Origin of the sequence: Xanthomonas sp. D-99 (assembly GCF_017746145.1) — a bacterium.
Classification (GTDB): Bacteria; Pseudomonadota; Gammaproteobacteria; order Xanthomonadales; family Xanthomonadaceae; genus Xanthomonas; species Xanthomonas cissicola.
Genome location: NZ_JAGHWU010000043.1, coordinates 1 through 54,037, shown reverse-complemented (window position 1 = coordinate 54,037; position 54,037 = coordinate 1). Strand labels below are relative to the sequence as shown.

General features: G+C 66.0%; 42 protein-coding genes and 2 pseudogenes. 18 read left to right on the top strand and 26 right to left on the bottom strand.

From position 1 onward, the window contains the following. Positions 1-16: 16 nt before the first annotated feature. Positions 17-208 (bottom strand): annotated as a pseudogene (locus tag J7360_RS15285) (hypothetical protein); the annotation flags it as partial. Positions 209-540: 332 nt separating this feature from the next. Continuing rightward, positions 541-1,230 (bottom strand): glutathione binding-like protein, encoded by a 690-nt coding sequence (locus J7360_RS15280; RefSeq protein WP_007965057.1) that lies wholly within the window; start codon positions 1,228-1,230, stop codon positions 541-543. A gap of 384 nt (positions 1,231-1,614) precedes the next feature. Here J7360_RS15280 and J7360_RS15275 point away from each other — a divergent pair, with 384 nt between their 5' ends. The 5 genes from J7360_RS15275 (at position 1,615) to J7360_RS15255 (ending at position 9,248) form a co-directional block, all read left to right on the top strand. Beyond that, positions 1,615-4,629 carry a TonB-dependent receptor gene (locus J7360_RS15275; RefSeq protein ID WP_209034179.1) on the top strand — a complete coding sequence of 1,005 codons (3,015 nt, stop codon included), beginning with the start codon at positions 1,615-1,617 and terminating at the stop codon, positions 4,627-4,629. A 188-nt stretch (positions 4,630-4,817) separates the two neighbouring features. Then, positions 4,818-5,519 (top strand): SapC family protein, encoded by a 702-nt coding sequence (locus J7360_RS15270; RefSeq protein ID WP_033481139.1) that lies wholly within the window; start codon positions 4,818-4,820, stop codon positions 5,517-5,519. Continuing rightward, a complete protein-coding gene (locus J7360_RS15265) occupies positions 5,509-6,522 on the top strand; it encodes a cupin-like domain-containing protein (protein WP_209034177.1) in 1,014 nt (337 codons plus the stop codon). The genes J7360_RS15270 and J7360_RS15265 overlap by 11 nt, the downstream gene beginning before the upstream one ends. A gap of 10 nt (positions 6,523-6,532) precedes the next feature. Continuing rightward, positions 6,533-8,098, top strand: a complete 1,566-nt coding sequence (locus J7360_RS15260; protein WP_057660701.1) for a tryptophan halogenase family protein — start codon at positions 6,533-6,535, stop codon at positions 8,096-8,098. 139 nt (positions 8,099-8,237) lie between these two features. Beyond that, positions 8,238-9,248, top strand: a complete 1,011-nt coding sequence (locus J7360_RS15255) for an energy transducer TonB (RefSeq protein WP_057660704.1) — start codon at positions 8,238-8,240, stop codon at positions 9,246-9,248. Positions 9,249-9,386: 138 nt separating this feature from the next. On the opposite strand, the gene J7360_RS15250 is transcribed toward J7360_RS15255, so the two are convergent. The 5 genes from J7360_RS15250 to J7360_RS15230 form a co-directional block, all read right to left on the bottom strand. Beyond that, a complete protein-coding gene (locus tag J7360_RS15250) occupies positions 9,387-10,580 on the bottom strand; it encodes an ABC transporter permease (RefSeq protein WP_089142393.1) in 1,194 nt (397 codons plus the stop codon). After that, complete coding sequence (locus J7360_RS15245) at positions 10,577-11,323, bottom strand: ATP-binding cassette domain-containing protein (RefSeq protein WP_057660711.1); 747 nt, start codon at positions 11,321-11,323, stop codon at positions 10,577-10,579. The genes J7360_RS15250 and J7360_RS15245 overlap by 4 nt, the downstream gene beginning before the upstream one ends. A gap of 31 nt (positions 11,324-11,354) precedes the next feature. Further along, positions 11,355-12,950, bottom strand: coding sequence for an alpha/beta hydrolase (locus J7360_RS15240; protein ID WP_057660715.1), 1,596 nt, complete (start codon positions 12,948-12,950; stop codon positions 11,355-11,357). 67 nt (positions 12,951-13,017) lie between these two features. Continuing rightward, the gene (locus tag J7360_RS15235; RefSeq protein WP_022560258.1) at positions 13,018-13,218 is read right to left on the bottom strand and encodes a helix-turn-helix transcriptional regulator; all 201 of its coding nucleotides are present in this window, start codon (positions 13,216-13,218) and stop codon (positions 13,018-13,020) included. After that, on the bottom strand, positions 13,215-13,802 hold the full coding sequence (locus J7360_RS15230; RefSeq protein ID WP_007965075.1) for a hypothetical protein: 588 nt from the start codon (positions 13,800-13,802) through the stop codon (positions 13,215-13,217). The genes J7360_RS15235 and J7360_RS15230 overlap by 4 nt, the downstream gene beginning before the upstream one ends. 458 nt (positions 13,803-14,260) lie before the next feature. Between J7360_RS15230 and J7360_RS15225 the strand changes: the two genes are divergently transcribed. Next, entirely contained in the window at positions 14,261-15,823 is a 1,563-nt protein-coding gene (locus tag J7360_RS15225) for a beta-xylosidase (RefSeq protein WP_057660718.1), read from the top strand. 118 nt (positions 15,824-15,941) lie between these two features. Here J7360_RS15225 and J7360_RS15220 read toward each other — a convergent pair whose 3' ends face one another. Continuing rightward, positions 15,942-16,214 carry a metal/formaldehyde-sensitive transcriptional repressor gene (locus J7360_RS15220; RefSeq protein ID WP_022560260.1) on the bottom strand — a complete coding sequence of 91 codons (273 nt, stop codon included), beginning with the start codon at positions 16,212-16,214 and terminating at the stop codon, positions 15,942-15,944. 65 nt (positions 16,215-16,279) lie between these two features. On the opposite strand from J7360_RS15220, the gene dmeF reads away from it, so the two are divergent. Further along, complete coding sequence (dmeF, locus tag J7360_RS15215) at positions 16,280-17,317, top strand: CDF family Co(II)/Ni(II) efflux transporter DmeF (RefSeq protein ID WP_209034175.1); 1,038 nt, start codon at positions 16,280-16,282, stop codon at positions 17,315-17,317. A gap of 85 nt (positions 17,318-17,402) precedes the next feature. Here the strand turns inward: dmeF and J7360_RS15210 are convergent, their stop codons facing one another. Then, entirely contained in the window at positions 17,403-18,230 is an 828-nt protein-coding gene (locus J7360_RS15210; protein WP_161797553.1) for a ferredoxin--NADP reductase, read from the bottom strand. Positions 18,231-18,266: 36 nt separating this feature from the next. Between J7360_RS15210 and J7360_RS15205 the strand changes: the two genes are divergently transcribed. The 4 genes from J7360_RS15205 to J7360_RS15190 all read left to right on the top strand — a co-directional run bounded on the left by J7360_RS15205 (position 18,267) and on the right by J7360_RS15190 (position 21,812). Beyond that, positions 18,267-19,262 (top strand): ABC transporter ATP-binding protein, encoded by a 996-nt coding sequence (locus tag J7360_RS15205; protein WP_057660724.1) that lies wholly within the window; start codon positions 18,267-18,269, stop codon positions 19,260-19,262. Continuing rightward, positions 19,259-20,071, top strand: a complete 813-nt coding sequence (locus J7360_RS15200) for an ABC transporter permease (protein WP_172955879.1) — start codon at positions 19,259-19,261, stop codon at positions 20,069-20,071. Before J7360_RS15205 ends, J7360_RS15200 begins: the two co-directional genes overlap by 4 nt. Beyond that, a complete protein-coding gene (gene panE / locus J7360_RS15195) occupies positions 20,071-21,015 on the top strand; it encodes a 2-dehydropantoate 2-reductase (protein WP_057660730.1) in 945 nt (314 codons plus the stop codon). Before J7360_RS15200 ends, panE begins: the two co-directional genes overlap by 1 nt. A gap of 281 nt (positions 21,016-21,296) precedes the next feature. Then, a complete protein-coding gene (locus J7360_RS15190) occupies positions 21,297-21,812 on the top strand; it encodes a hypothetical protein (protein WP_003487308.1) in 516 nt (171 codons plus the stop codon). 137 nt (positions 21,813-21,949) lie between these two features. On the opposite strand, the gene J7360_RS15185 is transcribed toward J7360_RS15190, so the two are convergent. From J7360_RS15185 to mgtE, 9 genes are all read right to left on the bottom strand, one after another. Continuing rightward, complete coding sequence (locus J7360_RS15185) at positions 21,950-22,351, bottom strand: acyl-CoA thioesterase (RefSeq protein ID WP_003487309.1); 402 nt, start codon at positions 22,349-22,351, stop codon at positions 21,950-21,952. A 37-nt stretch (positions 22,352-22,388) separates the two neighbouring features. Next, complete coding sequence (locus J7360_RS15180; RefSeq protein WP_057660733.1) at positions 22,389-22,841, bottom strand: hypothetical protein; 453 nt, start codon at positions 22,839-22,841, stop codon at positions 22,389-22,391. Positions 22,842-22,878: 37 nt separating this feature from the next. Next, the gene (locus J7360_RS15175) at positions 22,879-23,205 is read right to left on the bottom strand and encodes a thioredoxin family protein (RefSeq protein ID WP_003487311.1); all 327 of its coding nucleotides are present in this window, start codon (positions 23,203-23,205) and stop codon (positions 22,879-22,881) included. Further along, a complete protein-coding gene (locus J7360_RS15170) occupies positions 23,177-23,659 on the bottom strand; it encodes a flavodoxin (protein ID WP_057660737.1) in 483 nt (160 codons plus the stop codon). Before J7360_RS15170 ends, J7360_RS15175 begins: the two co-directional genes overlap by 29 nt. A 169-nt stretch (positions 23,660-23,828) precedes the next feature. After that, entirely contained in the window at positions 23,829-24,872 is a 1,044-nt protein-coding gene (locus tag J7360_RS15165) for a ribonucleotide-diphosphate reductase subunit beta (protein ID WP_003487313.1), read from the bottom strand. A gap of 174 nt (positions 24,873-25,046) precedes the next feature. Beyond that, positions 25,047-27,545: a ribonucleoside-diphosphate reductase subunit alpha gene (locus tag J7360_RS15160; RefSeq protein ID WP_007965098.1), complete on the bottom strand. Its 2,499-nt coding sequence runs from the start codon at positions 27,543-27,545 to the stop codon at positions 25,047-25,049. A gap of 597 nt (positions 27,546-28,142) precedes the next feature. Next, on the bottom strand, positions 28,143-29,186 hold the full coding sequence (locus J7360_RS15155; protein ID WP_003487316.1) for a DUF475 domain-containing protein: 1,044 nt from the start codon (positions 29,184-29,186) through the stop codon (positions 28,143-28,145). A 105-nt stretch (positions 29,187-29,291) separates the two neighbouring features. Beyond that, entirely contained in the window at positions 29,292-32,000 is a 2,709-nt protein-coding gene (locus tag J7360_RS15150) for a bifunctional acetate--CoA ligase family protein/GNAT family N-acetyltransferase (protein WP_057660744.1), read from the bottom strand. Between the two features lie 115 nt (positions 32,001-32,115). Then, positions 32,116-33,483 carry a magnesium transporter gene (gene mgtE / locus J7360_RS15145; protein ID WP_007965104.1) on the bottom strand — a complete coding sequence of 456 codons (1,368 nt, stop codon included), beginning with the start codon at positions 33,481-33,483 and terminating at the stop codon, positions 32,116-32,118. A gap of 743 nt (positions 33,484-34,226) precedes the next feature. Between mgtE and J7360_RS15140 the strand changes: the two are divergent. Both J7360_RS15140 and J7360_RS15135 read left to right on the top strand, forming a co-directional pair. Beyond that, a pseudogene (locus J7360_RS15140) lies at positions 34,227-35,053 on the top strand (carbonic anhydrase family protein). Between the two features lie 218 nt (positions 35,054-35,271). Next, the gene (locus tag J7360_RS15135) at positions 35,272-37,083 is read left to right on the top strand and encodes a monovalent cation:proton antiporter-2 (CPA2) family protein (protein ID WP_057660747.1); all 1,812 of its coding nucleotides are present in this window, start codon (positions 35,272-35,274) and stop codon (positions 37,081-37,083) included. 136 nt (positions 37,084-37,219) lie between these two features. Here J7360_RS15135 and zwf read toward each other — a convergent pair whose 3' ends face one another. From zwf to J7360_RS15110, 5 genes are all read right to left on the bottom strand, one after another. Beyond that, positions 37,220-39,046 (bottom strand): glucose-6-phosphate dehydrogenase, encoded by a 1,827-nt coding sequence (zwf, locus tag J7360_RS15130; RefSeq protein ID WP_022560275.1) that lies wholly within the window; start codon positions 39,044-39,046, stop codon positions 37,220-37,222. After that, a complete protein-coding gene (locus J7360_RS15125) occupies positions 39,043-40,842 on the bottom strand; it encodes a glycoside hydrolase family 15 protein (RefSeq protein WP_057660750.1) in 1,800 nt (599 codons plus the stop codon). The genes zwf and J7360_RS15125 overlap by 4 nt, the downstream gene beginning before the upstream one ends. A 62-nt stretch (positions 40,843-40,904) precedes the next feature. Then, positions 40,905-41,234, bottom strand: a complete 330-nt coding sequence (locus J7360_RS15120; protein ID WP_007969218.1) for a hypothetical protein — start codon at positions 41,232-41,234, stop codon at positions 40,905-40,907. Between the two features lie 26 nt (positions 41,235-41,260). After that, positions 41,261-44,581, bottom strand: a complete 3,321-nt coding sequence (locus J7360_RS15115) for an ankyrin repeat domain-containing protein (RefSeq protein ID WP_209034173.1) — start codon at positions 44,579-44,581, stop codon at positions 41,261-41,263. Next, positions 44,574-44,834, bottom strand: coding sequence for a YcgL domain-containing protein (locus J7360_RS15110; protein ID WP_017156303.1), 261 nt, complete (start codon positions 44,832-44,834; stop codon positions 44,574-44,576). Before J7360_RS15110 ends, J7360_RS15115 begins: the two co-directional genes overlap by 8 nt. Positions 44,835-45,053: 219 nt before the next feature. On the opposite strand from J7360_RS15110, the gene J7360_RS15105 reads away from it, so the two are divergent. From J7360_RS15105 to J7360_RS15090, 4 genes are read left to right on the top strand one after another with little or no spacing between them, the layout of a single operon-like run. Then, entirely contained in the window at positions 45,054-46,253 is a 1,200-nt protein-coding gene (locus J7360_RS15105; protein ID WP_209034171.1) for a beta-ketoacyl-[acyl-carrier-protein] synthase family protein, read from the top strand. Beyond that, positions 46,253-47,026 (top strand): beta-ketoacyl synthase chain length factor, encoded by a 774-nt coding sequence (locus tag J7360_RS15100; RefSeq protein WP_007962540.1) that lies wholly within the window; start codon positions 46,253-46,255, stop codon positions 47,024-47,026. The genes J7360_RS15105 and J7360_RS15100 overlap by 1 nt, the downstream gene beginning before the upstream one ends. Further along, complete coding sequence (locus tag J7360_RS15095) at positions 47,023-47,844, top strand: glycosyltransferase family 2 protein (protein ID WP_007962538.1); 822 nt, start codon at positions 47,023-47,025, stop codon at positions 47,842-47,844. Before J7360_RS15100 ends, J7360_RS15095 begins: the two co-directional genes overlap by 4 nt. Continuing rightward, the gene (locus tag J7360_RS15090) at positions 47,841-49,463 is read left to right on the top strand and encodes an NAD(P)/FAD-dependent oxidoreductase (RefSeq protein WP_209034168.1); all 1,623 of its coding nucleotides are present in this window, start codon (positions 47,841-47,843) and stop codon (positions 49,461-49,463) included. Before J7360_RS15095 ends, J7360_RS15090 begins: the two co-directional genes overlap by 4 nt. Before the next feature lie 297 nt (positions 49,464-49,760). Here the strand turns inward: J7360_RS15090 and fabG are convergent, their stop codons facing one another. Next, the gene (fabG, locus tag J7360_RS15085; RefSeq protein WP_007967045.1) at positions 49,761-50,492 is read right to left on the bottom strand and encodes a 3-oxoacyl-ACP reductase FabG; all 732 of its coding nucleotides are present in this window, start codon (positions 50,490-50,492) and stop codon (positions 49,761-49,763) included. A gap of 206 nt (positions 50,493-50,698) precedes the next feature. Here fabG and J7360_RS15080 point away from each other — a divergent pair, with 206 nt between their 5' ends. Further along, entirely contained in the window at positions 50,699-51,238 is a 540-nt protein-coding gene (locus J7360_RS15080; RefSeq protein WP_022560281.1) for a hypothetical protein, read from the top strand. A gap of 9 nt (positions 51,239-51,247) precedes the next feature. On the opposite strand, the gene J7360_RS15075 is transcribed toward J7360_RS15080, so the two are convergent. Together J7360_RS15075 and J7360_RS15070 are read right to left on the bottom strand one after the other, a co-directional pair. Next, a complete protein-coding gene (locus J7360_RS15075; RefSeq protein ID WP_057660760.1) occupies positions 51,248-51,679 on the bottom strand; it encodes a hotdog family protein in 432 nt (143 codons plus the stop codon). Then, positions 51,666-54,032, bottom strand: a complete 2,367-nt coding sequence (locus J7360_RS15070; protein WP_209034181.1) for an MMPL family transporter — start codon at positions 54,030-54,032, stop codon at positions 51,666-51,668. Before J7360_RS15070 ends, J7360_RS15075 begins: the two co-directional genes overlap by 14 nt. Between the last annotated feature and the right edge of the window lie 5 nt (positions 54,033-54,037).

Genomic DNA, 54,037 nt, shown 5'->3' with positions numbered 1-54,037 from the left:
TTGATCAGACCTTCCCTAGCTGATTGCGATCGCTGTCCTTGCCGCGCAGGAAGGTCACGCGCGAGCCATCCGGTGCCACCTTGGGCTTCATCAACGTGGGACCGGAAAGCGGCAACGGGCCGGTGATGGCCTCCAGGGTGAGTTTTTCGGCGTGGGCCATGGGAATGGTGCTGAGCATGAGGGCAAGGGTGACCAACAGGGCGCGCATCGATGATCCGGTCTGACGACTGCGCACAGGATGCGGGGGTGTTGTGGATTTGAGAAGCGCGGCGATCCTGGCGTTGGCCGCTCAGGCGTGCGCGCGTTGGGATTGATGGTGCCGGGGATGCGCATGCATCGCGAGATGTCTGTGGACGGTGGGGACTAACGCGTCGCTACGTATGGCGAGGGAGCGCAATTGGGGTCGCTGTCAGTCTCCGGCGATGCCGTACCCTCACCCCAACCCCTCTCCCGTGGGAGAGGGGCGCATGCCGCCCCGTTGATGTGCCGCGCGCGTTTGATGCGCGTGTACTGTTACGCATCCGCGCCTAAGACGTTGCTTCAACGCTTGCCGAACAGGTGCTTGCGCTCTTCATCGCTGAGCGGCTGGCCCGCATTGGGATTGACCTGCTCCTTGAGCGCGTAGGCGCGCTGGGTCGCCGGGCGCGCGGCGATGGCGTCGTGCCAGCGCTTCAGATGTGGGAAGGCGGCGTAGTCGGGCTTGAGGTCGCCATACACTTCGATCCACGGATAGCTGGCCATGTCGGCAATGCCGTAGTCGTCGCCCGCCAGGAAGGCGTGGTCGGCCAGGCGCTTGTCGAGCACGCCATGCAAGCGGTGCACCTCGGCGTTGTAGCGCTCGATCGCGTACGCAATCTTTTCCGGTGCATAGACGTTGAAGTGACCCATCTGGCCGCTCATCGGGCCCAACCCGCCCATCTGCCAGAACAGCCACTCCAGTGCAGCGATCCGGCCGCGGGCATCGCGCGGCAGGAAGCGGCCGGTCTTCTCGGCCAGATACAGCAGGATCGCGCCGGACTCGAACACGCTCTGCGCACCGCCGCCATCGGCCGGTGCATGGTCGACGATGGCCGGCATCTTGTTGTTGGGCGAGATCTGCAGGAATGCCGGTTCGAATTGTTCGCCCTTGCCGATGTTGACCGGCTTGAGGGTGTACTGCAGCCCGGCCTCTTCCAGAAACAGCGTGACTTTGTGCCCGTTCGGCGTGGGCCAGTAGTACAGATCGATCATCGTGCGCTCCAGTCAAAAGGTGGGGTCGTTGCGGCAGATATGACAAGGCGGCTGCCCAGCATGCAGGCGTCGAACTCGCAACGCAGTTGCGCCTGACGAATCCGCTTGCCGGTTGCGCAATCAAGGCTCGCGTCCGCTAGGTCGGTGCCATCGCATCTCGAGGGACGCCGCCATCCTGGCGCGATGGTAAGGCCAAGCGTTTGCGCACGGATGCTTTGCACGCCTCGCTCGGTGGAACGATGTGTGACGCAATAGGGTCGCGGCCGATGCTGCAGTGCAAATTGACTTCGTTAAGGCTGCACTAACAAATGCTCGATTGTTCCATTGACCTTTGCCTGCCCCGCCTGGGGTCGGCCTTATCTTCTGTTTGGGGAAGCAACTACCGTGAGAGAGACTCGCACCCTGCCGCGCACGCGGCGCTTGACGTCTGCCCTGCTGTTCGCCTTGTCGACTCCGCTGGCCGCGCAGACCGCGCCGGCGCCGCAATCGGCATCCACTGTCCCAGGTTCCAGTCAGGCCGACCCCGCCACCCTCGATACCGTCCAGGTCAGCGGTATTCGCGGCAGCCTTACCTCGTCCATGAACGTCAAACGCGATGCGCAAGGCATCGTCGACGGCATCGTGGCCGAAGACATCGGCAAGTTCCCCGATACCAATCTGGCCGAATCGTTGCAGCGCATCAGCGGTGTGTCGATCGACCGCTCGCTGGGCGAAGGCTCGCGCGTCACCGTGCGCGGCGTCGGCCCGGACTTCAACCTGGTGCTGTTGAACGGCCGCCAGATGCCGGGCGCCAGCATCGAAGAATCCAATGCCTCCAACTCGCGTGCATTCGACTTCGCCAACCTGGCGTCCGAGTCGATCTCCGGCATCGAGGTGTTCAAGACCAGCCGTGCCAGCACGCCCACCGGCGGGATCGGCGCGACCATCAACATCAAGACCGCCCGGCCGCTGGATAACCCCGGCATGCATGCCAATGTGGGCCTCAAGGGCGTGCACGACTCTTCCAACGAAAACCTGCCCGACCGCCTGCAGGGCGATTCGCTGACGCCGGAAATCTCCGGCATCTTCAGCAACACCTCGGCCGACGGACGCTTCGGCGTGTCGCTGAGCGGCAGCTACCAGGAACGCGACTTCGGCTACAGCCAGGTCGGCGTCCCCAATGGCTGGCGCGCATTCCGTGGCGATTCCACCGCCTACGGCACCATTCCGCAGCCGGGCACACCGGGTTCTGAAAACATCGTCAACCGCCCCGGTCCGAACGATATCTATTCGGTGCCGCAGAACCTCAACTACCGCGTGGTCGGCGTCGAACGCCAGCGCACCAACGGCCAGTTGACGCTGCAGTACAAGCCGCTGGACAACATCACCACCACGCTGGATTACACCTACTCGGAAAACAAGATCCAGCAGCAGCGCAACGAGATGTCGGTGTGGTTCAACTACGGACCGTCCGCCAGCGCCTGGACCAAGGGACCGGTCGCAGGTCCGATTACCTATTCTGAAATCGTCAATCCGCCCACCAGCGATCTGGCTACCGCCGGCTCCCAGGCCGCCACGCGCAACCAGAACAAGTCGCTGGGTTTCAATGTGGATTGGGCGGTGAACGATCAGTTCAAGCTCAACTTCGACATCCACCGCTCCACCGCCGAAGCCGGCGCGGACAGCCCGTATGGGTCGAGCAACTCGCTGGGCGTATCCGGCTTCTACCGCGGCACCTCGGTGGTGGATTTCAGCAAGGATTTCCCGGTGTTGCAGCAGCAGCTTGGCTTCGGGCTGAATGGCCTGGACCCGTCGCGCACGCTGGTCACCGGCTCGGCGTTTCGCAATAGCTACATGAAATCGGAAATCGATCAGGCGCAGGTCAACGGCGACTTCACCTTCGAAAACTATTCGCAGTTGAAGTTCGGCATCGGCAGCACCGAGGTCAAGAATCGCTCGGCATTTTCCAATGTGCAGCGCGACACCTGGGGCGGCAACGGCACCGCGGCCGATTATGCGGACGACCTGTGGATTCCCAGCTCGTTCGCGCAGTACTTCGATGCGATCGACGGCAGCGGCAATCCGGCGCAGTTCAACCAGCTGTTCCTGTTCGACTTCGAGCGCGTGCGCCAGGCCGCTGCGCAAGCCGCTGGCGATGAGTCGCTGTACCGCATCTCGCCGGTGTTCACCACCGACCGCCGCGTGACCGAAAAATCCAAGAACGCCTACCTGCAGTGGGGCAATAGCTGGGACGATCTGCGCGTGCCGATCAGCCTGGCCGCCGGCGTGCGTTACGAAGAAACCAAGGTCCAGGCACAGGCGCTGGTGCCGGTGGCCGTGGGCATCGACTGGGTTGCCAACAACGAGCTGCCGATCCGGCTGGCCGACTCGGCGTTCTCCGGTGGCAGCGGCAAGTACGAATACTGGCTGCCCAGCCTGGACCTGAGCTTCAAGCTGCGCGAAGACCTGGTGCTGCGCGGCAGCTACGGCGAGACCATCGGCCGGCCCGGCTGGGGCGACATCCAGGGCGGGCAGACGCTCAACCAGATCGGCCGCATCGAAGGCGGCTCCGGCCAGGAAGGCAATCCCGGCCTCAAGCCATTGCTGTCGCACAACATCGACCTGTCGCTGGAGTGGTATTACGGCGAGGCGAGCTACGCCTCGGTGGGGTTCTTCCGCAAGAACATCGACAACTACGTCGGCGTCACCACCCGCAACGACACCTCGCTCGGCCTGCACACGCCGGTGGGCGGCGCCTACTGGAACCAGGCGCTGGCCAATGGCTGCGCCACCGCCGACCTGACCTGCATCCGCAACTACATCTTCCGCAACTTCGCCGGCCAGCCCGGCGTGGCCCGCGGAACCGACGACACCAATGGCAATGCCACCGGTACGATCAGTGGGCAGCCGGGCGACCCGATCGCCAACTTCTCCATCACCGCGCCGGCCAACCAGCGGTCGGCCTCGCTGGATGGTTGGGAATTCAACGTGCAGCACATGTTCGGCCAGAGCGGCTTCGGCGTGTCGGCCAACTACACCAAGGTCGACTCCGGGCTCACCTACAACAACTACGTGATCGGCGAGCAGTTCGCGCTGGAAGGGTTGAGCGATTCGGCCAACCTGGTCGGCTTCTACGAGAAGGGACAGTGGCAGGTTCGTGCGGCCTACAACTGGCGCGACGAGTTCCTGGCTGCGCGCTTCGACGGCAGCGGCCTGCCCAACCCGGTCTATACCGAAGCCTATGGTCAGCTGGATCTGAACATCGGCTACAAGTGGACCGACAACCTGTCGCTGAGCCTGGAAGCGATCAACCTCACCAACGAAATACAGCGCCAGCATGGCCGGCAGAAGAACGAGATCATCTATGCCACCCAGACCGGCCCGCGCTACATGCTGGGTCTGCGCTACAAGTTCTGGTGATGCCGCTTGGGCGATGCAGGACTGACTGCATCGCTACAGCAAGCCGCACGTTCCCCGGCAGCCTGGCTGCCGGGGAACGTACACGGCCGTTGCACCTGCCCAAGGACGTGAACGCATCCGGGGCTTGCCGTGCAGTGGCGATTCGTTGAAGCATGGGCCACGCGCCCCGCGTGCTGTGCCTATCCCCCATGAACAATGCTGTGTTGTTGAACAATCTCGATCACCGCGATCTGCGCGTGATCACCGCACACGGCGCCGCCTACGGCGATGACGTGATGTCGGCTGCGACCTTTCCGCAGGAATTTCGCCAGTTGCAGGCGCAATACCCCATCGTGTTCCATCGCAGCGGCGAGCGCAGTTTCCAGCCGCTGGCGTTGCTGGGATTACGCCTGGGCGAAAACCTGTTCCTGGATGGCGCGCGTTGGGATGCGCCCTATGTCCCGCTGGCGATTCAGCGCCAACCGTTCCTGATCGGCGAACAGCCCGATGGGCCGATGGTGCATGTGGACCTGGACAGCCCACGCGTCAGCAGCACCGAGGGCGAGTTGCTGTTTCGCGAACACGGCGGCACCACCGAATTTCTCGACCACATCAGCCAAGTGCTGCGCACGCTGCACGATGGCCTGGTGGCCAGCACGGCATTCGTCGAACGTGCGCTGCGTTACGACCTGCTCGAACCATTCGTGTTCGAAGCCACCTTAAACAACGGCCTGGAATGCCGCCTGGCCGGGCTCTATGTCGTGCACGAAGAACGCCTGCGCGCACTCGATGACGCGGCGCTGCTCGAACTGCACCGGCATGGCGATCTGGAACCGCTGTACATGGCGGTGGCCTCGATTGCGCAATTGCGCCATCTGCTCGAACGCATGAACCGCCGTCATGCCGGCTGAGCCACGCGCCATCCACGAGCGTCACGGCCTGGACCCGCAACGGCTGGACCCGGCCATCCTAAGCTCCACCGCGCCGCTGGTGCTGCGCGGGCTGGTGCGCGACTGGCCACTGGCCCGCGCCGGTGCCAGTTCTGCGCAGGCCGCTGCCGCCTACCTGCGTGGCTTCGACCGCGGCGAGGCGGTGGTGGCGCAGGTTGGACCACCGGAGATCGGTGGGTGCTTCTTCTACAACGCGGACATGAGCGGCTTCAACTTCCGTCCCGAACGCGTGCCGTTGGGCGTGGTGCTGGACACCTTGCTGCGCGACCTGGATAACGCGCAGCCACCGGCCATCTATGTCGGCTCCACCACGCTGGACACCTACCTGCCCGGGTTGCGTGCGCATCACCCCATCGCGCTGCCGCAGGGCGAGCCGCTGGCCAGCATCTGGATCGGCAACCGCACCCGCATCGCCGCGCATCAGGACCTGCCCGACAACCTGGCCTGCGTGGTCGCCGGGCGACGCCGTTTTACCCTGTTCCCGCCCGATCAGCTGGCCAATCTCTACATCGGCCCGCTGGATCTCACCCCGGCCGGGCAGCCGGTCAGCCTGGTGGATATCGCCGCACCGGACCTGCAGCGTTTTCCACGCTATGCGCAGGCGCTGGACCACGCCCTGGTTGCCGAGCTGGCGCCGGGCGATGCGCTGTTCATTCCCAGCATGTGGTGGCATCACGTCGAGGCACTGGAGAGCTTCAACGTATTGATCAATTTCTGGTGGCGGCAGAGCCCGGCCTACATGGATTCGCCGATGAACGCGCTGATGCTGGCGCTGTTGACCATCCGCGACCTGCCGACCGAACAACGCGCCACCTGGCAGGAGGTGTTCCGTCACTACGTGTTCGAGTCCGACGACAGAACCGCCGCGCATCTGCCCGATGCCGCGCGCGGTGTGCTGGCCCCGATGGACGATGCCCGTGCGCGCAGCCTGCGTGCACGGCTGCTGCAACGCTTGAATCGCTGAGGATTTGACCATGCCCGACACCACGCCTTCGGACCCGCACCAGCGCCCGGTACGCCGCGTCGTCATCGCCGGTGGCGGCACGGCCGGCTGGATGGCGGCTGCAGCGCTGTCGAAATTGCTGGGCCGGCACCTGCACATCACCCTGGTGGAGTCCGACGAGATCGGCACGGTGGGGGTGGGCGAAGCTACCATCCCCAGCCTGGTCACCTTCCACCGCTTGCTGGAAATCGACGAAGCCGCCTTCATGGCCGCCACCCAGGCCACCATCAAGCTCGGCATCGCCTTCGAACACTGGCGCGATGTGGACCAGCATTACATCCATTCCTTCGGGCATGCCGGGACCGACCACTGGAGCGCCGGGTTCCAGCATTTCTGGTTGAAGGGGCGCCAGCGCGGGGTGGCGCGCGACTTCGGCGACTACTGCCTGGAACTGCGTGCGGCGCAGGAAGGCCGCTTCGCGCATCTGCCCAATGGCGGCATGAATTACGCCTACCACCTGGACGCCGGGCTGTACGCGCGCTTTTTGCGCCGCTTCAGCGAAGGCTTCGGCGTCACCCGCGTCGAAGGCCGCATCGGCCAGGTGGAGACCGATGCGCAGAGCGGCTTTCTCACCGCACTGACGCTGCAGGACGGCATGCGGGTGGAAGGCGACCTGTTCCTGGATTGCACCGGCTTTGCGGGCCTGCTGATCGGCAAGACGCTGGGCGTGGGCAGCGACGATTGGTCGCGCTGGTTGTTCGCCGACAGCGCGTTGGCGGTGCAGACCGAATCGGTGGGTCCGCCGGTGACCTACACCCGTTCGCGCGCCGACCAGGCCGGCTGGATGTGGCGCATTCCGCTGCAGCACCGGGTGGGGAACGGCATCGTGTATTCCAGCCGCTACATGGACCAGGATGGCGCCCGCGCGGTACTGGAACGCAACCTCACCGGGCGCGCGCTCACCGAACCGCGGCCGCTGCGCTTCACGCCCAACCAGCGCCACCGCGTATGGGAAAAGAACTGCGTGGCGCTGGGCCTGGCAAGCGGGTTCCTGGAGCCGTTGGAATCGACCAACATCCATCTGATCCAGCGCGGCATCATCCGCCTGCTGCAGACCTTTCCGCAGGTGATCAACGCTGTCGACATCGCCGAGTACAACCGTCAGGCGGCCCAGGAGATCACCCACATCCGGGATTTCGTGATCCTGCACTACCACGCCACCGATCGCCGCGACACGCCGTTCTGGCGCGACTGCGCGGCCATGGACATCCCCGATTCGCTGCGCCACCGGGTGGAGTTGTTCCGCCAGAGCGGGCGGGTCTTCCATCAGGCCAACGAGCTGTTCGCCGAGAACTCCTGGGTGCAGGTGATGCTGGGCCAGGGGGTGGTGCCGCAACAGCACCACCCGGTGGCCGACCTGATGGGCGATGCGGAGCTGAGCCGCTTTCTGGAAACCATCCGCACCCGGGTGGAGGCGGCGCTGGTGCGGTTGCCTGCGCACGCGGACTTCCTGCAGCGCTACTGCCCTGCCCCGCCGCTGCCCGAACCGGCCGCACGCGTGCCGGCCCCGCCGGTCATGGCAACCCCGGCGGGATAAATTTCGGCGATCTGCAGCGCAACCCTTGGCTCAGACCGCCCCAGCAATGCTAGATTGCGGCATTGCCGTCCATTGCGGGAACAATGGCCGGCGCTCGCCGCAGCAACGTTATCTTTCGCACTCGGGGTAAGGGGGACGCATGTTGGATCTGACACAGGGCCGTATGGCACGCCGGATCGCGCCGGTCATTTTGCTGGTTGGCCTGGCCGCCTGCTCCAAGCAGGAAGACAAGGCCGCCACCGCCACGCCGGCGACCGGCGCCACACCGGCGGCAACGGCACCCACGCCGGCCACGGCGGTCTCGCCGCAGGTGCAGTCGATGGCTGCCGAACAGTTGCGCGAATCGGCCACCAAAGCGCTGCAGGACAACCGCATGTACGCCCCGGCCGGCGACAACGCGGTGGAGTACTACCTGGCCTTGCGCGAGAAGCAGCCGCAGGACGCCACCGTCAACAGCGCGCTGACCGATCTGCTTCCCTATACGCTGATCGCCGCCGAACAAGGCATCAGCCGCGAAGAATTTCCCGAAGCGCAGCGTTTGATCGCGTTGATCGAGAAGGTCGACCCGCAGGCACCGGCACTGCCACGCCTGAAGAGCGGCCTGGAAACCGGCATGAAGACCGCCGCCAACCGCTCCGAGCAGGATGCCGAGCAGGCCAAGAAGCAGGTCGAGGACAAGGCCAAGCAGGCGGCCGAGCAGAAGCGCCTGGCCGAGCAGCAGAGCCGCGAGGCCGCCGCTGCCCAGCAGATTGCCGCCCAGCAGGAAGCGGCCCGCCAGCAGACCGCCGAGGCCGAGCGCCAGGCGGCTGCGCGGCGTCAGGCCGAAGCGCCGGCCCCCACACCGGCGGCCCCGCGTCCGGCGCCGCCGGCGGCCGCTGCAGCCGCACCGGCCGCGCAGTCGCTGCGTCCGATCAGCACCCCGGCACCGCGCTATCCGGCCGAAGCACTGCGTTCGGGTACCTCCGGCGAAGTGCTGGTGGAACTCACGGTCGGTACCGACGGCTCGATCACCGCCTCGCGCGTGCTGCGCGCCAACCCACCGCGCGTGTTCGACCGCGAAGCCCTCAACGCGGTCAAGCGCTGGCGCTTCGAACCGGTGGCCGCACCGGTGACCACGCGGCGTACGCTGTCGTTCAATCCGGGCGATTGATGCCTGCGTCGTCGATGATATGGAAACGCAAAGCCCGCAGCGATGCGGGCTTTTGCGTTGTGGCGATGGTGCAGCGTCGGTGTTTCGCGTTGGAGGGTGCCGCAGGGACTTGCAGCAAACAGCCACCACGCAACAACCTCAGCCCGAAATCGCCAGGCGCTCCTGGTGATACCGGCGCACTGCCGCATACCACAGCAATGCCGCCACACCGAAACCGGCCAGCAGATACACCGCCCAGGTCTGTAGGTTGATGGTCTCGTGGCGGATCACCTTCAACAGCATCTGGTTCTGCGCCAGAAACGGCACCGCAAAATGCCATAGCTGCGTCTTCAGCGGATAGGCCATCAATGCATAGCCCGGCAGCATCGGCAGCAGCAGCAGCCAGGTCATATGCGCCTGCGCTTCCTTCATGCTCTTGGCGGCCGCGGCCAGATAGGTCAGCAGCGAGGTGCCGACAAACAGCATCGGGACCAGGATGAAGAGCATCTGCAGCATCGGCACGAAACCGACATTGAGCTGGCGGCCAAGAGTCGACGTGGACAACTGCGCACTCAGCTTGAAAGCGAGCAAGGTGAGCAACAACGACACCATGCCGATCACGCAGGCCGCGGCGATCTTGCCGCTGACGATGGCGCTGCGCGGCGCAGGCGTGGCCAGCAACGGCTCCAGCGACTGGCGTTCGCGCTCGCCAGCGGTGGCGTCCAGAATCAACGACGCGCCGCCCAGAAACGAGGTGATCACCAGTAACACCGGCAGCAGCATCGCCATCATCTGGCCGCGCTTGGCTTCGGCAGTGGCCAGATCTTGCGCGGCGACTTCCAGGGGCCTGGACACCTGCGCGTCGATACCGCGCGCCAGCAGCCGCAAGGCGCCGACCTGCTGGCTGTAGCCGGTAAGCGCGGCCTGCAAGCGCATGCTCGGCACATCGGCCTCGCGGCGGGTGCTGTCCTTGATGATCTCCACCAGCGCCGGCCGGCCTGCGCGCCAATCCTCGGCGTAGCTGTCGCTGATGCGCAGTGCCACATCCACATCCTGGTTGCGAATCGCCGCGGTCAGATCGGTTGGCGCATCCACGGCATTGAGTCCCTGCGCGGCCAGAAATCGCACCAGATTCGGTGCATTGCTGCGGCCGAGCGTGGGGATCTCCAGCGGCTTGTCGATCTGCGTGCGCACGCGGCTTTCGCTCAGCGCGCCCATGCCCAGGATCAGGATCGGGTACAGCAGCGGCGACAACAGCAACGCCAATGCCAGGGTGCGCCGGTCGCGCGAGATGTCGCGCAATTCCTTGCGCAGCACGGTCCACAGCGTGGACAACAACGATGCGGTGCTCATGCGTGCAGCCCCTCGTCCGAGCCGATCGCCTTGACGAAGGCGTCTTCCAGATTGTGTTCACCGGTGGCATCACGCAATTCGTCGGCGCTGCCGGACGCCACCACTTTGCCCTTGGCGATGATGACGATGCGGTCGCACAGCGCGGCGACCTCCTGCATGATGTGGCTGGAAAAGATCACGCAGCGCCCCTCCGCACGCAGTTGCTGCAAGAAGCCGCGCATGGCGCGGGTGGTCATCACATCCAGGCCGTTGGTGGGCTCGTCCAGGATCACGTTGCGCGGGTCGTGCACCAATGCGCGCGCAATCGCGGTCTTGGTGCGCTGGCCCTGGCTGAAGCCTTCGGTCTGGCGGTCGAGAATGTCGTCCATGTCCAACGCGCTGGCCAGCAGCTGCGTGCGCTGGGCGATCTGGCTGCGCGACATGCCATGCAACTGGCCGAAGTAGGCAATGTTCTCGCGTGCGGTCAAACGCTTGTAGACGCCGCGTGCGTCCGGCAACACCCCGAGTGCGCGGCGCACCGTCACCGGGTCGCGGGCGGCATCCACGCCATCGACCGTGACGCTGCCCTGATCGGGCGCCATCAACGTGTAGAGCATGCGCAAGGTGGTGGTCTTGCCGGCGCCATTGGGGCCGAGCAGCCCGGTGATCTGGCCATCGGCGGCGCTGAAGCTGACCCCGTCGACGGCTTTCACCAGCCCGGTCTTGGTCTTGAACGACTTATGCAGGGTATCGACGACGATCATGCAAGCGCCTCCGTGGCGTGGTCGATGCGGCTCATGGTTCCCATCCGTTGAACGAGGTGAAGGCGGGCACGGTGTTGAGGCTGGCAACGCAGGTGGTATCCAGCGCCTTGGCATCGGCGGTCTGCATGAACTGGCTCAGCACCTTGGGCATGCAGCCCAGCCGGAACACGCCATGCCCCTGCCCGGGCGCAATCACATGCCGGCCGTTGGGCAGTCCCTGCAGCACGCGCTCGGCATAGCGTGGCGGTGTGACCGGGTCGAGCGCGCCGGAGAGCAGCAACACCGGCAACGTGGAGCGGAACGGGGCGCTCGCGGCAGCCGGGGCCGGCTTGGAGGGCCACACCTTGCATGGTGCGAAGAACATCTCGGCGACCGCGTTGCCCAGCAACGTGGTGTCCTGGCGTGCGGGTGGGTGATAACGCCCGGCATCTTCGCTGCACAACACCGACCATTGCATCAGGCGATTCATCCGGTCGGACATGCCCGATGCGCTCATCTGCGCCAAGGCCATCAACGAGGCGTAACGGCCTGCGGCAGCTTCGTCCAGCACCAACGGTAGCAACGATGCGGTTTCCGGCGCATACGAGAAACCGAACGCCAGGCCGGCCACGGTGTCGGCAGTGACCTGTTCGTGGCGTAAGGCACCGGTGCGCGGGTCGCGGTAGTCCACCGCCACCGGCGCCTGCCGCAGCCGCTCGACCACCTGGCGCAACTGCGTGGCGGTATCCACTGGAAAGCGCTTGGCACATGCAGGCTGCTGGCGGCATTGCGCAGACTGCAGCGCGATCGCATCTTCGAAGGTGCGCGCGAACTCGCCGCCGATCACCAGATCGTTTGGCGCTACGCCATCGATCACCACGGTGCGCGTGTGCTGCGGATAACGCGCGGCATAGTGCTGCGCCACGCGCGTGCCGTACGAGGCACCGATCAGATTCAGCGTCTGCACGCCCAGCGCTGCGCGGACCGCATCCAGATCGCCGATGGCTTCGCTGGTGGTGTAGTAACGCGGGTCGGCGTCGTTGCGCAAACCGTCGGCGCATCGGGCCGCATACGCAGTCAATTGCTCGGCTGTGGCTTCGCTGCTGTTGTCCAGCGCCAGCGGCTTGCCGGCCGCGTCGCGACACTCCAGCGGATGCGAGCCACCGGTGCCGCGCTGATCGACCAGAAAGATGTCGCGCTGCTTGCGCACTTCGTGCAGCCCCATGTCCACGATCGCCGCGACCTCAGTGGCGGATTGCCCAGGCCCACCGGCGATGAAGAACACCGGGTCCTGCGTGCTGCCGCCGCCGGCGTCGCTTTCCAGCCAGGCGATCTTCAACGCGATGCTGCGCCCGCTCGGCGCGGCCGGATTTTCCGGCACGCGCAAGCTCGCGCATTGCGCTTCGATGTTGCCGGCGGCGCTGCCCGAGCTCAGCGTACACGGGGTGAACAGCAGCGTGCCGTAACGATTGCCCGCGGCATTGCCGGGCGGGTGGTTTACGGCAGGCTGCGGCGCACTCGTAGCCGGCGTTGTCGGGGTGGAGTTTCCTGCAACCTCGTTTACTGCCGCTGGCGCTGCAGCGCGCTGGCATCCGGCAGCCAGCATCGCGATCAGCACTGTCGCCACCATTGTGGATTGCTTGACCATCGTCGTCCTCTCTCCTGGTATTGCCTGTCCCTCTGACGTTGCATGCGGCCACACGTGACCGCGGCAACTAATGCCCGTCTTCGTAAAGAAAAACATGCTCGATCGATTCCCCAAACAAGCGTGCGATACGGAACGCCAGCGGCAGGCTGGGATCGTATTTTCCGGTTTCCAGCGCATTGATCGTCTGCCGCGACACACCCAGCCGTTCGCCAAGCTCCCCTTGCGACCACCCATTGGCCTCGCGCAATTCGCGCACGCGGCTATTCATTCAAAACGACGCGCGTGGATGCTTTTGGTGATACCATAGATGGCGCACAGCAAGGGAAACACCCACAGCATCGCCGCGCTCGCCGGAACATCGATCAACTCGGCGGCCTGCAGAAATCCGGCCGTCATGTACGCACCGCTGACCAGCCCGGCGGCAATGGCGATCGCTTCCAGCTCGATCCGCCGTTGCATTTCATCAGAATCGCGCACGTAACGCGCCACCGCACGAATGACCAGTACCACCAGCACTGCCGGCAGCAGGGCGATCAACACCCGCGCCCAGTTGGACCCGACATGCCCAAGCAGAAAGCGCCAGAACAGCATCACCAGCACGTACAACAGCATCGGGATGCCGAATTCGCGGTAATACCGTTGCGCCAGCATAGGGCGGGTGCTGTCGCGCATGCTGCCGCGCGTCAGCCACATCGGCACCGACAGCAGCATGCATGATCCACCGATGCCGGCGCTGAGCCCGGCAAGGTAGTTGTTTAACGGCAGCACCTGCCACAGACCGAGCAGCCCAGTGCCGAGGAAGACCAGTCCCACGCAGAACAGCAGCAGCGCCTTGCGTTTGCAGCTTGTCATTTGCACGGCCCCGGCACAGCCATGACGCGCGCTGCCCGATCGCTGCGCGCATGCCCGGCAACCGTGCGCACAGCGCATCGCGTTGCGCGGTCATGCCTGCATTCCATTTGCCTGTGCCGCCGCCGCATCTCTGTCGCCTGTCAAGTACGCTTGACAGGCAAGATGCGCCCACTGGCGCTTACTGTCAAGCACCCTTTACACATTCGAACGCGGTTTTCCGCATCCGTCTTCATTGCTGGCCCAAGCGGCGAACACCCGTCGCAGGACGCCGGCTGGTAGGTACAGACGACGCACAGCCGCCGCAGCTTACGCGCGGAACATCCCGATGCCGAGCCGCGGCCGCGTTCGCATGGCGGCTGCCCAGCTGTGCTGCTGGCCTCGCTGCATCACGCCGCATGTCGGCAGTGGTCTGCCGCGCATGCGTTACGCTGCAGGCTCGAACTTCAGCAGGAGCGACGATGCGTTCAAATGTCTTGTTGGCAGCAGCGCTGTGCTGCGCAGCGACCTCTGCCATGGCGCAGCACGCAGCGCCGCGCACGATCCAGCTGGATCTGGCCACGGCTGGCGCGCCGGTCGATCGTTTCTACGACCTGTCGGTTGGCTCGGATTTCCCCGGCACGCTAATCCGCAGCGATACCCAGGCGCATCTGGTGCCTGCGGTCCACGAGCTGGGCTTCCGTTATCTCCGCTTCCACGATGTGTTTCATGACGTGCTCGGTACCGTCAAAACGGTAGACGGCAAACTGGTCTACGACTGGACCAAATTGGATCAGTTGTACGACGCGCTGCTGGCTAAGCGGATTCGCCCGTTCGTCGAATTGGGCTTCACCCCAAGCGCGATGAAAACCTCAGAGCAGACGTTGTTCTACTGGAAGGGCAACACCTCGCATCCGGATCCTGCCAAGTGGACGCAGTTGATCGATGCGTATGTGCGCCACATCCGCGCGCGCTACGGTGCCGAGGAAGTGCGCCAGTGGTATTTCGAAGTGTGGAACGAGCCCAATCTGAAGGATTTCTGGGAGAACGCCGACCAGCAGGCCTACTTCGATCTGTATGCGAACACGGCGCGCACCATCAAGGCGATCGACCCGCAATTGCGCGTCGGCGGCCCATCGACGGCAGGCGCCGCCTGGGTACCCGAGTTACTGGCCTTTGCCGCCAAGAACACGCTGCCGATCGATTTCGTCACGACACATACCTATGGCGTGGATGGCGGGTTTCTCGATGAAAACGGCAAGCAGGACACCAAGCTGTCCGCATCGCCGGATGCCATCGTCGGCGATGTGCGACGCGTGCGCGCACAGATCCAGGCCTCGCCGTTCCCGGACCTGCCGCTGTACTTCACCGAGTGGAGCAGCAGCTATACGCCGCGCGATTTCGTCCACGACAGTTACATCAGCGCGCCGTACATCCTGACCAAGCTCAAACAGGTGCGAGGCCTGGTGCAGGGCATGAGTTACTGGACCTATACCGATCTGTTCGAAGAGCCCGGCCCACCGCCGACGCCATTCCACGGTGGATTCGGGCTGATGAACCGCGAAGGCATTCGCAAGCCGGCCTGGTTCGCCTACAAATACTTGAATGCACTCAAGGGCCGCGATGTACCACTCAGCGATACGCATGCGTTGGCCGCGGTGGACGGCAAGCGTGTGGCCGCGCTGGCGTGGGATTGGCAGCAGCCGGTGCAGGCAGTGAGCAATACGCCGTTCTATACCAAACAGGTGCCAGCCACCGACAGCGCGCCGCTGCGCGTGCGCATGACCCATGTGCCTGCCGGCACGTACCAGCTGCAGGTGCGCAAGACCGGCTATCGGCGTAACGACCCGTTGTCGCTGTACATCGACATGGGCATGCCCAATGACCTGGCGCCGCGTCAGTTGACGCAGCTGCAACAGGCCACGCGCGATGCCCCCGAGCAGGATCGCCGCGTGCGCGTGGGCGCCGACGGCGTGGTCGAGATCAACGTGCCGATGCGCAGCAACGATGTGGTGCTGCTGACGCTGGAGCCGGCGGCGCGCTGAGCGTAGAAGTCGGGATGCCACGCGTTAGAACGACGGGGCGCGACACGCCCATGCAGGCCGTGCCGCGCGCATGGACCGCAACCGGCCCAGAGTGAGCGCAATTGTCTGTCGGCCGCGCTTACTTGAGATAGGTCTTGAGGATGGCGGTGATGTCATCCACCGCCAGCTCACGCTCGCCCGGTGCCTCGGGTGCGGCGACATGATGCTTCAGATGCTCGCTGAGCAACTCGACCATTAAGCCTTGCGCCGCACCGCGGAACGCGGCGACCTGGGTCAGCAGCGCGGTGCAGTCCACGTCCTGTACCAAGGCCTTTTCCAGTCCTTCCACCTGCCCGCGGATCCTGCGCACGCGCGCGAGCAGTCTGGATTTGTCCTGATTGAGATGTGCCATCGATATATACCCCCCAGGGGTATTTAAGATACCCTGTGGGGGTACCTTAGCCAGAGCCACCGCCGATGTCGATCACTCACGCCGCGCCGCATTGCGCCCAGTCGCACACCTTTGCCAGCGCCAACCCGCTCGCCGAGCGCAGCACCCGCAAGGCGGTGATCCTGACCGTGCTCATGATGGTGGTGGAGATCGTGGGCGGTTGGACGCTCAATTCCATGGCCCTGCTCGCCGACGGCTGGCATATGAGCTCGCACGCGCTGGCGCTGGGACTGGCGTTGTTCGCCTACCGCTTCGCGCGGCAGCATGCTGGCGATGTGCGCTTCACCTTCGGCACGTGGAAGGTCGAAGTGCTGGGCGGTTACACCAGCGCGATCCTGTTGCTGGGCGTGGCCGGGCTGATGGCATTCCAGTCGGTGGAACGCTTGTTCACGCCCAAGCCCATCCAGTATCAGGAAGCCACCCTCATCGCAGTGATCGGCCTGCTGGTAAACCTGATTTGCGCGTGGTGGCTGCGCGATTCGCATGCACATGGCCACGCGCACGGGCATCATCATGGTCACGCGCATCCGGCTCACGGCCATGCGCACACACACGACAGCCATGGTCATGGTCATGGTCATGGTCATGGTCATGGTCATGGTCATCGCCAGGATGCGCACAGCGATCTCAATCTGCGCGCGGCATATCTGCATGTGGTGGCCGATGCCGCGACCTCGGTGCTTGCGATCGTGGCGCTGGTTGCCGGCATGCACTGGGGCGTGACCTGGCTGGATCCCATCATGGGCATCGTCGGCGCTGTGCTGGTGACCGTCTGGGCCTGGGGGTTGCTGCGCAGCACCGGCCGCGTGTTGCTGGATGCGGAAATGGACGCACCGGTGGTGGCGGAAGTGAAGCAGGTCATCGCCGAGCTTGGGCATGCGATCGACATCGCCGACCTGCATGTCTGGCGCGTCGGCGGCGAGCGTTATGCCTGCGTCGTCAGTCTGGTCACTGCGGCCGACATCGATGCGGAGCTGGTGCGTGACGCACTGCAGATTCACGAGGAACTGGTGCATGTCACGGTCGAGCTGCAGCGCCCGGCGCTTCTAGACGCTGCCGGCTAAAACCGCAGCAACTTGGCATCACACGCTGCAGGCCGCAGCACGCCTGCAGACACAGGCGGCATCGACGCGCCGCCTGCAGGCCACCTCAGACCTTCGGCGGCGTGGAGCTGACGTATTTCTCGCGGCGGATCTGCGCACTCGGCAGGCCGGCGGCTTTGAGCGCTTCCAGGCAGGTGTCCACCATGTCCGGGTTGCCGCACAGGTAGGCGATGTCGTGCGCGGCATCGGGCGCGAACTCGGCCAGATGCTGCTGCACGTAGCCGTGCCGCACATCGGCGTGCGGCTGGGCGGGCACGTCGCGCGAGAAGCACGGTACGTAGCGGAACTGCGGATGCGCATCGGCAAACGCGCGGAAGTCGTCGCCGTACAGCAACTCGGCCGGGGTGCGTGCGCCCTGCAGCAACACCACCTGCACACCGCGGGTGGCGATTGCCTCGGCCAGCAGCGGCAGCATCGAGCGGTACGGGGTGACGCCGGTGCCGGTGGCGATCAGCACGTAACGCTGGTTGTGATCGCCCGCCTGCAGGCAAAAGCGCCCGTAGGGCCCGCTTGCCTGCAACTGGTCGCCAATTTCCAGGCCCTCGAACAAGGCCGTGGCCGAGCCGCCGGGCACGAAGCTCACCGCGATCTCCACTGCCTCGCCCGGCCCCAGCGCATGATCGTGGATGGTCGCCAGCGAATAGCTGCGCTTGGTCGGCGTGCCATCGGCGTAGTCGAAATGGATCTGGATGAACTGGCCGGGCTGGAAATCCAGCGGCTGCCCGTCGTCACGGACGAACTGACAGTGGGCCACGGTGGGCGCAATCATGCGCCGGTCGACAAGCTTGAGGGGGAATTGAACGGGCACGAACGTATTTGGGACAGTCTGTGATCGGGGCAAACCCCAACGGGCTTCTATAATAACGGGCTGCAACTCGCTGCGCCGTCGCCCTGGCGCAAAGGACCCGGCTTGAATTCCCCATCTCCCACTGCGCCCGCCCTGCGCGTGTGCGATCTGCGCAAGACCTACGACAACGGCACCCAGGCGCTCAAGGGCGTCTCGCTGGACGTGGCGCCAGGCGATTTCTTCGCCTTGCTCGGCCCCAACGGGGCGGGCAAGTCCACCTTGATCGGCATCATCAGCTCGCTGGTGAACCTGTCCGGCGGACAGGTGGAAGTGTTCGGTACCGACCTGGTCCGTCACCGCAGCGATGCGATGCGCCTGATCGGCCTGGTCCCGCAGGAAATCAACTTCAACCTGTTCGAAAAACCCTTCGACATCCTGGTCAATTACGCCGGTTTCTACGGCATGCCGCGCAGCCAGGCGCAAGCGCTGGCCGAAGTGGAACTGCGCCGCGCGCACCTGTGGGAAAAGGCCCAGGTGATGAGCCGCACGCTCTCCGGCGGCATGAAGCGCCGGCTGATGATCGCCCGCGCCATGATGACCCAGCCGCGCCTGCTGATCCTGGACGAACCCACCGCCGGTGTGGATATCGAGATCCGCCGCGACATGTGGCGCGTGCTCAAGGACATCAACGCCGCCGGCACCACGATCATCCTGACCACGCATTACCTGGAAGAAGCCGAACACCTGTGCCGCAACCTGGCCATCATCAATCACGGCCAGATCGTGACCCAGGGGCCGATGCGCGAACTGCTGGCCAAGCTCGACGTGGAAGGTTTCCTGTTCGATATCGACGGTGAGCTGCCGGCGCAGTTGCCGGTGATCGAAGGCACCACGCTTACCGCCATCGACGGCCACACGCTGGATCTGGACATGCCGCGCGCGATGGACCTCAACCGCGTGTTCGCCGCGCTGGGCGATGCCGGTATCCGCGTGCGCTCGATGCGCACCAAGAGCAACCGGCTGGAAGAGTTGTTCGTTCGTCTGACCGGGCCCGGCGAGACCGTCGCCGCCCCGGCTCCTGCCGCAGTGGCGCCCGCGCGCGCGGCAGGCCACCCATGAGTCCTTCGGAGCCGTCGATGTCCGCCACGCCCGCCACACCCCGCCAACGCAACTGGATTGCGCTGGGCACCATCGTGCGCCGCGAAGTGCAGCGCATCCTGCGTATCTGGGGCCAGACCCTGGTGCCGCCGGCCATCACCATGACGCTGTACTTTTTGATCTTCGGCGGGCTGATCGGCTCGCGCGTGGGCGACATGGGCGGCTACAGCTACATGCAATTCATCGTGCCGGGCCTGGTGATGATGAGCGTGATCCAGAACAGCTACGGCAACATCTCTTCGAGCTTCTTCGGTGCCAAGTTCGGCCGCCACGTCGAAGAGCTGCTGGTCAGCCCGATGCCCAACTGGGTGATCCTGTGGGGCTACGTGTCCGGCGCGGTGCTGCGCGGGGTGATGGTCGGGGCGATCGTGCTGATCATCGCGATGTTCTTCACTCCGGTGCGGATCCCGCATCCATTCGTCACCCTGACCACGGTGCTGCTGGGCGCGACCATTTTCTCGCTGGCCGGGTTCGTCAACGCGGTCTACGCCAAGAAGTTCGACGACGTGGCGATCGTGCCCACCTTCATCCTGACCCCGTTGACCTACCTGGGCGGCGTGTTCTATTCGGTGAAACTGCTGCCCGGCTGGGCCGAAGCCGCAACGCATGCCAACCCGATCTTCTACATGGTCAACGCGTTCCGCTACGGCCTGCTCGGTAGCTCGGATGTGCCGATCTGGGTGGCCTACGCACTGATGCTGGGCTTTGTCGCCGTGCTCAGCGCCCTGGCCTTGTGGCTGCTGCGGCGGGGTGTGGGGCTGCGGAGCTGATGGCCGTGCGCATCCTGATCCTGGGCGCCGGCGGCACCGGTGGCTATTTCGGCGGACGCCTGGCGCAGGCCGGCGTGGACGTCACCTTCCTGGTGCGCGAAGCGCGTGCCGCGCAGTTGCAGGCAGACGGCTTGCGCATCCGCAGCCCGCTGGGCGATGCCGATCTGCAGGTGGCGCATGTCACCGCGCAGGACTTGCCGGCATTGGTGGCGCAGCAGCCGTTCGATCTGATGATCTTGAGCTGCAAGGCCTACGACCTGGACAGCGCGATCGACGCGATTGCGCCGGCGGTGGGCGAGCACACCACGGTGTTGCCCATCCTCAACGGGCTGCGCCATTACGCGGCCCTGGACGAGCGCTTCGGCGCCGCGCGGGTGCTGGGCGGGCTGTGCTTCATCAGCGCCACCAAGGGCGAGCACGGCGAGATTCTGCACCTGGGCAAGCCGGCAGCGATCACCTTCGGCGAGCGTAGCGGTGACGCGCATTCGGCGCGGGTGCAGGCATTTGCCGCCGCCTGCGCGCAGGCCGACATCACCCATGTGGCCAGCGAGAAGATCGCGCAGGAACAATGGATCAAGTACAGCTTTCTCACCGCGCTGGCCGCGGCCACGTGCATGATGCGTGCGCCGGTGGGTGCGATCGTGGTCACCGACGACGGCCGTGCGTTGATCAACGGCCTGTACAACGAATGCCTGTGGGCCGCCGATGCGGCCGGGCAATCGATTCCCGAGCCCGCACGCGCCAACGCGTTGCAGACGCTGCTACAGGTGGATTCGCCGCTCAAGGCCTCGATGCTGCGCGACCTGGAAGCCGGCCAGGACGTGGAAGCGGCGCAGATCGTCGGCGACATGCTGGCGCGCGTGCGCGAGACCGGCCGCAATGCCCCGCTGCTGATGGCCGCCAATGTGCACCTGCAGGCGTATCAGGTGCTGCGGCACCGCTGAGAAGGTGGCAGGCGGCGGTCGGTGGCTGCGCGCCAGCCCCCATCCGCCCTTCGGGCACCTTCCCCCGCAGGCGGGAGAAGGAAGCTGCCTGGGGGAACGGTGACTACCGTTGCATCAATGCGCGACTACCCTCGGCACCACTTCCAATACATCCCTTCCCCCGCTCGCGGGAGAAGGTGGCGCAACGCGCCGGATGAGGGCGCGCCGGCTTGGCGCAGCCTTCGCGCTGTAACGACGCGGTGCACACGATGCTCTGCTTCCCATCGCCCGCCTCGCCCCTGATGAAAGCGCTCAGCCACCTGTTTCGTGCCGGTCATTTCGTGATCCTGGCGTTCTTCGTGCTGTGTGCGGCGGGCCTGGTGACGATGGCCGGGCTGGAGTTGTGGCACGGCTTCACCCCCGGCGGCGACATGGTGGTGCGCGACCGTTTCAACGTCGTGCTTGAAGCTGTGGGCCTGCTGACGGTGGCGCTGGTCACGCTCGAACTGGGCCAGACCATCTTCGAAGAAGAGATTCTGCGCGACGTCAAGGTCAGTGGCCCCACGCGCGTGCGGCGGTATCTGTCGCGCTTTTTCGTGGTGATCGTGATTGCCCTGGCGATCGAGACGCTGGTGTCGATCTTCGAGCTGATGCATGCCGACCCGGCCAAGCTGCCCTACGCCGCTGCCGTCGGCTCATGCGCGGCACTGCTGCTGATCGCCTGGGGCGTGTTCGTCAAACTCAATCGCAGCGCCGAAGAGCTGGAACCGGAGGCGATGGAAGAAACCAAGCGCGAAGACCGCGAAGTGCAGGAGTAAGCGCGGTCAGCGCAGCTAGCGAGCGGTCGTCAGACGTGGGGCGGATGACGCGCAGGAACCGCAGTGTCCACGTGACACATGCCGCACCGAGCACCGATCACGCCCGCATGCGGCGGTGCAGTCGCTATCGGCTGCGGTTAGTCCGCCGCTGGCAAGGGCGGCACCGCAGTCGGCTTGCCATCGGCATCGAGCGCAATCATCACGAACTGCCCGCGCGTGCACAGCTCGCGCGCGCCGCTGAGCAGGTCTTCGGCGATCAATTCCACTTCCACCGTGATCGAGCTACGTCCCACCAAGACCACGCGGGCGATGGTTTCCACCATCTGGCCCTGGCGGATCGGCAGCTTGAAATCCACCTGATCCGAACGCGCCGTCACCACGGTGCGGCGCGCATAGCGCGAGGCGGCGAGAAACGCGGCCTTGTCCATCCACGCCAGCGCCTGCCCACCGAACAGCGTGCCCAGATGATTGGTGTGATTGGGAAACACGATCTCGGCCATGCGGGCTTCGGTCGGTGCAACGGGCGTGGAACTGGTCATGAAGAAGTGCCGTCAGAAGGAAGGAAAGCCAACCCGATCAGCTGCGCAGCGTCGGCAGGAAGCTCAGGTCCAGGTGGTAACGCAATGGACGCTGCGGATCGACGAAGACGCGCAGCAGTTGTCCATCGGCCATAAACGGCTGCGGATCGACCCACAGATTATCGCTGCGATACTCGGTCAAGGTGTCGTGCGTGCGGTCGTGGCGATGGGCCAGGATACGGAACGGGTGCACGCCATTGACCTGCAAAGACGCATTGCGTTCAACGCACACAAAACGCGCCTCCACCACCGTGCCATGCCGGCGCAACCACGCAGCACGGCGCGCATGCCAGACGCGATAACCGAGGATGCCGCCACCCACGCCGCCGAATACCACGCCCAGCAGCAACAAGATCCAGCGCGCCTGATCCGGCAGCAGCGCCGCACCGGTCAACAGGCCCAACCCCGCCAGCAGGAAGCTCCAGGCGACGATGGTGACCGTGGTGTTCATTGCCGGGCACCTTGCATCGACCGGGCGTCCGTCGCCATCACAGGCCGCTGCGGACCGCCGCTTCCACCTGCGCCGGCGACTGGAAGCCGGGCAGACGCGCCACTTCCGCGCCATCGCGATACAGCGCCAGGGTCGGGGTCTGGCGCAGGCCCAGGTCGCGGAAGAAGTCCTCGCCCACCACTTCCAGCTTGACCTTCAACAAGGCCACGCCATTGGCGGCATCGCTGTTGGCGAACTTGTCCAGCGACATGTCGAGCATGCGGCAGCCGGGGCAGTTGTCCTTGTAGAAATCCACCAGCGCGCGCGGATGCGCGGCCAGGGTCTGGGTGTAGTGCTCAGGCGACGTGACGGTAATGGTCTGCATTGGGATCGTTCTTGCATTGGGCCAGAACCGTGTCGGTCCAGGCGGCGATGGCCTGCGCGTCGCGCTGGCCGTGGGGCATCTGCTCGATGGTCAAACGGGGAAACGGGCTGTCGAAGAAGCGCGCGATACGGTGCACCGCACCGCAGAAATACTCTTCGCCCCACTGCGTTTCGCCAGTGCCGAACACGGCAACGCGCGGCGGCTTGCCCAGCGTGTCGACCAACTCGACGATGAAACGCTTCATCTCTGCCGGCGTACGCCCGCCGTTGTCGGTCCAACTGCCAAGCAGAAACAACGCGTACTGCCCTGGCGCATGCGGCACCTGCTCCAGCCGCTGCATGTCGGTTTCCAGCCAGGTCACCGCATGCCCGGCCGCTTCGCAGCGCAGCGCCACCGCACGCGCCAGATCGCGTGTGTTGCCGCTCAACGATGCCAGGGCGAGCAGGATGTTCATGGGGCGGGGATTGGGGAGTCGGGATTGGGGATTCGCAAAAGCCGCAACTGGTACGTCATTGAAAGTCCTTGATCGATGTGTCTTAGCGCAGTGCTGCTGTGACGAATCCCAAATCTCCAATGCCTAATCGCGGCGCTTCAACGCATCCCAAATCCCAAATCCCGGCTCCTCACAGATCGTCGAAGCCGTTATCCGAGTTGGTCTTCTTGTAAGACGCATTGCGCATTTCGAAGAAGTCGGTCTTGGTCTCGGTGAAGTTGTCGGCGTAGGCCTTGATCCACGGCATCACGTTGTCGTTGGCGCCTTCGTACAGCTTCTCGATGCCGAGCATGCCGGCCATCTTGTTGGCGCGGTACTTCACATAACGGATCATCTCGTCCACGTCGATGCCGTCGATGCCGTCCAGCACTTCGGCGGTCCACTGGGTTTCCAGGTCGATCGCGTGTTCGAAGGCCTTGTGCACGTAGTCGGTGAGCTGGTCGCCCTGCAGCGCCTGGTTCTCGCCGATGATGGCGCGAATGAGCTCGCTGATGAACTTCGAATGCGCCAGTTCGTCGCGGTTGATGAAGCTGATGATCTTGCCGGTGCCGGTCATGCGGTTCTGGCGCACCAGATTGTAGAAATACGCAAAGCCGGAGTAGAAGTTGATGCCTTCCAGGATCGAGGACTGGATCAGCGAACGGATCAGCGTTTCGGCCGTCTTCTCGCGCATGAAGTCTTCGTAGGCGCCCATGATCGGCGCATTGCGCTTGATGATGGTCGGGTGCGTGCGCGCGATTTCGAACACGCGGTTCTGGTCGGCCAGGCCGGTGATCGAGGCCAGCACGTAGCTGTAGCTCTCGTTATGGATCACTTCCTGCTGGCCGATGATGGCGGCATTGGCATGCGCGGCCGGGTCGGTGATGTATTCGGCCACGTTGTAGATGAAACGCGTCTGCGGCGAATCCAGCGTGGCCAGCAAGCCGATGATCGAATCGTAGGCGTTCTTTTCGCGCGCGGACAGCTCGTTGTACTGGCGCGCATCGCCCTTCATGTCCACCTCGTCGGGGATCCAGAAGTTGGTCGACAGTTCCTTGTAGGCCCGATAGAAGGACGGGTACGGAATGTCGTTCCAGTTGAGGATGCCCGAGGTCTGACCGTTGATGATGCCGGTCGAACGGTTCGGGTTGCGCGGCTCAAGGATCTTGATGCGGTCGAGCGGTGTTGCGGACATGGGTTTCTACTCGTGTTTCAGGCGTCGCGCGTACAAGACAGCAACGGCGCAACAAATCGATCTGGAGGAAAGCCCCCTGAGTCAGGGGGCGCGCCAAAGGCGCGGGGTGTGGGAGCTGGTGAAGCAGGGTCCACGGTTCGCGACGCGAACCGTGGAAGCGAAGCGCGAATGCGCTTAGCTACTGCACCATTCGCACTCACTGATGTCGATGTCGTTGGAGCGCACGTAGTACGTGGTCTTCAGCCCTTCGCGCCAGGCGGTCATGTGCAGGTCCAGCAGCGTGCTCGCACGGATGGTGCTGGGCACATAGAAGTTGAAGCTGATCGACTGGTCCACGTGCCGCTGGCGGCGCGCGTTCTGGCGCACGCTGGCGAACTGGTCGACCTTGTAGGCGCCCTTTTCGTAGTACGGCCAGGTCTCCAGCGACAGGCCAGGAGCGGCAACCGGACGGCGGAAGTCCTTCTTTTCTTCGTAGTAGAACGCGCTGTAGATCGGGTCGATGGAGGCGGTGGAACCGGCGATCTGCGCGGTGCTCATGTTCGGTGCAACCGCCAGCATCCAGGCATTGCGCACGCCATTGACCGCCACCTGCGCCGACAGCTCCAGCCATTGCGGGCTGTTGTAGTCGCGCGCACGGAAGTACTCGCCGTTGTGCCAGTCGCTGCCGCGGAACACGCTGTAGGTGCCCTTTTCCTTGGCCAGCTCCATGCTCGCCTGGATGGTCAGGTAGTTGATGCGCTCGTACAGCTCGTCGCTGTAGTCCTCGGCTTCCTTGGCATTCCAGTGGATGGACTTCTGCGCCAGCAGATGATGCCAACCGAAGGTGCCAAGACCGATCGCGCGGTACTTCTGGTTGGTGATGGTGGCCTGCGGCACCGGCAACTGGTTCAGATCGATCACGTTGTCGAGCATGCGCACCTGGATCGGGATCAAGCGCTCCAGCACGTCGGCACCCAGCAGATCGGCCTGGTCGGCCTGCACGGTGATCGCGCGACCCAGGTTGATCGAGGACAGGTTGCACACGACGAAATCGCCCGCCTTCTTGGTGGTGACGATCTGATTGCCGCTGATGATCTCCTGCATCATCCGCGTCGGGCTCATGTTCTGCAGGATCTCGGTGCACAGGTTGGACGAATAGACCATGCCCTCGTGCTTGTTCGGGTTCTTGCGATTGACTTCATCGCGATAGAACATGAACGGGTTACCGGTTTCCAGCTGGCTGACCATGATGCGCTTGAAGATCTCGATCGCCTTGACGGTCTTGCGCGTGATGCGCTCGTCGGCGACGACTTCTTCGTACTTGCGACGGAAGCTGCCGTTGGCGTCGCCCTTCTTCTCATCGAAGAAATCCTGCAGGTACCAGCCCTTGATCCGCTTCACTTCGTGCGGGTCGAACAGGTACCAGTCGCCGCGGCGCTCGACCGCTTCCATGAACAGGTCGGGGATGCACACCGAGGTGAACACGTCGTGCGCGCGCAGGCGCTGGTCGCCGTTGTTCAGGCGCAGGTCCAGGAACGCTTCGATGTCGCGATGGAAGATGTCCAGGTAGACCGCGATGGCGCCCTTGCGCTGGCCCAGCTGGTCCACCGACACGGCGGTGTTGTTGAGCTGCTTGATCCACGGCACCACGCCGCCGGACGAATTGGACACGCCACGGATCGCCGAACCCGACGAACGCACATAACCCAGGTACGCGCCGACGCCGCCGCCGTGCTTGGACACGCGCGCCACGTCGGTATTGGAGTCGTAGATGCCCTGCAGGCTGTCGTCGACGGTGTCGATGAAGCAGCTCGAGAGCTGGCCGCCGACCTTGCCGGCATTGGCCAGCGTCGGGGTGGCCACCGTCATGTACAGGTTGGACAGCGCCCAGTAGGCCTCGCCGACCAGCTGCATGCGGCGCTCGCGGCTGCCCTTGCCGGTGCCGATCTCGTCCTGCATCAGGTACAGCGCGATGGTCAGCCAGCGCTCCTGCGGCAGTTCGAACACGCCGCGCGAGCTATCGGTGGCCAGGTAACGCGTCGCCAGCAGGTACAGGCCGTTGTAGGCGAACAGCTTGTCGCGCTCGGGCTCGATCATCTTGCCGGCTTCGATCAGCTCGTCCTTGGAGTAGCGGCGCAGGATGTCGTTGGAATAGACATTGCGGTCGGCCAGGCTTTCCTGCAGGCCGACGAACGAGCCGTACTTCTGGCTGGCGTCGTAGAAACGGTTGCGGCTGGCGCGCTTGTACAGGCGGCGCAGGTACAGACGCGCAGCGAAGTGCTCCCACTCCGGGGTGGTCAGATCGACGCGGGCTTCGGCCTCGCGGATCAAGTGGTCGACCAGGTCGTCGGCGTTGACGCTGTCCTTGCGCTCGACGAACCCGAACACCGAGCGCTTGTAGTCGGCCACGTCCAGCTGCGGGAACTCGGCATGGATCTGGTCGATGGCGCGCTCCAGGCGCTCCGGCTCGAACGGAATCTTGCGATTGCCCGCTTCTTTCGTGATCCAGGTGGAGACGTTTTGTTCTTCGATGGTCTGTGCGTGCATTGCAATGGCTTGGCGGGGAGGCGGCACGATGTCCGACGGGTCGGTCAATTCCGGCGCGCCGCAGGCGGGCGCGGCAACGCTGGCGGGAACGCTGGTGGGTATTGCGGTACCGGCGGCGATCGCGGAAAGGGTGTCGTTGGTGGTCATGCGTCCTCCATGCGTAGGCACACGAACCTGCCGGAGCAGGCAACGACCGAGCGGCGTCCACGGTGCATTGGCGACACAGGACGCACAGCGCGCAGGCCATGGCCTGCGGCGGCATCACCACCAATTTCCCTGAACTCCCACGGTCGCCATCACGCGGTGTGCTGTCGCATGATGGTGTTCGGTGGCAACGCGCTGCCGTCATCGGGCCGGAAGCGACCGCGGCAATGCCGGGGCGCGTACAGGTCGCTGAGATGGGAGCCACAGGCAATGTCGCACTTGCGCATCGCCTTCGTCTCATCGGTGCCACTTGGGGGCGGTCACCACCGAACCCCAAGATAGTGGGGTACCCCCAGGGGGTCAACACCAAATGTGCCCAAATTGCGCCGAGCCTTGCGGCACAACGGGCTGCGCTGACGAGCGGTCGCCTCGCGCGGCGGGAGGACGAATCCGACTGCGCAGGTCAAGTCGGGAGGGTCCTGATTCGCTCGCCACACTCACCCGCCGTCGACACCAGGCGTGCTATCGGTAGCGTTTTTTTGCTGGGCGCCCACGCGCCCGCCAGCCGATCAGCGACCGCGCAAGCTCGCCGGTGATCGCTCAGATCTCGGTCGGCCCGATGTGGTGACGCTTGCGGTAGCGGATCGACGACCACACCGAGGCGGCGATGAAGGCCACGCCGATCAGGCCGGTCAGCACCTCCGGCACGTGGTAGACCGTGCCCACCAGCATGATGATCGCCAGCACGCCGATGGCGTAATGCGCGCCGTGCTCCAGGAACACGAATTCGTCCAGGGTGCCCTTGTGCACCAGGTAGACCGTCATCGAGCGCACGAACATCGCGCCGATCGCCAGGCCCAGCATGATGATCACCACGTCGCGGGTGATGGCGAAGGCGCCGATCACGCCATCGAACGAGAACGAGGCGTCCAGCACTTCCAGATACAGGAAGGCGGCGATGCCCGAACGCTTGGCCGGGCCCATGCTGCCGTCTTCGCTCTCTTCGGCCTCGAACAACGCATCCACGCTGCCGACCAGCAGATACAGCAGGATGCCGCCCAGGCCTGCGAACAGCACGCTCTGGAAGATGCCGTCCGGCAGGAACAGCTTGGTGCCCAGCAGCACCGACACCGCCACGATCACCGACATCGCATCGGCCTTGCCCAACTTGCCGACCAGCCGCTCCACCGGGCCCAGCCAGTGCAGCTTGCGCTCCTGGTCGAACAGGAAATTCAGGAACACCAGCAGCAGGAACATGCCCCCGAAGGCGGCGATGGACGGGTAGTTATCGGTCAGCACCTGGCTGTAGCGGTCCGGCTCCTTCAGCGCCATCTGCATCACCGGCACCAGGCCCATGCCGGTGGCCACCGACACGATCACGATCGGGAACACCAGGCGCATGCCGAACACGGCGATCAGGATGCCCACGGTCAGGAACAATTTTTGCCAGAACGCGTTCATGTGCTTGAGCACGCCGGCGTTGACCACTGCGTTGTCGAACGACAACGACACTTCCAGCACGCTCAACACCAGGCACAGCCACAGCGCCTGCCAGATCCCCATCGATGAGGTGTGACCCCACCACGCAGCCAGGCCCAGGCAGATGGCGGCGACCAACAACGACATTCTGAAATCGCGAAACATTGACACTCCCAGGCGGGCCGAGACGACAGCCGGAGCAATGGGCCAGGGCGAAGCCTGGCAGTCCGGCGTGCGGTGGAGGATGGGGGACCGCGGCGTGACGCAACGTCAGGCCGGGCGCGGCTCGCCCATTATAGGGAGTGTCACCGCCATCAGGGTTGCATCGTCCGGATCCGGGCGCACGCCAAAGCCCAGGCTCTGGCACATCGCCAGCATGGTGCGGTTCTCGCGCAGCACCTGACCTTCGATTTGTTTGAGGCCCAGCCAGCGCGCGTACTCGATCATGATGCGCATCAGCTGCCAGCCGATGCCGTGGCCCTTGAGGTCCGAGCGGATCAGGATGCCGTACTCGCCGCGCTGGTAATCAGCGTCGGCGTGCAGGCGCACTGCGCCGAGCATGTCGCCGGTCTTGGGGTCGATGGCCACCAGCGCGATGGAGCGGGCGTAATCGAGCTGGGTCAGCCGGGCGATGAATTCGTGGCTGAAATGCTTCACCGACTGGAAGAAGCGCAGGCGCAGGTCTTCGTCGGTGACGCGGGCGAAGAAGGCGCGGAACAGCGCGTCGTCTTCCGGGCGCACCGGGCGCACCAGCGCATGGGTGCCATCGCCCAGGCCGATCTGGCGCTCCCATTCCTTGGGGTACGGGAAGATCGCAAAGCGCGGATGGCCGCGGCCCTTGTGCAGCTTGCGCGCTGGCGCCACCGCCACGCGGGCGTCCAGCGCGATCACGCCATCGCGGTCGGCCAGCAGCGGGTTGATGTCCAGCTCGGTGATTTCGGGGATGTCGGCGGCCAGCTGCGCCAGCTTGACCAGTACCAGCGCCACTGCACGCTCGTCGGCGGCCGGCACGTCGCGGTAGGCCTTGAGGATGCGCGAGACGCGGGTGCGGCCGATCAGCTCGTGGGCCAGGCGCAGGTCCAGCGGCGGCAGGGCAAGCTCGCGGTCGTTGATGACCTCCACCGCGGTGCCGCCGCGCCCGAACACGATCGCCGGGCCGAACACCGGGTCGTCGGCGATGCCGGCGATCAGTTCGCGCGCCTTGGGCCGCAGCACCGTGGGCTGCACGATCACCCCTTCGATCACTGCATGGAGATGCGCGGCGCGCGCCCGCGCCAGGATGCCGGTGGCCGCTTCGCGCACCGCCGCCACGCTGGACAGGTTCAGGCGCACGCCATCCACATCGGACTTGTGCGCGATTTCGCTGGACAACACTTTCAATGTCACGGTGCGGCCGACGGCCAGTAACGGGTCGGCCAGCAATGCGGCCTCGTTGGCGGTGGCGGCCACCTGCAGCGGCACGATCGGGATGCCGTAGGCGGCCAGCAGGCGGTTGGTGGCGACCGGATCCAGCCAGCGCCGGCCGGCCGCCAGGGCCTCTTCCACCAGCGTCCGCGCGATGCCGGCATCCACGACGAAGTCTTCCGGCAGGCTGGGCGGGGTCTCCATCAGCGCCGCCTGCGCCTCGCGGTAGCGCACCAGGTGGGTGAAGCCGCGCACCGCGTCCGATTCGGTGGCATAGGTGGGCACGCGTGCGGCGTTGAGCGCGGCGATCGCCGCATCGTCCTGGCCCAGCCACACCGCAAACACCGGTTTGTCGCGCTGGTAGCGGTTGCGCTGGTCCAGCGCGCGGGTCAACGCCTTGGCCGCATCGGCCGAGGAGGTGAACGCGGTGGGCACGTTGACCACCAGCAGCGCGTCGTTCTCCGCATCGTCCAGCAGCGCCTCGATCGCTGCGGCATAGCGCGCGCCGTCGGCGTCGACAATGATGTCGACCGGGTTGCTGCGCGACCAGCCTTCCGGCAGCGATTGATCGAGTCTTTCCAGCGTCTTGGGCGACAACTCGGCCAGGGTGCCGCCACGCAACACCAGCTGGTCCACCGCCAGTTGCCCCACCCCGCCGCCGTTGCTCAGAATGGCCAGGCGCCGGCCCGGGAAACTGCCGAGCCGACCCAGGGTTTCGGCGGCGGCGAACAGCTCGTCCAGCGCGCCCACCCGCAACAATCCCGCACGCGCGAACGCGGCGCCGTAGACCGCATCCGAGCCGGCCAGCGCCTGCGCGTGGGTGTCGGCATTGGGATTGATGCGGTACTGGCGGCCGGATTTGACCACCACAACGGGCTTGGCACGCGCGGCGGCACGTGCGGCCGACATGAACTTGCGCGCATCGCCGATGCGTTCGACGTACAGCAAAATCGCGCGGGTGCGGTAGTCGGTGGCGAAGTAGTCGAGCAGATCGCCGAAATCCACATCCAGCGTATCGCCCAGCGACACCACCGCCGAAAACCCGACCGAGCGCGCCACCCCCCACTCCACCAGCGCGGCGGCAATGGCGCTGGATTCGGAAATCAACGCCAGATCGCCGGCCTGCGGGCAATGCGCGGCGATGCTGGCGTTGAGTCGCGCATGCGGGGCGATCACGCCCAGGCAGTGCGGGCCGAGGATGCGCATGCCTTTGGCGCGCGCGGCCGCTTCCATGCGTGCGGCCGGCGAGCCGGGGCCGCTGCCCAGACCGGCAGTCAAGATGATCGCCGCGGCCACACCACGCCGCGCGGCGATGGAGACGATGCGCGGCACGATACGCGCCGGCGCGGTGATCACCACCAGGTCGGGCACCCACGGCAGATCGGTCAGCCGCGCCACCGTGCGCACGCCGTCGATCTCGCTATAGCGCGGGCTCACCCAGCCGATCTGGCCGGGAAACCCGGCCGCGCGCAGGTTACGCACCACCGCCCGCCCGGCCGAACGATCACGCGGGCTGCCCCCCACCACCGCCACGGTGCCGGGACGAAAGACCTGCTGCAGGTGGTACGTACTCATCGGACGGGGGACGCGAATGCCATCGCACTACGGTACACGCACTGGCGTTTCAGGGCATGGGGTGACGGATGCATGCGCACATGCATGCATCCGTGATTACCTGGGCGCGATGCCTCTATAACAGCGTGCCGCTCAAGATCAGCGCAGCGATGCTGAAATAAATCACCAGCCCGGTGACATCCACCAGCGTGGCGACGAACGGCGCCGAGGCGCTGGCCGGGTCGAACCCGAAGCGTTGCAGCACGAATGGCAGCATCGAGCCGGACAGCGAACCGAAGGTGACGATGCCGATCAGCGCCGCGCCGATGGTCAGCGCCACCATCTGCCAGTGCGGGCCATAGTCGTACAGGCCGGCGGTCTGCCAGATGGTGATGCGCACGATCGCCAGCACGCCCAGGATCGCGCCCAGGGTCAGGCCGGTGGGCAGTTCGCGCAGCGCCACCTTCCACCAATCGCGCAGGCGGATTTCGCGCAGCGCCAGCGAGCGGATCAGCAGCGAGGTGGCCTGCGAGCCGGAGTTGCCGCCCGAGCTCATGATCAGTGGAATGAACAAGGTCAGCACCACCGCCTTGGACAGCTCGTCCTCGAAGTGCTGCATGGCGCTGGCGGTGAGCATTTCGCCCAGAAACAGCACGCTCAACCAGCCGGCGCGTTTCTTGATCATCTGGCCGAAACCAATCTGCATGTACGGCTTGTCCAGCGCTTCCATGCCGCCGAACTTGTGCACGTCTTCGGTGGATTCGGCGATGAGCGCGTCGAGCACATCGTCCACGGTGACGATGCCGAGCACGTGGCCGCGCGCATCCACCACCGGGATCGCCAGCAGGTCGTGGCGACGGATCAGCCGCGCCACTTCTTCCTGGTCCAGTGCCGGGTCCACGGTGACCGGGGGATTGACCTGCGCCACGTCCAGGATCGGCGCCTCCGGCGCGCCGGTGATCAGGCGACGCATGGTCACCACCTGCTGCAGCACGCGGGTGTGCGGGTCGAGCAGATAAATCGCATACACCGTCTCGCGGCTGCGCTCCACCTCGCGGATGTGCTGCAGGGTGCGGCCGACCGTCCAGTCCGACGGCACGGCCACGAACTCGGTGGTCATCAGCGCGCCGGCGGTGTTGGGCGGGTAGCGCATCAGCGCCTGGATCGACAGCCGCGCCTCGGCACTGAGCAACCACAGCAGCGGCTGGCGCTGCTCGGCATCCAGGCCATGGAAGATATCGGTGGCGCGGTCGTCGGCCATCTGCCCAAGCAGCGAGGCGGCCTGCTCGGCCGGCAGCGACGCCACCAGCGTGCTGGCATCGCGCAGCTCCGGCTGTTCGAGCAATTTCACCGCACGCAGCAAAGGCAACGCGGCCAGCACCTGCGCCGCTTCGTCGCGGTCGAGGGTGTTGAGATATTCCACTGCATCGGCCGTGTTGAGCTCGGCCAGGGGTGCGGTCAGTGCATCGACGCCTTCGGCAAGGCGCAGGGTTGGATCGTACATGGTGGTTCGCCTGGTGACGACCGTCGTCGATGACAGCCGGCGAACCTGGGCCTCAGGCGCGCGCCAGCTGGGTCATCGACCCGGGTCTAGGGTGACTGTCGCTGGACATGGGTAAGGGCTCCAAAGGTGCGTACCGACCGGTGATCCGGGCGATGGCGCGGCGCAGTCTGCGCGCCTGAGTCGGCTTGGTCAATGCCCTGCGCGCAGGCCGCTTAGAGCGTGTTATGCACGTTGAGATGAGATGCGTTGGCCGCCGACCCTCCGGAAAGCGCCCTGTGCGCGCCGATACCGCGTTGCGCGCCTTGCCCAGGCGGCGGGGCCGCAGCGCACGGCTTGTCTCGACGCGCCACAGGACGCTTCGCACTCACCTCAAAGCACATGACACGCTCCAGGTGGGCTTCCAGAAGCCGGGCGGCGCAGGCATGCGCCAGCCAGGCGCTGGGTAACAGGCCGGCAGCGGCGCGATGTGGGGCGTGCCGGCGCACGGGGCATTGCGCAGCGTTGCGGCTAGGCTGAGGACGCTCGCGCGGCGATACCCCAGCGCCTGCCGGGCAGGCGTTCTGGCTGATGCTGTGGCGCCGCTGGCCGCCGCGACAGAGCCGCGCAACCGCCTGTCGCCGCGCCGTGCTGAGAGTCACACTTCATTGCTACAGTCCGCTTCCCGCAACGCCTGGCGCGTTGCTTTTCCGCCATGGCATCGGCCATCGCATCCACGCAGTGGGTTTTTCTTCCGGAGTTTGTGCATGCCCGCTTCCAGGTCGCTTCTGTTACGTCGCATCAGCCCGCTGTGTCTGTGCATCGCCGCCGGCTGGGGCGCGGTGGGCATGGCGCAAACCGCATTGCCTGAAAGCAAGCCGGTGGAGGCGCATGAGACCGCGCCGCACACCGGGCACGAATGGGGCTATACCGGCCCGGAAGGTGCCGAGCATTGGGCCGAGCTGGCCAAGGAAAATGCGCTGTGCGGCCATGGCCAGCAGAACAGCCCCATCGATCTGAAAGGCGCCATCGACGCCAACCTGGGCACGCTGCTGCTGAGCTACAGCGCCGTGCCGCTGGTAGTACGCAACACCGGCCATTCCATCCAGCTGGATCTGCACGATGGCGGCAGCATGGCAACCGGCGGCAAGCAGTATCAAGCCTTGCAACTGCACTTCCATCACCCCAGCGAGCATCTGTTGAACGGCCGTCGTTTCCCGATGAAGCGCACCTGGTGCATCAGGGCCCGGACGGAACGCTGGGCGTGCTGGCGATCTTCTTCGAAACCGGCAAGGCCAACCCGGCCTTCCAGCGGGTGCTCGACGCCATGCCCAGGGACAAGGACCAGACCCGGCAGGTCGCCAACGCGACGGTGAGCGCCGAGGCGTTTCTTCCGCCGAGCAGTCAACGCAGCTTCTATCGCTACGAAGGCTCGCTGACCACGCCGCCGTGCAGCGAAACGGTGGACTGGGTGGTGCTCAGCCAGCCGGTGCAGGTCTCGGAAGCGCAGATCAACGCCTTCGAACGCGTGTACCCGTTCAATGCACGCCCACTGCAGCCGCTGGATCGGCGTTTTCTGCTTAAAAGCCACTGATTGCTCGCGCGGTGTGTCGACCGTGCGCGGCGTGTCACCCACCGCCTGCGCACTGACCGTGCGGGCGCAGGCGGTGCCGGACTGATCCGTGCACACAGCCGCAGATAGGTGCCTGGCCGCATCGCGCAGCCACGCATCGCCGCGGTGCAGATGGCACATGCGTGCGCGCAGGCCAACGGACCTGCACGGCATAATGCGCGCCTCAATGGAGAGTACGCATGCATAGCGGTGGTCTGGAACTGGCCTTGGTGCTGATGCTGGCCGCCATCGTGGCAGTGCCGGTGTTCAAGCGCTTCGGCCTGGGTGCGGTGTTGGCCTACCTGGTCGCCGGGGTGGTGCTCGGGCCCGATGGCGTGGGTGTCGTGCAGGATGCCGAACGCATCAGCGGCGCGGCCGAGATCGGCGTGGTGATGCTGCTGTTCGTGATCGGGCTGGAACTGTCGCCGGCGCGCCTGAAGGTGATGCGCCATTCGGTGTTCGGCGCTGGCGCCACCCAGGTGCTGGTGACGGCGGTGATCCTGGGCGGCTTGTTGATGGCAGCCCAGCTGGGCTGGAAGAGCGCGTTGATCGTCGGCGTGGCGCTGGCGCTTTCATCCACCGCGGTGGGGCTGCAATTGCTGGCCGAACGCAAGGCGCTGAGCAGCGACTACGGGCGGCTGGCATTTGCCATTTTGCTGTTCCAGGATTTGATTGCGATCCCGTTGCTGGCGGCCATCCCGCTGCTCGGCGGCAGCAAGAACGCAACGCTCCAATGGCAGGACGTGGCCAAGGCGATGGCGGCCCTGGCGCTGGTGATCGTGTGCGGGCGCCTTGTGTTGCGTCATCTGTTCAACGTGGTGGCGCGCACGCGCATGCCGGAAGTATTCACCGCCAGCGCCTTGCTGGTGGTGCTGGGCACCGCCTGGATCATGCAGGAGGCCGGACTGAGCGCCAGCCTGGGCGCCTTCATCGCCGGCGTGTTGCTGGCCGATTCGGAGTTCCGCCATGAACTGGAATCGCAGATCGAACCGTTCGAAGGCTTGCTGCTGGGCCTGTTCTTCATCTCGGTGGGCATGGGGATCGATCTCCACCGCGTGGTGGCCGAGCCGTGGCTGATCGCCGCGGGCGTGGCGATGTTGCTGGTGGTGAAGTTCTCGCTGCTGGTCGGCATCGGCAGCGTGGCCAAGCTGCCGCTGCGCAGCAGCCTGATGCTGGGCAGCGTGCTGTGGCTGGGCGGCGAATTCGCCTTCGTGGTGTTCAACGAAGCCGACCGCGTGGGCCTGCTGGAACCGGCCAATCACGATCGGCTGGTCGCCATCGTCGGCGTGTCGATGGCGCTGACGCCGCTGTTGCTGCTCGGCATGCAACGCATCCTCAACGGACCGCTGCGTGCGCGCGCACCCAAGACCGATCGCCCGTTCGACACCATCGATGCGCAGACCCCCAAGGTGCTGGTCGCCGGCATGGGCCGCTTCGGCCAGGTGGTCGCGCGCCTGCTCACCGCACGGCATGTGCCGTTCGTGGCGCTGGAACACAACCCCGACACGGTGGAAGACCTGCGCCGCTTCGGCAGCCAGCTCTATTACGGCGATCCCACCCGCCCCGAGCTGCTGCGCGCTGCCGGTGCCGAGCGCATCAAGGTGTTCGTGATCGCGGTGGACGACCCGGAAACCAACATCAAGACGGTGCGACTGATCCGTCGCCTGTACCCGCAAGCCACCGTGCTGGCGCGTGCACGCAACCGCCAACACGCCTGGAAATTGATGGACCTGGGCGCAGAACCGTTCCGCGAGGTATTCGCCTCCAGCCTGGAACTGAGCGAGCGCGTACTCACCTCGCTGGGCCTGGGCGAAGCCCTCGCACACGATCACGTCAAACGCTTCCGCCAGCACGACGAAGACCTGCTGCGCCGCCAGCACCTGGTCTACGACGACGAAGCCAAGGTCATCCAGACCTCGCGCGATGCACGTGCTGATCTGATGAACCTGTTCGAAGCCGACGTCAGGGCGGATGTGGATGCTGAGCCGGCGCCGGTAACGCCCGATCGCTGAGCCTTGCGCAGGAGCGCGCTTGCGCGCGATGAGGCCTTACCGGTAACCCCGCATCGCGCGCAAGCGCGCTCCTACAGGGATTTTCTGCACACACAGCCGCCGCACGATCGCAGCGGCTGCATGTTGATCGCATCACTCAGCGGCGCGGTATGCGCACTGCGGTCTTGCTGGCCGACTTCTTCGCTGCGCTCTTGCCAGCCGCAGCGTTGCTCACGGCCTTTACAGCTGCTTTTGCGACCTTCTTCGTCGCGCGCTTGGTGACGGATGTCTTTGCCACCTTGCCAGGCGAACCGGCTGCGCCCTGAGTGGATTTTGCAGAAGGTGCGGCGGCACGTTTGGGTGTCGCCTTACCCGCTTTCTTCGCGGTCTTTTTGGTGGTTTTCTTAATCGGCGTGGCAGCGCCAGCACGCGCCTCCGGCGGCCGCCGCGGTGGGGGTTTGCGCCCGGGGGTGAGGGCGCGCCAGGCGTGTCCGCCATTCATTGCCAGCAGTGCATCGGCGGCCGAGGGACCGGCGCTGCCTGCCGCGTAATTGGGGAAGTCGCTTGGGGGTTGTTTCCATGCATCCAGGATCGGTTGCACGATGCGCCATGCGCCTTCCACCATGGCCGCATCCTGGAACAGGCCGGCCTCGCCGTTCATGCAGTCCTGCAGCAGGCGCTCGTAGCCCACCGTGTATTCCTTGGGGAACCAGTCGCGGTAACGGAAGTCCATGCGCACCGGTGCCAGTGCCACCTGCGCGCCCGGGCGCTTGACGTCGAACTGCAGCGAGATGCCCTCGTCCGGCTGGATATGCAGCACCAGCCAGTCGGGGCCGTAGCCGCCCACCTCGGTGCTGCGGAACGGCGCCAGCGGTGCCGGCTTGAAGCGAATGGCGATCTCGGTCGTGCGTTCGCGCAGGCGCTTACCGGTGCGCAGGTAGAACGGCACGCCGGCCCAGCGCCAGGTGTCCACCTGCAACTTCATCGCCACATAGGTTTCGGTGTCCGAATCGTCGGGCACGGTGTCTTCTTCGCGGTAGCCCGGCACCGCATTGCGATTGACCGCACCGGAGGCGTATTGCCCGCGCACCACGTCTTCGGGTTTGATCGGGCGCACCGCTTCGATCACTTCGGCGCGACGGCGATGCATCGCCTCGGTGGTGAAGGCCGCTGGCGGCTCCATCGCAATCATCGCCAGCAGCTGGAACAGATGGTTCGGCACCATGTCGCGCAGGCAGCCGGTGGGGTCGTAGAACCGTCCGCGCCCTTCCACGCCGATGGTTTCGGCCGCGGTGATCTGCACATGGTCGATGCGGTCGCGGTTCCACACCGGCTCGAACAAGCCATTGGCGAAGCGGAAGGCGAGAATGTTCTGCACGGTTTCCTTGCCCAGGAAATGATCGATGCGGAACACCTGATCCTCGTGAAGCACCTTGGCGACCGTGGCATTGAGGTGCTGGGCACTGGGCAGATCGTGGCCGAAGGGTTTTTCCACGATCACCCGGCGCCAGCCTTCGCCTTCGCGCTGCTTGACCAGGCCAGCCTCGCCCAGGTTGAGCAATACCGGCTCGAAGAAGCGCGCGGCGGTGGCCAGATAGAACAGGACATTGCCCTGCGTGCCGTAGCGCTTGTGCAGCTTGTCCAGCACGCCGCCCAGTGATCGATAGGCTCCCTGATCGGTGAAGTCGCCGCGCAGGTAATGCATGCGTTCGCGCAGCCAGTCCCAGGTGGCGGTGTCGAATTCGTCGGTCTGGAATTCGGCATCGCGACTGCTGAGCAGCTGCGTCATCGACTGCCCCATGTTGGTCCGCCACGCGCGCTCGCTGATGTCGCCATGGTCCATGCCGACAATGGCGAAATCATCGCCCAGCGCACCGGAACGGCGCAGGTTGTACAGCGCCGGCATGACCAGGCGCTTGGTCAGATCGCCGCGTGCGCCGAACACCACGATGATGCACGGCGGTGTGGTTGCTTGCTCACTCATGGATGCGTTTCCTTTTCGCCCATGCGTCCATGCAGGCGCAGTGCCGCATTGACCAGGGCCACGTGGGAATACCCTTGCGGGAAGTTGCCGAGCATGCGTTTGCTGCGCGGGTCGTATTCTTCGGCGAGCAGACCCACGTCGTTGCACAGTTCGAGCAGACGTTCGAGCAGCGCACGCGCCTGGTCGGTGCGGCCGATCAAGGCATAGTTTTCCACCAGCCAGAAACTGCAGGCCAGGAAGGTGCCCTCGCCGGCCGGCAAACCGTCGGCGCTGTCGTCGGCGCGATAGCGCTCGACCAACCCGTCGATGGTCAGATCGCGTGCTATCGCATCGGCAGTGGCGGCGATGCGCGGATCGTCCGGCGGCAGAAACCCCACGATGGGAATCAGCAGCAGCGAGGCATCCAGCCGATCCGAGCCGTAGCTCTGTACGAAATGGCCGTCCGGGTGCACGCCTTTTTCCAGCACTTGCGCGCGGATTTCTTCGGCGAGCCGGCCCCAGTGCGCGCGTTTCCCAGCATCTGCATTGGTGATGCCGTCGCGCGCGCCGCAGTCGAAGGCCAGCCACGCCATCACCTTGGAATGCACGAAGTGGCGGCGCTGGTCGCGGATTTCCCAGATGCCCTCGTCAGGTTCGCGCCAGAGGGTTTCCAACGTTTCCAGAATCTTTTCCAGCAGCGATGCAGACGAACCGTCGTCGTCCGACGGCAGGCCCACGCCCTTTTCGCGGGCGTAATGAAACGCACCGATCAACTCGCCATACACATCGAGCTGGAACTGATCCACCGCGCCGTTGCCAATGCGCACCGGGCCGGAATGTTCATAGCCAGGCAACCAGTGCGCTTCCCACTCCTGCAAGCGGCGTTCGCCGGCAATGCCGTACAGCGCCTGCAATTGATCCGGCGAACCGGCAATGGTGCGTTGGACCCAATCGCGAAAGGCTGCCGCTTCGTCGCGGCACCCGGCCTGCAACAACGCGATCAGCGTGAACACCGAATCGCGCAGCCAGCAGTAGCGATAGTCCCAGTTGCGGGTGCCGCCCAGATGCTCCGGCAACGAGGCGGTGGGCGCGGCGACAATGCCGCCGGTGGGCAGATAACTCAGCCCCTTCAGTACCACCAACGAGCGGCGCACCTGCTCGGTCCATGGCCCGACATCGGTACAGCGGCGCGCCCAGCCGTGCCAGAACGCGGTGGTGCGTTGCAGTGCCTGTTCGGCGTCGATCAAAGGCGGCGTGGCTTGATGGGATGCGCCGTGGCTGAGCAGGAACCAGGTGCTCTGACCTTCGCGCAGGGTGAAGTCGGTTTCGGTGCCCATGTCCTGGCCGCGCAGCGTCTGCGGCGAACGCAATGCCAGTTGATCGGGGCCGGCGATGGCGCGGATACCATCGACGATGCGCGTCACCCATGGCACCGTGCGGCCGTAGTTGAAGCGGAAGGTCAGGCGCATGTGCATCGGCACGCTGCCCTGCACGCAGCGCACGATACGCACCAGATGCTGATGGACTTCGCCGTTTTCGCTGGCGACCATGAAGTCGATCAGCTCCACCGTGCCGGTGTCGGTGATCATGCGCGTGCACAGCACCAGACTATCGTCCTGGTAGGCGCGCTCGGTGCGGAAGTCGGCGGCCGGCGACAACGTCCATTGCCCGTGTTGTTGATCGCCCAGCAACGATGCGAACACCGCATCGGAATCGAAGCGTGGCAGGCACAGCCAGTCGATGGTGCCGCGGTGGTCGACCAGGGCCGCGCTGTGGCAGTTGCCCAGCATGGCGTGATCCTCGATACGCACGCTCATTGGTGGGCGCCTCCTTCCGGCGAAAGAGCGCGCAGTCTTGCATGGGCCGTGTCGGGATCAGGTTACGAATGCGCGGGCAAACGCAGCAGCGGTGGCACCGTGTGTTCCAGGCGACGTATCAGTGCCGGATCCATGTACGCATAGTCGTCGGGAATGTGCAGACAGATCATCCGGCAATGGCGCAGGTGCGCGGCGAAGCGTTGACGCAGCAATTGCAGATGGCGGCGTTCCATCGCCAGCACCACCTGCGCTTCCTGCAACAACTCCGGGGTGACCTGCACGTCGGCATCTGCGGCCAGCCCGGCCGATTGCGCCTGCACGCCGGGCCAGTCGGCGAACACGCGCTCGGCGGTAGGGCTGCGCAGGCGGTTGCGGCTGCACACGAAGAGCACCCGCAGCGGTTGCCCGCCGCGCTGGCTCAGCGGCCTTCGCGCAGGAAGCGCGCCATCGACGAAACGCCCGGCAGCGCCGGTTCGAACTGGCCGGCTACATCGATGAAGCCACGCATGATGGCGATCTCGCGCGGGGTGCGGTTGAGCGCATCGCGGCGGTCGGCATCGGCGCCGGCCCGCAACAGGCGCTGCACCAGCAGCGGCAGGCCGTGCAGTGCAGCCAGATGCAGCGGGCCGAAGCCGCGCTGGTCGGCCACATCCAGCGAGACATCTTCGTCGAGCAGGCGTTCGACCCCGGCCAGCACCACCTGCTCGTCGCAGGCGGTGCCCGGTTCGGCACGCGCGCCCAGCAACAGCAGCAGCGGGCTGACCCGGCCACCGGCCAGGTCGTCCGGGTCGGCGCCGGCCAGCAGCAAGGTATCCAGCAGAGCCAGCAGCCGGTTCTTGTCGCGCGCGGTAAAGCCGTACAACGCCGCGCAATGCAGCGGCGCCAGCCCCTGATTGTCGGTGGCGTGCACGTCGGCCGCGGCAGTGAGCAGGCGCGCCACGATGTCCGGCAGGCCCAGCGCGCAGGCCAGCATCAGCACGGTGACCCCGCCCGGCAGGCGGTGCTCGATCTGCGCACCGGCGTGCAGCAAGGCGGCCACGATCTCGGTCTGGCGCATGCTCACCGCCGCCGACAACGGCGTGGCGCCGCTATTGGCCGCGCGCTGCGGATCGGCGCCGCGGCCGAGCAGGTGCGCGACCACGCCAAGATGGCCACCACCGGCCGCACGCAGCAGCGCGGTGCAGCCTTGGGCGTCGACGGCGTCGACGGTGAGGCCGAGATCGATCAGGCGACGCACCGCATCGGTATCGCCGGTCATCGCGGCGGCCGGCACATCCGCTTCGCGCAGTGTGCGGCGCGGCAGCGACCAGATGCGCCAGTCCAGCCAGTCGGCCAGATCGCGGCGGCCGATCGACAGCGCCACGCCCAGCGGGGTCTGCCCGTCGGCAGCGCGCGCTTCCGGCGAAGCGCCCTGCTTGACCAGCAGTTTCAGCGAGGCATCGCGGCCCAGCGCGGTGGCCAGATGCAGCGCCGTCATGCCGTGGCTGTCGCGCGCTTCGCGGTCCACGCCATGTTCCAGCAACCACTGCTGCAGGCGCAGCCAGCCCAGCCGCACCGCCAGCGACAACGGCGGATCGCCTGCGGCCGACGGCGCGAAGGGGTCGGCGCCGCGTTCGAGCAGTTCCAGCGCGAACTGTTCCAGCCCACGCGATGCCGCATCGTGCTGCACGCAGGCACTCAGCAACCGGGTCAGGCCACCGGCGCCAGCCGGCGAGACGCCATGCCGCAACAATGCCTGCAGCGCCGGTACCGCCTCCACGCCGCGCGAGAGCAGCGCAAACATCGGCACATCGCCGCAGGCGTCGCGCACTTCGGCGTCGGCGCCGTGGCGCAGCAGCCAGTCGACCGCCTCGGCGTTCAAGGCCAGGTGCGCGTCGTGCAGCAGGCCGCCCAGTTCTTCCGGTGCGCATAGCCGCGCCAGCGCGACCAGGCCGTCGCGCTGCCCGAGCTGCAGGCCTTCGCGCAGCAGCACCAGCGGCGGGCGATCGGGCAGTACGGCAACGCCAGGCGTGTCGCCCTGCGCGTCGCTGACCGCGGCCGGCAACGGGTAAGCGGGATCGAGCAGTTGCACGATCGCCCAACGTCCGGCCTCGGCGGCCACATCCACCGCGCGACGGCCATGCGCATCCACGCTGTCGGCAGGCACCTGCAGGTCCAGCAGGCGGCGGATCAGCGCCGGCGAGACGTTGTCGGCGGCGCAGGCCAGCATCAATGCGTTGCGGCCGTCGCCATCGATGGCCAGCACATCGGCCTTGCGCGCGACCAGGCGTTCGAGCACGGCGCTACGTGCCTGGCGCGCGGCATCCAGCCACGGCGTGCGGCCCAGCAGATCGCGTGCTTCCAGATTCGCCCCGGCCGACAACAGCGCCTCGACGATGTCGCCGTGGCCGGCCAGCGCGGCTTCGTGCAGCGCACTGCGACGCTGGCGGTCGCGCGCATCCACACGCGCCTTGTGCTTGAGCAGCAACTGCACGCCGGCCGGGTCGTCTTCTTCGGTACCGGCTGCCGCCAGCAGCACCGGGGCGCCGCCCTCCGGCTCCGACTGCGCGCCGCGCTCCAGCAGGAATTTGGCCAGCCGCCAGTTGCCGACCTGGCAGGCCATCGCCAACGGCGAATGGCCTTCGTTGTTGAGCGCGTCGAGCTCGGCGGCGGCATCGCGCAACAGCGCGGCCACGCCCGGGTCGGAACTGCGCACGGCGTGATGCAAGGGGGTGTTGCCGTCGTTGTCGCTGGCGCGCGGGTCGGCGCCGTTGGCCAGCAAGGTCATCACCGCATCCGGGCGGCCGTGCCAGCTGTCGCGGGTGGCGGCCAGCAAGGGGGTCATGCCGCGATGCGGTTGATTGACGTCGACGCGGCGCACGATCAACTCACGCAGCAGGCGCAGATCCGGCAGTACGGCCGCCAGCGCCGGCAGGCTGCGTTGATCGCGCCATTCCGGCAGCGGCAGCGCCTGCGGGTCGGCACCGGCCTCGAGCAATTGCAGCACGCGATCCACCCGGCCACCGCGCGCGGCCTCGAACAGTTCGGGCACCAGCTGGTGCTGGGCCACCGGTTCCAGCGGGCGCGGTTCGGCGGCGGCTTCGGAGAAGAAATCGGCGGCCTGGCGCGTGTGCGGCACATCGCTGCGCATGGGCGCGGCGGTGCGTTGCAGCAGCAGATGGGCCACCGGCAACAGCACACCGGCAGCCACCGCCAGACCCCAGCGCAGGCCGCCGGACAACCAGCCCGGCCAGGCCAGCACCACGGCCAGCGTGCACATCGCCAGCACCAGTGCGGCCGCCAGCAGGCCGCGCCAGGCATGCAATTCCTGCGCGGCCAGCGCCTGCCAGCGTGGCGCCAGCGCGCCACCGTCGCGTTCCACCTCGCCCCACAACGGCCAGGTCCGCCACAGCCCCAGCAAGGCCGCGCTGACTGCGACGCTCAGCGCCAGCGCGGCCGCCAGGCTGCCGCTGTCGCGCAGGGCGGTCAGCGGCCAGCTGATCAGCGCCGCCAGTGCCAGCAGGCCCACGCCCCAGATGGCCAGCAACGGCGGCAGCGCCTGCGCGATCGCACGCGGCTGGCCCGGCACTGCGCGCGTCCCACGTGCCCACGACACCGCCAGCGCGAACGCCGGCTGCGCCAGCCACAGGCTCAGTGCAGCGACCACGCCGCCAAGGCCGCCGAGCAGGCAGAGCGCCACGCCAGCCGCACCGGCCAGCGCTGCGGCGCGCATCCGTGCGCCACGCACAGGCTCAGTCATGGTCGCACTCGCCGGCGAGCACGATGGTCTTGGGCAATTGCAGATAGAAGCCGTGCTTGCCCAGCGCCTCGCGCACCGTGGCCGCATCGGCCTGCGCCAACCGGCGCTCGGGCGTCAACGCCACATCCAGCACGAACGTAAACGGCGCCAGCTGCGCCTGCACGGCGGCAGGAAGACCGGAGAAATCGTCACGTGCGGCGAGATAGACGAAGGTGTCCTGCTTGCGTTGGCTTTTATAGACGTAGGCGTGCATGCGCGCGTGGTCGCGCTCTGAAGAGAGATGTGTCGCGTCGATTGTGTCGCAATTGCGGCGACGGCGAAAGCGCGGCCTGTGCGAAAAATCCCAGCCGCGTCAGCCACATGACGGTGACGTTCAGTTGCGCCGTCCACGGGACCCACGCGCGCCATCGATATACTGACCGCACTTTTTGCCAGCCAGACCATCGTGAGCCAAGCGCAGCATTCGTCCCAGATGGCCCCGGTTGCCGTCACCGCGTTCACTTCCACCACCGCGCTCGGTGCCGGGCTTGCCGCCCAGGCCGCCGCGTTGACCGCCCGACGCAGCGGCCTGCGTCGCAACGATTTCGGCGCGCAACCGCTGCTGCCATGCTGGGTTGGCCGCGTCGATGGCGTTGAAGACGTTGTACTGCCCGATTCCCTGCAAGCGTGGGATTGCCGCAACAACCGCCTGGCCTGGCTGGCCCTGCAGCAGGACGGGATGGCGCAGGCCGTGCAGGCCGCTGCGCAGCGCTACGGCGCCGAGCGCGTGGCGGTGATCATCGGCACCTCCACCTCCAGCATCGGCGCCAGCGAAGAAGCCTATACGCGGCTGGTCGACGACGCCGACGGCGCGCGCTTCCCCGAGGATCTGAATCGCCCGATCGTGCACACCCCGCATTCGCTGGGCGACTTCGTGCAGCACGCCACCGGCCTGCGTGGCCCGTGCGCCACCGTGGCCACGGCCTGTTCGTCCAGCGCCAAGGTGTTCGCCCAGGCGGCGCGGCTGATGGAGGCCGGCGTGATCGACGCGGCGCTGGTCGGCGGTGTGGACACCTTGTGCGGCAGCGTGCTGTTCGGCTTCAACTCGCTGCAGGTGGTGGCGCCGGAGATGTGCCAGCCGTTCGATGCACGCCGGGTCGGCCTGAGCCTGGGCGAGGCCGGCGGCTTTGCGCTGCTCGAACGCCCGGCCGCCGCACCGGATGCCACGCTCTGGCTGTACGGCTACGGCGAATCCAGCGATGCGCACCATATGTCGGCGCCGCATCCGCAAGGGCTGGGCGCGCAGCTGGCGATGCGCGGTGCGCTCGACCGCGCCGGTCTGGAGCCAGCCGCGGTGGGCTATCTGAATCTGCACGGTACCGCCACGCCGGCCAACGACAGCGTGGAAGCCGCCGCAGTGGCAGCGATCTTCCCCGGCACCTTGCACGCCAGTTCGACCAAGGCCTGGACCGGCCACACCCTGGGCGCGGCGGGCATCGTCGAATCGGTGATCGCACTGCTCGCGCTGCGCGACGACGTGCTGCCCGGCACGCTCAACACCGACATCCCCGACCCGGCCTGTGGCCCGCAGATCCGCTTCGACAACGCCCATGCCCGCATCGACTACGCCATGAACAACTCTTTCGGTTTTGGCGGCAACAACTGTTCGCTGCTGTTCGGGCGGGCCCGCTGATGCTGGCCGCGACCATCGAAGGGATCGGCTTCTGGACCCAGGGTCTGCCCAACTGGGAAGCTGCCAGCGCCTTCGCACGCGGCGGCGCGCTGCAGGAAACCCCCGCCCGCCCGGCGCCGCAGCTGCTGGCCGCCAACGAGCGCCGGCGGGCACCGGACACGGTCGCCGTGTCGCTGGAAGCTGCGCTGGCCGCCTGTGGCGCCGCCGGCCGCGATCCGGCCAGCCTGCCGTCGATCTTTACTTCTACTTACGGCGATCTGGCCATCTCCGACTATATGTGCACCACGCTGGCCAGCGACCCGTTGGCGATTTCGCCAACGAAGTTCCACAACTCGGTACACAACGCCGCAGCCGGCTACTGGACCATCGGCGCCGGCGCGATGACCCCGGCCACGGCGATGAGCGCCAGCCTGGGCAGCTTCGCGCAGGGCCTGCTGGAAGCGCTGGTGCAGCGCGCTGCCGGCGCGCAGGCCGTGCTGCTGGCCAGCTACGACGCCCGTTCGGTCGGGCCGCTCGGGCGTGTCGCCCCCAGCCAGGGGCTGCTTGGTAGCGCATTGGTGCTGGGCACGCCCGGCCAGGCCGGCAAGCCGCAGCTGCACGCACATCTGGACGACGGCGCCCCCTCGCCCGGCGATGGCGCGCTGTCGCGCCACATCGCCGGCAATGCAATGGCGCCGATGCTGCCGCTGCTGGACCTGTTGGCCGGCAATGGCGGCAGCGTGGCGCTGTATGCCGCACCGGGCCGGGTGCTGCGCGTGGAGATCCGGCCATGAGCCGGCAACCGCTGAGCCGCGAGGACACCGCCATCCTGGTGCCGGCCTTGAACGAGGCGCTGCGCATCCGCGAAGTGGTCACCGACGCGCTGACCTATTGCTCTCGGGTCATCGTGGTCGACGACGGCTCCGACGACGGCACTGCCGAGTGCATCGCCGGCATGCCGGTCACGCTGATCCGTCACCCGCAGCGCATGGGCAAAGGTGCTGCCCTGCGCAGCGGTTTCGCCGAAGCACAGCGTCTTGGCATGCGCGCGGTGATGACCATGGACGGCGACGGCCAGCACAAGGCGGCCGATTTCCCGCGCCTGCTGGCCGCCGCCAACCGCCACCCGGGCTGCGTGATCATCGGTGCGCGCATGCGCAAGCGCGCCACCCAGCCCACCATCCGCCGCATCGGCAACGACTTCGGCGACTGGGGCATTGCCTGGGGGTGCGGCTTCCGCTTGATCGACAGCCAAAGCGGCCAACGGTTGTATCCGGCCTCGGTGTTCACCCTGCCCAACGTGCCGGGCGAAGGCTTCGTATTCGAAGCGCAGCTGCTGATTTCGGCCGCACGCCAGGCCGGCGCGCGCGTAGTCGCCGTGCCGATCGAAACCCGCTACGCCGGTACCTCGCCGGGCACCTTCCGCAAGAGCCATTTCCGGCTGGTGCGCGACCTGTGGAATATCACCTCGCACGTGGTCAAACAGGTGTGGGCATACGGCCATGTGTGGCGCGAATATCGCCGCGTGCGCGCCAACCCGGTGATCGTTGACGATCCCGATGGCGAATTTGCTACTGTCCCTGCGGTCACCAAGAGCAATCACTCCTCATGAATGCACCGCGCGCCGATGTCGTGATCACCGGGGGTGGCCTGGCCGGCCTGAGCCTGGCCTTGCAACTGAAGCAGCGCGATCCGGCGCTTGCCATCACCGTGCTGGAACGGCGCGCGCATCCGGTCCGCGAGGCCGCGTTCAAGGTCGGCGAATCCACGGTGGAAATCGGCGCGCATTATTTTGCCGACGTACTGGGCCTGCGCGAGCATCTGGAGTCCGAGCAGATCCGCAAGTTCGGGTTCCGCTTCTTCTTCTCCGACCAACGCCACGACATCGACCGCTGCACCGAACTGGGCGTGAGCAAGATCCTGCCCACGCCGTCCTGGCAGATCGACCGCGGCCGCTTCGAAAATTTCCTGGGCGAACGTGCGCGTGCACAGGGCATCGCCTTCATCGACAGCTGCAGCGTCAAGGGCGTGGACCTGTCCGAAGACGACACCGACCACGCCGTGCGCTTCGAACGCGATGGCACGCCGGGCACGCTGGGTGCGCGCTGGGTGGTGGATGCCAGCGGACGCGCCGGCCTGCTCAAGCGCAAGCTCGGCCTGGCGCAGGACAACGACCACAACGCCAATGCCGTGTGGTGGCGTGTGGAAGGCCTGATCGACCCCAACGGCTGGTCGCAGGACAGCAGCTGGCTGCAGCGCTGCACGCCACCAGACCGCTGGCGCTCGACCAATCACATGTGCGGGCCGGGCTACTGGTTCTGGCTGATCCCGTTGTCGTCGGGTGCGCATTCGCTGGGCATCGTCTGCGATGCAGACCTGCATCCGCTGGAGGGCATGAACACCCACGAGAAGGCGATGACCTGGCTGCGCACGCATCAGCCGCAGGTCGCTGCCACGCTCGACCAGGCCGATTACCGGCTGCAGGACTTTCTGTTCCTGCGCAACTTCTCTTATGGCTGCAAGCAGGTGTTCTCGCCGCAGCGCTGGGCACTGACCGGCGAAGCGGGCGTGTTCCTGGATCCGTTCTATTCGCCCGGCAGCGACTTCATCGCCATCTCCAACACCTACATCTGCGAATTGATCGGCCGCGACCGCGCCGGCAAATCGCTTAGCCCGTATGTGGAGCTGTACGAGCAGCTGTATTTCTCGTTCTACGAAAACACCCTGACGCTGTATCAGGATCAGTACGCGCTGTTCGGCGACGAGCAGGTGATGCCGGTCAAGGTGATCTGGGATTACACCTATTACTGGTCGTTGCTGGCGCCGCTGTTCTGCAGCGGGCGCATCGCCCATCTCAGTCTGCTCTCGCGCATGAAGAACGACTTCCTGCACGCGCGCGACATGAACCTGGCAATGCAGCAGGTGCTGCACGATTGGGGCGTGCGCAATACCGCCCAGGGCATCGCCACCGGCAATGGCCGGCTGCTGGACCAATACCTGATCGGCTGGTTCAACGACCTCAACGGCGCATTGAACGACACGCTAGACGATGATGCATTTGTCGCACGTGTCCACGGCAATGTCGCGCAGATGGCGGTACTGGCGCGCGAGATCCTGCAACAGGCACGCCAGCGCTACCCGGACCTGCCCGACCACGGCCTGGAGTCATTGACCGCCGGCGCCAACGGCGAGGCGATTCTTACTGCGGCCTGGTACGCCGACGCGGCGTGAGCTTTAGAGCAGCTACACGGCAAGTTGGCATGACCTGCACTTCTTGACCCTCGCGTGATGCGCCACCGTGATCTGGTCATGATGATCTGGTCATGAAAATAAAAGAGACCGGAGCTGAGCCAGCAGTTGCTCGTGAGCATGCGCACCGGCCATCCAGATTGGCCCTTGCCGCCTCACCGCCGCGGGACCTTACGCGGCATGGATGCCGCGTAAGCGCTTACCAGGACATGCTTGCAGCGTGTCCTGCGACGGTGGGCCGGCAAGGGCCCTGCAGCGAACGTCGCAGACCAGCCGCTCTCAGCCCATGCCACCATTGACGCCAATCACCTGGCCATTGATGTAGCCGGCCACGTCCGAGCACAGAAAGGCGACCAGCGCGGCCACTTCATCGGGCTTGCCGACGCGGCCGGCCGGTACCAATTGCTTGATCGCCTCCGGCGCGAAACTGTCGCCGACCATCTCGCTTTCGATCACGCCGGGCGCGACCACATTCACTGCAATGCCGCGGCTGGCCATTTCGCGCGAGAGCGACTTGCTGGCACCGTGCAACGCGGCCTTGGCGGCGGCGTAGTTGGTCTGCCCGCGATTACCCAACACGGCCGCCACCGACGACACGCTGACGATGCGGCCCCAACGCGTGCGCGCCATCGGCAGCAGCAACGGCTGGGTGACATTGAAAAAACCGTGCAATGACACGTCGATGACGCGGTGCCACTGCTCGGCATTCATGCCTGCCATCGGCGCGTCGTCATGGATGCCCGCGTTGTTGACCACGATCTGGATCGGGCCAGCTTCCAGCAAGCTCTCCAGCGCCGCCGAACTTGCCTGCGCGTCGGCCACATCGAAGGCCACTGCCTGTGCGCTCCCGCCATCGGCCACGATCGCGGCAACCACCTCGTCCGCACGCGCCAGGTTGCGGTTGGCGTGCACGATCACATGCCGGCCCTGCGCAGCCAGGTGGCGGCAGATCGCACCGCCAAGATCGCCGCTGCCGCCGGTAACGATGGCGCGTCGTGCAACTGAGTTCATAAGGCAAGGACCGCATGCGCAGGGTGGGAGCGTTATCGTAGACCAACCCGCCTGCGCGCAGACAGACACGCGCATCGAAGCACGCGGCGGTGGCGCATTTTCTCGACCAGGCCGCACATCGGACAGTGGGCGCTTGAGCGCCATCGCGTCGGATTGCTAGCGTTTCGACATGCGCGATCGTGCGCGGCGACAAGGAGCGGCACCACATGAGCGCAGTGACCCTGATCGAACTGGGCAAGCAGGGCGAGGATGCGATGAACGCGTGGCTGCAGTTACATGGCTTCAGTTATGTGGCCATCTGCCAGGCGCCGGAGACCTTCGCGCCGTTGTTCGGCACAGCGGTCAAACGGCCGGATTTCCTGCTGCTGCTGGAGTCGATCGGCTTGATCGCCATCGACGTCAAGAACCGCAACAGGTACAAGAACACCTGCTACAGCCTGCCCTATGAGGATGAACTCAGACGCGCGGTGGCGTTCGAGCGGCTGTTCCGCATTCCGGTCTGGTACGCCTATTTCAATCGCGAAGACGCTGGCCAGTCCTTCCATTGGATCAGCGCCTTGAAGGCACTCGAAGTCGGCGAGATCAAGACGCCGCACGATGGCAGTGCGGAATTCCTGTCGATCGGTCTGGAGCATTTCGAGCATCTGCACAGCGGCGGCGACATCGCGCGGCTGTATGCGCATCGCCTGCCCGGCGTCGGCAATCTGAGCGCGCTGATCGCGGCGAAGACACCCGTCAATCCCTGAGCGCAGGCCTCAGGCGGCGCCCAGCATCACGGTGGCGCGTCCTTCGGCAAGCAATTGCTCGCCATGGGTCAGGCGAAAACTGTATTGCTGGCTGTCCTCGCCCTGCATCAACACCTGCGCCTGGCAGTCGATCGCATCCGGCAAGGTGTCCAGATACATCACGTGCACCTCCACGCTACGCAGCGCTACCAGCATGCCCGGGCGTACCGGCTTGCCGGATTCGCGGCCCAGCAACCCGCCATGCACGGCCATGGCCTGCGCGCCGTATTCGCACAGATGCAGCGCGCGCAAACGCGCGTTGCTACGCAACGGATGCGCATCGCTGCGATGCGCGTGACTGCGCAGCACAATGCGCTGCGCATCCCACTCGATCACTTCTTCCCACAGGCACATGCTGCCCTGGTGCGGAATCAGCGCAGCGATTGCGTCACGTCCCTGCATGCGGTTCTCCGTTCGCGGTGCGCTCCAGCGCCGGTTCGCGCGACACCAGCAAGGCCAGAATGAAATTGAACAACACGCCCAGCGCCACTGTGCTGCCGATGGCACGCAAGACCGGGATGCTGGACGCGGCCAACAGCGCAAACACCAGCAACGTCATCAGGCTGCAGACGATCAACGCATGCAGCGTACGCAGTTGGTCGGCGTGATCGTCGCCGGCATGATCGAAGAACAGCGCGTAATCCAGGCCCAGACCAGCGGCCAGGATCAGCGCGATCAGATGGAACAGATTGAGCTCCACCCCGGCGCCGCGCAGGATCGCCAGGATCAGCACCGTCGTCAGCGCCATCGGCAGCAATACGCGCACGATGCGGCGCGGGCTGCGCAGTGCGATCGCCACGGTCACTGCCAGCAACAAGGCAGCCAGGACCAGCGCACCGAGCACGCGTCCGCGGTAGGCGGCCACCAGCGATTCGGAGGCGTCCTTCAGATCCAGCAATTGCGCGCCGCTGCCTTGCACGGCGGCCGCCAACACCGCCGGATCGCGCAGGCCGGTCAACGACACCAGCGCGGTGCTGCGATCGCCACGGCCAAGCAGCAAGCCACCGACCGACGTGGCCAGCGGTGAGCCGCTCAAATCCTTCGGTCGCAGCGGTGCGGCGCGCTTGGCGGCGTCCAGATCCTGCAGGAACGGCGCAAACGCATCGCTGCGGAATGGCGTCGTGGCCACAGCACGCTCGGTCAGCGCGCGCGCCTGCGCAGCATCGGGCAATGCGGCCTGTCGCGCACGCTGGGTCCTGGCACTGGGCAGATAGCGTGCCGCCATGTCGTAACCGAGCAACGCACCATCGCGCACCAGCGCATCCAGACGCGGGCGCAATTGCTCGCTGGCCTGCAACGCCGCCTCATCGCTGGCTGCCGGCAGCGCCAGCACGTAACGCACGTCCGGCGCGCCCAGTTCCTGACGCAGATGGGTGTCCTGCGCCAATGCCTTGGGCGGCACGGGGGTTAGCTTCGACAGATCGTTTTGCCAGAACTGCCCCGGCGCGAACACGATCACCGCAATGCCGATCACGGCCATCACCGCCAGGCTGATGCGTGGCCGCGGCAGGCGCGCAATGCCACGCCACAGCACCGCCAGCAGGCGCGAGTCCGCGTAATCGCGCGGGGCCGGATCGATCAGGGCCGGCAACAGCCAGCGCGTGGTGACCGCGGCGGTCGCAAGGCCGGCGATGGTGAACACCGCCAGCTGCCGCAGGCCGTCCACGCCGGAGAACAGGAAGGTCACGTAGGCAATGCAGGTGGAGACCACCCCGGTGGCCAACGTCGGCCACAGATGCCGTGCGTTCTCGCGCGGATCCAGACCGGGACGCTGATGACTGAACAGGTGGATCGGGTAATCCTGCACCACACCGATCAGCGTGAAGCCAAATGCCACGGTGATGCCGTGCACGCCGTCGAACAGCAGCGCCACCGCGCCCAGGCCGGCCAGACCGGCGCTGGCCAGCGGCAACACGCCAAGCACCGGAATCTTCCAGCTACGGTAGGCCACCAGCAGCAGCAACACCAGGCCCACCGTATCGAGCGTGCCGATCCACTGCGCCTCGCCCTGCGTGCGCGCGGTGATTTCCACAGCGAATGCGCCCGGTCCGGTCAGCGTCAGCTGGGTGGCGGTGCCCTTGCTGACCTTCGCGAAGGCCGCTTGCACGGCGTCGTAGGCCAACTGCTGGCCGGTGGGGTCGAAGCCTGCCGCGCGGCTCTGCACGATCAACAGCGCCGAGGTGCCGGCGCGATCGAACCACACGTCATTGCGCGTGCGCGGCATCACTGCCGGCTGCAGGGTGTCGGCCAGATGCAGGAGTTCCATCGTGGGGTCGCGCGGCAGCAACGGCTCCACCATGGCCGCCGCCGGCGAGCCCAGATCCTGCACGCGCGCCTGCAACGCCGCTTCCAGCGCGGGCGCGTCGAGCGGGGTCTTGTCGAAGCTGTCGCTGAGCAGATAGCGGTACGGCAGCAAGCGCTTGGGAATCGCCTCCAACCCGGCATTGCCGCCATTGCCGACCAGTTCGAACAACGCCGGCTGTGCGGACAGCGCTTGGTGCAGTTGCTGCGACTGCTCGGCCAAGGTGACCGGATCGCTGTTGGACAACGCCATCAGCAGCAGCCGCGATCCAGGGCCTTCGCCGAGTTCTTCGATCAACAATTTTTGCGCCGGCGTGCGCGGGGCAGGCATGAACTTGCGCAGATCGCCGGTGACCTTGAGCGTTTCGCTCAACCAGAATCCGGCGACCGCCAGCAAGGCCAGCCACAACAGCGCCAGGCCGATGCGGCGGTTTGCATTCAATTCAAGCGCCATGGTGT

Excerpts from the sequence above, each read along its gene's own strand:
- J7360_RS15280 (WP_007965057.1), bottom strand. The coding sequence starts at position 1,230 with ATGATCGATCTGTACTACTGGCCCACGCCGAACGGGCACAAAGTCACG.
- J7360_RS15270 (WP_033481139.1), top strand. The coding sequence starts at position 4,818 with ATGAACAATGCTGTGTTGTTGAACAATCTCGATCACCGCGATCTGCGC.
- J7360_RS15265 (WP_209034177.1), top strand. The coding sequence starts at position 5,509 with ATGCCGGCTGAGCCACGCGCCATCCACGAGCGTCACGGCCTGGACCCG.
- J7360_RS15260 (WP_057660701.1), top strand. The coding sequence starts at position 6,533 with ATGCCCGACACCACGCCTTCGGACCCGCACCAGCGCCCGGTACGCCGC.
- J7360_RS15255 (WP_057660704.1), top strand. The coding sequence starts at position 8,238 with ATGTTGGATCTGACACAGGGCCGTATGGCACGCCGGATCGCGCCGGTC.
- J7360_RS15250 (WP_089142393.1), bottom strand. The coding sequence starts at position 10,580 with ATGAGCACCGCATCGTTGTTGTCCACGCTGTGGACCGTGCTGCGCAAG.
- J7360_RS15245 (WP_057660711.1), bottom strand. The coding sequence starts at position 11,323 with ATGATCGTCGTCGATACCCTGCATAAGTCGTTCAAGACCAAGACCGGG.
- J7360_RS15240 (WP_057660715.1), bottom strand. The coding sequence starts at position 12,950 with ATGGTCAAGCAATCCACAATGGTGGCGACAGTGCTGATCGCGATGCTG.
- J7360_RS15235 (WP_022560258.1), bottom strand. The coding sequence starts at position 13,218 with ATGAATAGCCGCGTGCGCGAATTGCGCGAGGCCAATGGGTGGTCGCAA.
- J7360_RS15230 (WP_007965075.1), bottom strand. The coding sequence starts at position 13,802 with ATGACAAGCTGCAAACGCAAGGCGCTGCTGCTGTTCTGCGTGGGACTG.
- J7360_RS15225 (WP_057660718.1), top strand. The coding sequence starts at position 14,261 with ATGCGTTCAAATGTCTTGTTGGCAGCAGCGCTGTGCTGCGCAGCGACC.
- J7360_RS15220 (WP_022560260.1), bottom strand. The coding sequence starts at position 16,214 with ATGGCACATCTCAATCAGGACAAATCCAGACTGCTCGCGCGCGTGCGC.
- dmeF (WP_209034175.1), top strand. The coding sequence starts at position 16,280 with ATGTCGATCACTCACGCCGCGCCGCATTGCGCCCAGTCGCACACCTTT.
- J7360_RS15200 (WP_172955879.1), top strand. The coding sequence starts at position 19,259 with ATGAGTCCTTCGGAGCCGTCGATGTCCGCCACGCCCGCCACACCCCGC.
- panE (WP_057660730.1), top strand. The coding sequence starts at position 20,071 with ATGGCCGTGCGCATCCTGATCCTGGGCGCCGGCGGCACCGGTGGCTAT.
- J7360_RS15190 (WP_003487308.1), top strand. The coding sequence starts at position 21,297 with ATGAAAGCGCTCAGCCACCTGTTTCGTGCCGGTCATTTCGTGATCCTG.
- J7360_RS15185 (WP_003487309.1), bottom strand. The coding sequence starts at position 22,351 with ATGACCAGTTCCACGCCCGTTGCACCGACCGAAGCCCGCATGGCCGAG.
- J7360_RS15180 (WP_057660733.1), bottom strand. The coding sequence starts at position 22,841 with ATGAACACCACGGTCACCATCGTCGCCTGGAGCTTCCTGCTGGCGGGG.
- J7360_RS15175 (WP_003487311.1), bottom strand. The coding sequence starts at position 23,205 with ATGCAGACCATTACCGTCACGTCGCCTGAGCACTACACCCAGACCCTG.
- J7360_RS15170 (WP_057660737.1), bottom strand. The coding sequence starts at position 23,659 with ATGAACATCCTGCTCGCCCTGGCATCGTTGAGCGGCAACACACGCGAT.
- J7360_RS15165 (WP_003487313.1), bottom strand. The coding sequence starts at position 24,872 with ATGTCCGCAACACCGCTCGACCGCATCAAGATCCTTGAGCCGCGCAAC.
- J7360_RS15160 (WP_007965098.1), bottom strand. The coding sequence starts at position 27,545 with ATGACCACCAACGACACCCTTTCCGCGATCGCCGCCGGTACCGCAATA.
- J7360_RS15155 (WP_003487316.1), bottom strand. The coding sequence starts at position 29,186 with ATGTTTCGCGATTTCAGAATGTCGTTGTTGGTCGCCGCCATCTGCCTG.
- J7360_RS15150 (WP_057660744.1), bottom strand. The coding sequence starts at position 32,000 with ATGAGTACGTACCACCTGCAGCAGGTCTTTCGTCCCGGCACCGTGGCG.
- mgtE (WP_007965104.1), bottom strand. The coding sequence starts at position 33,483 with ATGTACGATCCAACCCTGCGCCTTGCCGAAGGCGTCGATGCACTGACC.
- J7360_RS15135 (WP_057660747.1), top strand. The coding sequence starts at position 35,272 with ATGCATAGCGGTGGTCTGGAACTGGCCTTGGTGCTGATGCTGGCCGCC.
- zwf (WP_022560275.1), bottom strand. The coding sequence starts at position 39,046 with ATGAGTGAGCAAGCAACCACACCGCCGTGCATCATCGTGGTGTTCGGC.
- J7360_RS15125 (WP_057660750.1), bottom strand. The coding sequence starts at position 40,842 with ATGAGCGTGCGTATCGAGGATCACGCCATGCTGGGCAACTGCCACAGC.
- J7360_RS15115 (WP_209034173.1), bottom strand. The coding sequence starts at position 44,581 with ATGACTGAGCCTGTGCGTGGCGCACGGATGCGCGCCGCAGCGCTGGCC.
- J7360_RS15110 (WP_017156303.1), bottom strand. The coding sequence starts at position 44,834 with ATGCACGCCTACGTCTATAAAAGCCAACGCAAGCAGGACACCTTCGTC.
- J7360_RS15105 (WP_209034171.1), top strand. The coding sequence starts at position 45,054 with ATGGCCCCGGTTGCCGTCACCGCGTTCACTTCCACCACCGCGCTCGGT.
- J7360_RS15100 (WP_007962540.1), top strand. The coding sequence starts at position 46,253 with ATGCTGGCCGCGACCATCGAAGGGATCGGCTTCTGGACCCAGGGTCTG.
- J7360_RS15095 (WP_007962538.1), top strand. The coding sequence starts at position 47,023 with ATGAGCCGGCAACCGCTGAGCCGCGAGGACACCGCCATCCTGGTGCCG.
- J7360_RS15090 (WP_209034168.1), top strand. The coding sequence starts at position 47,841 with ATGAATGCACCGCGCGCCGATGTCGTGATCACCGGGGGTGGCCTGGCC.
- fabG (WP_007967045.1), bottom strand. The coding sequence starts at position 50,492 with ATGAACTCAGTTGCACGACGCGCCATCGTTACCGGCGGCAGCGGCGAT.
- J7360_RS15080 (WP_022560281.1), top strand. The coding sequence starts at position 50,699 with ATGAGCGCAGTGACCCTGATCGAACTGGGCAAGCAGGGCGAGGATGCG.
- J7360_RS15075 (WP_057660760.1), bottom strand. The coding sequence starts at position 51,679 with ATGCAGGGACGTGACGCAATCGCTGCGCTGATTCCGCACCAGGGCAGC.
- J7360_RS15070 (WP_209034181.1), bottom strand. The coding sequence starts at position 54,032 with ATGGCGCTTGAATTGAATGCAAACCGCCGCATCGGCCTGGCGCTGTTG.